The sequence below is a fragment of the Streptomyces sp. NPDC057099 genome, from assembly GCF_042671245.1.
In the GTDB taxonomy this organism is placed as follows: domain Bacteria; phylum Actinomycetota; class Actinomycetes; order Streptomycetales; family Streptomycetaceae; genus Streptomyces; species Streptomyces purpurascens.
On sequence record NZ_JBHUTX010000009.1, the window covers coordinates 56,404 to 112,007 of the forward strand.

Sequence of the window (55,604 nt, forward strand, 5' to 3'; positions counted from 1 at the left end):
CGTGGTGGTGTCCGCGCCCAGCAGCACCCGGTCACCGAACCCGGCGTCGGCGAGGGCCCGTACGGCGTCCGGCATCCGCCAGTCCGTGGCGTGATGGGCGAGTGACGGCCCGTCGAAGGCCAGATAGCAGCCGGACTCGGCCGCCTGCCGGTGCGTCACGAGGTCGGGGGAGCGGTTGAGATGCCCGAGCACCACACGGTGCGGCGGCACCCCCAACTTCCCGCACAGCAGGTCCAATACGTCCAGCGCGCCCGTGCCCAGCTCCAGGTGCACGGCGATGGGCGCCCCCGTCGCGTGATGCGCCTCGGCCGCCGCCTCCATCGTCCAGCGGGCGTGCGCGTCCAGGGCGTGGAACCCGCCCGCTACCTTGACGAGCCCCGCCCGCACCCCCGACACCCCGATGCCCTCGGTGAGTTCGGAGACGAAGACGTCGGCGAGCCGGCCCCGCAGCCCGGCGAGCGTGGCGTCGTCGTAGTGCACGGCCTGGTGCAGACCCGTCGCGGCGACCACGTGCACGCCGGTCTCCCGGGACAGCGGCGGCAGATCGGCGGCCCGCCGCCCGAGCCCGTACGGTGTCCACTGCACCACGGCCCCGCCGCCCTGCTCCCGGAACGCGGCCAGCTCCGCCCGCGCCGCCGCCACGCTGCGCAGCTCCTGGCCGGGCAGCCGGGGACTGCCGAAGAACAGATGGTCGTGGGCGTCGCACACGCCCAGGTCTCCAGGGGCTACGTCCCCCAGCACCGTGCGTATCGCGCTCACCACTGGCGCCCCCGGGGCAGCCGGTCCCGGCCGGGCGCCGACAGATGCAGCACCTCGAACAGGTCACCGTCGGCCTTGGGCGTGTCGTGCTCCCAGAGCGAGAAGTGCACCAGCTCCCACCGGCTCGTGTCGACGGCGGCCGCCGCGAGCAGGACCCCGTCCGCCGCCGCCAGCCGCCGGGCCTCGCCCACCGCGTCCGCCACGACATCGGCCAACAGCCCTCCCTCAGGCACCCGTTGGCGGTTCCGCACCGCGAACCGCGCCCGAGATCCGCCCCCTTCCTCGTACGCGAGCCCCGTCCACTGCCGCACGGACGGCCGCCCGAAGTCGTCACCGAGCCGCTGGAACCCACCGCCCCACAGGAAGGAGTTCATGCCCTCCACGGTGTTCCACAGATAGAAGGGCGCGTACTGATGGACCGGAGAGCCGCGCAGACCGCGCTCGCGCATCAGATAGACCTTGAGGCCGAGGCCGTCCCAGTCGTCGAGCAGCCGCCCCACCCGGGCGACCCGGTCGCGGATGACGCCCATGTCGTAGTCGGCGGGCAGGGTCAGTTCGTACTGCATGGCGTGCACGGAAGCCTCCTCAGGCGGGACGGGGTGCCAGCAGCGAGAGCAACCCCCGCACTCCCGCGTCGAACGCGGCGGGGGAGCCGGAGGCGCGGGCGAGGACATAGCCGCCCTGGACCGTGGCCACGACCGCCGCCGCGATCTCCCCGCCGTCCAGCGAGGGCACGAACTGGCCCTGCTCCTTGCCCTCCTCGACGATGGCGGCGATGCGCCCCCGGATCCAGTCCAGGGTCTCCTCGACCGGCGCCCGCAGTTCGTCGCTGGCGATCACGTCCGGGTCCATGGTCAGCCGGCCGATCGGACAGCCCCGCAGCACGTCCCGCTCGCGCCGCAGATACGCCGCGACGCGCTCGTACGGCGTTCCGGGGCCGTCGAGCACTCCCTCGGCGGCAGCCCGCATCTCCTCGGCGGTCCGCCGGATCGCGGCCAGTGCGAGATCGGGCTTGCCCTTGAAGTGGTGGTACATGCTGCCCTGCCCGGCGTCCGCGCGCTCCAGGATCGCCTTGGGGCTCGTGCCCACATAGCCGCGCTCCCACAGCAGCTCGCGGGTGGACTCGATCAGCCGTTCCGAGGTGCTCATGCCCTCACTGTACATACCAGTAGTTACAGAAGTCGAGGCAGGCCTGTCGGTCGAGGCCTACTCCCCGCGAAGTACGCAGACTGCCGCTGGCCGTACGACGACGGGTGACCCCTCGCGGGGCGACTCTCGGAAGCACGGAAAGAACATCGCGGCAACGCATCCGAGGAGTTGGACGACATGCAGACCCTGGCGAACTTCGGCGACGGCGGCGGGCCCGGCCCGTGGATCCTGTTCTTCCCCTTGATCTGGGCGCTGGTGATCGGCGGCGCCATCGTGCTGCTGCGCCGCACCGTGCGGCGAGGCCGCCGGGGCGGCCCCTGGCGGCAGCCCGCCGTCGAGAGCGACTCACCCATCGCCGTACTCGGCCACCGCTTCGCCTCCGGCGAGATAGACGAGGACGAGTACTGGCGCCGGCTGTCCGTGCTGAACGAGGAGTTCGGACGCCCGGCCAAGGGCGGTGGTGCCTGAGCATGCCGACCGAACAAGTCAACTCGGCGCGGCCGCCGTGCGAAGGGTGGTCACCGCCCGGTCAACCGGCAACGGCGGACCGGGCGGGAGCATGGTCGGGCCGCAGCCCGTCGGTGGAGGGCCCGACCTCCGCGAACCTGCGCGCGGGCTTGTCCAGGACCGCGCGGCGCGCCCGTCGCGACGGCGCCGTCACCACGGAGGTCGGCAGGGTGAACCACACGACCTTGCCGGATTCGCCGTCCGGCCGGACGCCCCAGCTCTCGCTCATGGCGGCCACCATCGCCAGCCCGCGCCCGCAGGTCGCCAGCGGCGCGATGTCCCGAGGATCCTCCACCACGGGCATCCGCGGGTCGTGGTCGTGCACCGAGACCGTGAGCCGGTCGAGGAGCAGCTCTATCTCCACGGTGCAGGTCTTGTCGGGCTGGGCATGCCGGTGGACGTTGGACAACAGCTCCGTCACACCGAGCGAGGCACGGTCGATCAGGGCGTCCAGATGCCAGTAGCGCAACTGTGCAGATACGATTCTGCGGACCTGGCCGATCCGCGACGGCAGAGCTTGAAGCTCCACCGTGCAGTGTCTGTTTGGGTAGCTGATCACGGCTGCGACTCCCCGACGTGAGGTCCGGAAGAACACGGAGTTCGGATCCAGCAGGGCGCCTTCATGACACCGCCGCCCGCTGTCGTGGCCGGCGGGCTGGTTCGCAGCGTTATCGCCGGTAAACCCAGAGTGACGTGAGACCAGAGTGACGCAGGGGGTGAGGTACCGCAACTCGCGGACATCTCAGTCGCCACGCCCCGCCGCTCGGCGCACGGCCTCGATGAATCGCCGTGCCGCGGGCGGCCCCGGCTCGCCCGGGGCGGGGTCGTGATCGCCCAGGGTGAGCAGGTACCGATTGCCGTTGAGATCCGCCGTGGCCCGGCCGTCGGGGCCGAACCAGGGCCTGGAGGCGCGCACCGCCTGTACCGGCGCGCTGTCGATCTCACTGCCGTAGCTGGTCAGCAGCTCGAGCCGGCCGTCGCTGATCCGGACCTGTCCGGCCCGGGTGAGCGAACGCAGCCGCTTCCCGATCCGCACGCCCGTGGCCTTGAACTCCGGCTCCGCCATGCCACCCGCCCCCTTGTGCGCTCGGTGTACCGGCCCGCGCTCCCCGCGGCGCCCGGTACGGGCCCGTGTACTGATCCAGTGTGCCTCGGAAGCCTGCTCCGGCGGTGCGTCGTACCCTGCCGGTACCCCGTGCGGGGCCTTGGTCCCGCGGTGAAGTCTGCCCGCACCCGGCGTCGAGCACCAGTACGTGCGACCCCCTCGCCGGGGGGCGCCCGCAGCACACACGCGAATGCGCCCCCGGGACCGCGCGCCCCCTTGCCCCGGCCTCTGCCCCAGGGGGCGCTTTGGGGGGCTCAAAGATGCGTTTATGCAGGTGAGAAGCGTGCGGAAGCTGCTTATCATCGAGGTGTCGGCCGCGCGACGTGCCGTCGGCGCGCAGCGTTAGGAGCACCCCGTGAGCACTCCCCAGCAGACCCGGACCGGCGTGACCCTCGACGTCGACCACAGCGACGCCGGCTACCGCGCGTGGCTGAAAGAAGCCGTCCGCAGGGTCCAGGCCGACGCCAACCGCTCGGCCGACACCCACCTGCTCCAGTTCCCCCTGCCGGAGCGATGGGGCATCGACCTGTACCTGAAGGACGAGTCGACCCACCCCACCGGCAGCCTCAAGCACCGGCTCGCCCGCTCCCTCTTCCTCTACGGCCTGTGCAATGGCTGGATCCGACCGGGCAGGCCCGTGATCGAGGCCTCCAGCGGTTCGACGGCCGTCTCCGAGGCGTACTTCGCGAAGCTCATCGGCGTTCCCTTCATCGCCGTCATGCCGCGCACGACGAGCACCGAGAAGATCCGCCTCATCGAGTTCCACTCCGGACGGTGCCACTTCGTGGACGACCCTCGCACGATGTACGAGGAGTCCGCCCGTCTCGCGGCGGAGACCGGCGGCCACTACATGGACCAGTTCACCTACGCCGAGCGGGCCACGGACTGGCGCGGGAACAACAACATCGCCGAATCCACCTTCCGCCAGCTGCGTCTGGAGCGGTATCCCGAGCCGGCGTGGATCGTCGCCACGGCGGGCACGGGCGGCACCTCCGCGACCCTCGCGCGCTACATCCACTACATGCAGTACGACACCCGCGTCTGCGTGGCCGATCCGGAGAACTCGTGCTTCTTCGACGGCTGGACCACCGGCGACCCGGACGTCACGTACGACTGCGGCTCCCGGATCGAGGGCATCGGCAGGCCCCGTATGGAACCGAGCTTCGTGCCGGGCGCGATCGACCGGATGATGAAGGTGCCCGACGCGGCCAGTGTCGCCGCCGTACGGGCACTGGAGCGGGCCATCGGCCGCAAGGCGGGCGGCTCGACGGGCACGGGTCTGTGGAGCGCGCTGAAGATCGCCGCCGAGATGGTGGCCGAGGGCCGGCAGGGCAGTGTCGTGACCCTGCTGTGCGACCCGGGGGACCGGTATCTCGACAAGTACTACTCGGACTCCTGGCTGGCCGCCCAGGGGCTGGACATCGCGCCGTACACCGCGGCGATCGACTCGGTGCTGGAGACGGGCGTCTGGCCCGGCTGAGACCGGGCCCGCGGCGTCAGGCCGCCAGCCTCCGCTCCAGCGCCGAGGCGGCGTCCCGGAAGGCGCGCGCCTGGGCGATCCGTATCGGCTTCATGGCGAGCCGGTACGCCGCCGTCCCGTCGGTGGCGAAGGTCCACCGCACCCGGGTGCCGTCGCCGGCCGGCGCGAGCCGCCACTCCTCGACGATCGCGCGCACCCCGGGCACATTGGTGACGTCGACGCGGTAGGCGTACACCTCGGGTTCCTCCGCCGCGATGACCGACTCGCGGAACCGGACGCCCCCGCTGAGCGTGATGTCGCGGCCGGCGCCCCCGTCGACCGCGCGGGCGGCCGTCACCTGCGGAAACCAGTCGACCCAGCCGGGCACGTCCGCCAGCGCGCGGTACACCGCCTCCACCGGAGCCGAGATCACCAGCGCGGAGACATGCCGCACGGGCGCGATCCCGGCGAAGTCGAGCCCGACCGGGCGCAGACGGTGAGCCATGGACGAAGCCCTCCTCGAACGGAACGGGCGATGACCGGAAGCGTCACCCTAGCTGGCGGCCCGTCAGCTGTCTGCCCCGTCCTCGGGCTCCCCGGCCACCACCAGCCGCCGCAGATGCTCCGCGACCACCCCGCGTGCCTCGTCCGGCAGACCGGCGTCCGTCACGAGCGTGTCGATCCGCTCCAGCGAGGCGAACGAACTCAGGCCCACCTTGCCCCACTTGGTGTGGTCGGCGACCACCACGACCCGCCGGGCCGACTGCACGAGCCGCCGGTTCGTCTCGGCCTCCGCGAGGTTCGGCGTCGACAGGCCGGCCTCGACCGATATGCCGTGCACACCGAGGAACAGCAGGTCGAAGTGGAGCGCCGCGATCGCCTGGTCGGCCACCGGCCCCACCAGTGAGTCGGAGGGAGTGCGCACCCCGCCGGTCAGCACGACCGTGGCCGCGCCCTGCCGGGGGCCCGAGGTGCGCTGCGCCGCGTGGAAGACGTCCGCCACCCGCACCGAGTTGGTGACCACCGTCAGATCCGGCACGTCCTGCAACTGGTGAGCGAGCGCGAAGGTCGTTGTCCCGCCCGACAGGGCGATCGCCGCGCCCGGCGCGACCAGCTTGGCCGCGGCCCGCGCGATGTCCTCCTTGGCGGTCAGCTCCAGGCCGGACTTGGCCTCGAAGCCGGGTTCGTGCGTACTCGCCTCTACCACCGGGACCGCGCCGCCGTGCACCTTCTCCAGCACGCCCTGGCGGGCCAGCGCGTCGAGATCGCGGCGGACCGTCATGTCCGACACGCCGAGCTTGCGGGTCAGCTCATTGACCCGGACACCGCCCCGGCGGCGGACCTCGTCGAGGATCAGGGATCGCCGCTGCTCCGCGAGGAGGTTCTGATTCTCGCTCACGTACGCTCCGGTCCTTTCGCCTCTATGCCGTCCGACTCGCCCAGCACACCCGCCCCCACTAGGACATTCTCCCCGGGCTCCGGTGCGCGGACGTCTCATCCTCGCATGTCGCGGAGTCGCCGGCGCCACCGACCGCTCGTCGCGCACATGTCACTCGCCGCTCATCTGTCGCTTCCCCGCATCACGGATCGGGGAGATTCCGTGACAGGAGGTGTACGGCGCCGCGAAAGTGGAGATCCTTGTGCCCGCGCGGACGGAGCCGACGGCGTGTCACGGGGGAAGTGCGAATCAGTGGAACATGCGCAGGAACAGCTCTCGACCGGCGGGCCTGACCAGCCCGCCCGGCGGCCCGGCGAGACCGGGACCGCTCTGGAACTTTTGGTCCACGGCGTGGGAGGCACCACGCCGCAGGACATGCTCAACGATCCTCGGACGGTGCGGATCACCGGCGACAACATCGCGGCGGTCTTCCGCCGCGCCGACGACGTCGACGCGGAGACCAGCCCAGACGCCCACCGCCGCGACGGCCCGGTGCCCGAGGCCTACGTCTGGTGCAACCTCACCTCCGGCAACGGCACCCGCGCCCTGTGGCTGTTGCTGCTGCCGTTCATGGTCGTCAACCTCGCCCACTGGATGCGCCCCACCGCCAGCGGCCGAAGACGCACGGTGCGCCTCTACGGCCTCCTGGTACGGCTGGCCGGGCTCACCCTGACGGTGCTGCTCGTCGCGGCGGCCTGCGAGGTCGCCCTCGACCTGGCGGCCTGGCAGTGCGCGGGCACCCTCGCGTGCGCCGACCACCACTCCTGGCTGGGCTTCCTCTCGCCCACCGTCTCGGACGGCGGCTGGTGGAGCAGCCCCGGCCGCAGGCTCGCCCTCGCCGCCTTCGTCCCCACCACCCTGACCGCCCTGCTGTGGTACCTGTCCAAGCGCACCTGGAGCGACTACGAGTCCCAGCAGCCGATCGACCGCGCCCCCGAGCCCGACGAGGACGGCAGCCCGACCGCGCTGGGCCGGCCCGGGTTCTGGTACGGACGCCGGCTGGTGGCCCGGCTGCGCGCCGCACACACCGCCGCCGGACTGATCACCGTCGCGGCCGCGGTCGCCAGTGCCGCCGCCCGCCGCGACCGTGAGCCCGGCGGCCCCGCCGTACTGAACCTCCTGGGCCTGCTCCTGGAGGCGGCCCTCGCGGCCTGTGCGGTCGCCGTGGTGTGGGTCGTGTGCCGCCGGGGCCGCAGCGAGAGGCGCCTCGACCGGGAGCTCGACGAACGCTTCGTACGACGCCTGCCGCTCGCCGCGCTCGTCCTGCTCGGCCTCGCCCTGCTGTACGCCGGGTGGGAACGCCCCGGCTGGGAGTCGGCCGGGCGGCTGCCGGGCGACATGACCTTCGGGGGTATCGCCCTGGTGCAGGGGCTGCTCGTGATCGTCCTCGCCGTCGTCGCCCACACCCTGCACCGCACCGACCCCGACCGGCGGGCCGTGCTGCGCGGTCTCGGCGGACCGGCCGTCGCGATGCTGGCCTGCGCCCTGGGCGGGGTGATGTCCGGCGGCGTGGCCCAGCGCGTGTCCGACTGGCTGGACGGCACCGGCGCGTCGATCGACGGCCCACCGGTCCTGCTGACCTGGCAGGCGTCCGTCATCCCGCCCCTGATCGTGGTGCTCCTGGTGCTCTTCGGCTGGCTGGGCCGGCGCGCCTGGCAGCTCGCCCGCGCCGAGCGCGAGGCCGTGGCACGCGACTACCCGGACGAGGCCCAGGACCGCGCCCGGACCCGCCGTATCGCCTACACCCGCGCGATGGCGGCGCTCACCGACCGGGGACCCCGCATCGTCGCCGTCACCTCCGGCGTCACCCTGCTCCTCGGCGCCGGGGCACTGGTGGGCGCCCTGAGCACCGACGAGACACCCGGGGAGGCCGCGCAGGGCTCCTACCCCGTCGTCCACGGCGCCGCCGAGACCGCCCAGGCCCTCGGCTCCTGGCTGATCGGCCTCGGCTTCATACTGTTCGTCACCTGGGGCCGGCGCGCCTACAAGGACGCGGCGGCCCGCCGCACCATAGGCATCCTCTGGGACGTCGGCACCTTCTGGCCGCGCGCCGCCCACCCCTTCGCCCCGCCCTGCTACGCCGAACGCGCCGTGCCCGACCTGACCTGGCGGATGGCGACCTGGACCCGGACCACCGGCGGACGGCTGGTCATCTCCGGGCACTCGCAGGGCAGCGTGCTCGCCGCCGCCGCGGCCTGGCAACTCGCCCCCTCCGCCCGCAAACGAGTCGCGCTGCTGACCTACGGCTCCCCGCTGGAACGCCTCTACGGCCGCTGGTTCCCCGCCCACTTCGGCCCCGCCGCGCTCGGCTCACTGCACCGGGAGGTCGACTGCTGGCGCAACCTCTACCGGCTCACCGACCCCATAGGCGGCCCGATGCGCCTGCCCGGCGACCGCGGCCACCAAGTCGACCACGGCCCCCTGAAGGACCCACTCGCCTACGGCCGCACGGACCCGCTGCCGCTGCCCGCACCGATCCTCGGCCACTCCGGCTACCAGGCCGACCCGGCGTTCGCCGAGGAACGCCGCAAGCTGCTGGCCCGGCTGCGGCCGGGCCTGCCGACCCCTCGGCAGCCAGACGGGCCGCCCTGCCCGGGTCCGGAGGAGGATCCTCAGAGCAGCTCGGGCAGGTCCTCGGCGTAGAGCAGCGTCAGGTCGTCCTTGCTCGGCTCCGCGACCTGGGCGACGCGGCTCGCGTGCCGCTCCACCATCGCCTCGAACGTCTGCCGCGCGGTACGGCCGTTGCCGAACGCCGGGCCCTTGGGGAGCTCCGTGAAGTACTTCCCCAGGGCCTCGGCCGCGCCCTGCGCCAGCCGGTACTCGTGCTCCTCGGCCTGCTGATCCACGATCCGCAGCAGGTCCTCGGGGCCGTAGTCGCTGAAGGTGATGGTCCGCGAGAAACGGGACGCCACACCCGGGTTGACCGACAGGAAGCGCTCCATCTCGGCCGTGTAACCCGCCACGATCACCACGACCGCGTCCCGGTGGTCCTCCATCAGCTTCACCAGCGTGTCGATGGCCTCCTTGCCGAAGTCGCGGCCCGCGTCCTCGGGGGACAGCGCGTACGCCTCGTCGATGAACAGCACACCGCCGCGCGCCTTCTCGAAGGCCTCCTGGGTGCGGATCGCGGTCGAGCCGATGTGCTCGCCCACCAGGTCCACCCGGGACACCTCGACCAGGTGGCCCTTCTCCAGCACACCGAGGGAGGCGAGGATCTCGCCGTACAGCCGCGCGACCGTCGTCTTGCCGGTGCCGGGGGAGCCGGTGAAGACCAGGTGCCGCTTGACCGACGCCGCCTTCAGGCCGGCCTGCTGCCGGCGTCTGCCGACCTCGATCATGTCGGTGAGGGCCCGCACCTCGCGCTTGACGCTCTCCAGGCCCACCAGCGCGTCCAGTTCACCGAGGACCGCCTTGGAGGTGCGGGACGGCTCCTCGGGCTCCACGGCCGGGGCCGGGGGCTCCGGTTCGGTGCGCTGTCCCGGGAGGGCGCCGAGCAGACCGGGGGAGTGGCTCACCGTCTGCACGGCCGTCTCCCGCGCCGCGGGCGCCCGGAGCCCCGCGCTCTCGTCGCTGGTGCAGTCCTCCACCACCGGGCCCGTTCCGGATGCCGCGTCCGCGCCGCTGTCCGCGAACTCGTAGCCGCCGCGCGTGCACCGCTCCGTGCGGCACTTCCTGAGCGTCGTACGGCTGCCGTCGATCACATGGAAGCCGTAGCCGCCGCTGCCCGTCACCCGGCAGTTCTGGAAGCTGCCGCGGCCACCTGCCGAGACATAGACCCCGGCCTCAGCGGGGGAGTCGATGGTGCAGCGCTCCACGGTGGGGTCGGCGCCCTTGGTGACGATGACGCCGGTCTGGGTGCCGTCCAGCGTGCAGTTGTTGAGGGTGCCGCCGCTGCCGTGGTCGCGGAACCAGGCGCCCGTCGCCGTGTCCCGGATCCGGCAGTCGTCGAGCTGGGCGGTCGCGCCGTCGCTCACCGACACGGCCGTGTTGCGCACCTGCGACAGGTCGCTGTCGACGACGTCCGCGCGCGAACCGCGGTCGAGGACGAACAGCGCGTCCGGCACGTCGTGCACCCGGCACGAGTCGAGCACCGCCGTGGCTCCGTCGCTCACCCACACCGCCGGGTAGTCGCCCGTGCTGTCGAAGATCTCGCACTGGTTGGCGTCCACTCGCGTGCCCGGGTCCCACACCGACAGGCCGTTGCGCCCGAACTGCCGCACCGTGGTGCGCGTCAGCGTGAGGACCGAACGCGAGCGCAGGTCGACCGCGTTCTCCGGGATGTCGTGGATTCGGCAGTCGGCCAGCGTCAACACGGCGTCGGTGTCCAGCGTGACACCGTCGGCCGTCGTCCGGTGCACATCGCAGTCCGTGAGGTGCGCGGTGGCCCGGCCGGTGATCTGCACCCCGCTGCCACGGACCTCGTAGATCTCGCAGCCCACCGCCTCCAGCGCCGAGTTCTCCCCGGTCGCCGACAGCCCAGAGCCCGAGGTGTGGTGCACCCGGCAGCGCTCCAGACGGGGGTGGGCGCCGCCGCGCACCGCCACGCCCGCCTGGCCGGCCGCGACGACCTCGCACTCCTCGAACAACCCGCCCGCGCCGTCGAGTACGGCGATGCCGACGCCCGCCGGATTGTCGACCGCGCAGCGCCGGACCGTGGGCCGGGCGTTGCCGCGCACCTCGATCCCCGCCGCCGAGCGCGTGACGACCCGCACGTCCCGCAGCTCCGGCGTGCCCTCCTCCACCAGGACGGCCGGGGCGGCCGAGTCCTGGCCCTCCACGTGCAGGTCCTGCACCACCGCCGAGGCGCGCACGGTCAGCGGCACCCCGTCCACGGGCGCGATCCGTACCGAGCCGGGGGAGCCCTCGGGTCCTCGCAGGGTCACCGCGCGCTGCACGACGAGGTTCTCCCGGTAGGTGCCGGGGGCGACGGTGAGGACGTCTCCGTCGGCCGCGGCCTCCAGGGCAGCGGCGAGCGATGCGTACTCACCCGTGCGGCGCCGCCACCGCGACGTGCCGGTGTGCGTCACCTGGACCGTGCCCTGTGCCATGGTGTAGCTGTGCCCCCACCTCGGTCGTACTGATGGCTCGTTCGCCCTCGGGGCGCTTCAGCCCGTGTCGTGAGTCGCGGCCGTGCTCGGCCTCTCGGGCCTGCGCGCGCACGCGGCAGCGACACCGGCGCGCCCCTCCTGCTCGCTCGCGCGCGGGTTGTGCCGATCGTCTCGGCCGGACCACCGTAGCGTGCGCGCGGGTGGTGGGTTGACCAGAGTCGGAAGGCCGTCTCAGCTGCCGGTGCCCGTCCTGCCCCAGTCCGGGCCCGCCTTGTCCCATGCCTGGTCCCAACGGGCGTACCTGCGGCGGACCATGCGCCAGACGATCAGCCGCCTGCCGCCCTCGACGAGGCCGCCTGCCGCCAGGGCCGCGCCTATGCCGCCGAGGACCGCGTGCGTCGACGCCGTCGCGGAGTCGAGCGGGCGGGCCACCATCCGGCCGTGCCGGTCGGTCCATATCCGGAACTCGTCGCCCTGCCGCGGGTCCTTGAGGCCCGCGAGGACCGGGCCCTGGTGCGGGGTGCCGTCCGGGGCGGTCCAGTCGGCGAGGACGCGGTTGCGCAGGTCCCTGCCCGTCGAGGTCTCCGGGTCGGCGTCGAGCGGGGAGCGGTCCAGCTTGCGGACCACCGTGGCCGTCACAAGATGCCGTGCCTCGTGCTGTGTCCGGACGGACTGCTGCAGCGTGTCCTGGGCGGCGCCTCCGACGAGGGATCCGGCCACCGGGGCGAGCAGGAGGATCAGCAGCAGGGCGGTGAGCGCCACCCAGGCCTCGGCCAGATCGGTCGCGCGGCACAGCGGATTGCGCCGCCAGCGCCAGAGTCCGCTGATCGCTCGCACCGACCGCACCCCCTTCCCGCTCCTGGATAACCCACCGCGGAGCCCTCCACGCCCGGACCCGTCCAAGAGAGAGCCACATCACCTCTCACGGGTCTCTCATGAATTTCTCACACAAGGCCAACGCCCGGGCCCGCGACGGGGTTCCCGCCCCGGTCGGAGACCTCCTGCCCGTGCTGCTCGAGGATCCTGACCGGGTCCCCGACCCGGATCGTGCCCCGGGACAGGGGCACCAGATTCTGTCCGAAGACCAGCTTGCCGCCGAGCCGCCGGTGCCGCCCGAGGCTGTGCAGGGGCTCGCGGCCGCGCTCGCCCGTGCCCTGGTCGGTGGTGGTCACCACGCACCGGCCGCAGGGCTTCGCGACCCGGAAGGACACCGCCCCGATGGCGATGCGCGACCACGCGTCCTCGGCCCAGGCGGCCGTGCCCGCCACGACCACGTTCGGCCGGAAACGGTTCATGGGCAGCGGGCCCTCGCCCGCGTGGTCGCCTTGCGCGATCAGGGTGTTGAGAGCGTCGAGCGAGGCCGTCGTCGTGAGCAGCAGCGGGAAGCCGTCGGCGAACGAGACGGTCTCGCCGGGCAGCGCGTACTCCGGGTCGACGGGGCGGCGCGTGGCCGGGTCGGGCATGTACACGAGACGGGCACCGATGCCGAGGAAGGCGCTGCACCAGGCGTGCGCGGACTCGTCCTCGGCCGGGACCGCCTCGACCTTGTCGCGGAAGATCTGCACCGGCACCGTGCCGAGGGGCCGGGGAACGGGCACCGTCAGCGGCTCCATGCCGGGCGCGGACAGCCGGACGCCGCCGTCCGGCAGAAGCTCTGCGGCGGCGGACACGAGGCGCGGCTGCTGGCGTTGCGTGACGACCTTTCCCCCGTCGTCGATCAGCACCCAGCGCCGGTCTCCGGCCAGCCCCCAGGGCTCTACGACGGCCTTCCGGGGCGCCAGGCCCCGGACCGCCTTGACCGGATGGACGTGGATCGAGTGCAGATGCGCGTTCCCCATGGGGTCATCGTGCCAGCCGGTACCGACAACCCCCGGGAGCGCTCAGTACCCGCGGTACTGCTGGTTGTTGTACGGGTCCTGATAGGGGGCCGGTGCGGGCCGGGGAGCCGCGGGGCGCATCGCCTCGTAGCCCCCGCCGGGCGCCGCCGGGCGCGGCTGCTGCGGCTGAGGGCCGGGATAGCCGCGCGGTGCGGAGGCCTGCTGCGGGATGTACGCCGCGGGCGCCTGCTGGAGCGGGGCGGGCTGCTGCGCCTGCGGATAGCCGTAGGCGGGCTGGGAGGGGGCTGCCGGCAGAGCGGGCAGCGCCGACGGAAGAGCGGGCAGGTTGTTGCCGGGCATGTCGTATTGCGCGGGGACCCGGATCGGGGCGATCTGCGGGGTGCCCCGCTCGGCGACGAGCCTGTCGTAGATCGGGGTGTCCGGGAAGGAGGCGGAGTAGTAGCCGCCGCCATAGGTGGAGCGGGGGGAGGTCATGCCACATAAGTTAAGCCAACGATGTGCTGGTTGGGGAGACCGATAAGAGGGTTGTTTTCCGCGTCGCCAGTGACCTGGGATCCCCAATGCGAGCGAACTCGCCAAAAAAGGGCACCGAACAGGGTTCTGATCCTGTAAAGGCCGAGTTCCGGGCCGGTTACCAGGGGTTGGCCAGGGGTCTCCCGGTGGCGGCGCATGGGAGTTCGCGGCCAGGAGGAATAGGTTGTGCGAACGGAACTCGACGGACGGCCGGGATGTGCCTGGCGCGGTGATACGCGATGGGGGCGGACATGCAAATGCTGAAAGGTTCAAACACTCCTGTGCCGACCGCGGCACTGCGGGTGGAATTGGGCTGGCGGACCGGGCCGGGCGTACCTGACGCGGACGCCTCCGCTTTGCTGCTGGTAAGCGGGAAGGTGCGTTCCGACGCGGACTTCGTCTTTTACAACCAGCCCGCGCACTCCTCCGGCGCCATCCGTCACGAGGGCAAGCGGAACACCGACGGCCGGGTGACCGACGCGCTCCTCGTCGACCTCACGCGCGTGGAGTCCTCGATCGAGACGGTCGTCCTCGCCGCCTCCGCCGACGGCGGCACCTTCGGACAGGTCCCGGACCTGTACATCGAGGTCCAGGATGCCGGCCGGAGCACTCCGATGGCCCGCTTCGACAACCCGGGCGCGACGACTGAAACCGCTTTCGTGCTGGGTGAGTTCTACCGCCGCCAGGGCGCCTGGAAGTTCCGCGCCGTCGGGCAGGGCTACAGCAGCGGGCTCGAAGGGCTGGCCACCGAGTACGGCATCACGGTGGACGAACCGCAGCAGACGGCCCCGGTCGCGGCACCACCCATGGCCGCCGCCCCACCGCCCGCCGCACCCCCGGCGCCCCCGCCCTCGCCGATGACGCGACCGGCGGCCCCGCCCCCGCCCGCAGTGCCTCCGGCCGCACCGGCACCGGTCCGCCTGACCAAGGTGACGCTCACCAAGGCAGCCCCCTCCGTCTCGCTCACCAAGCAGGGCGGCACCTCCGGCGCCCTCCACGTGAACCTCAACTGGGAGGTGCGCAAGCAGTTCTCGGGGTGGAGCAGCAAGTTCGGTCGCCCGGCCGCGATGCACTCCGACCTCGACCTCGACCTCTGCGCCCTGTTCGAACTCACCGACGGAAGCAAGGGCGTCGTACAGGCCCTCGGCAACGCCTTCGGAGCGCTGCACCAGCCTCCGTACATCCACCTCGACGGCGACGACCGCACCGGCGCCGTGGCGGCCGGTGAGAACCTCACCGTCAATCTCGACCACAAGAACGCCCTCCGGCGCATCCTCGTCTTCGTCACCATCTACGAAGGCGCCCGCTCCTTCGCCGACCTGAGCGCCACCGTCACGCTCCAGCCGCAGCACGGCGCCCCGATCGACTTCTCCCTCGACGAGTGCACGGTCCCCTCGCCCGTGTGCGCGCTCGCCCTGATCACCAACACCGGCGGCGATCTGGTCGTCCAGCGGGAGGCGCGCTACCTGGTGCCCGAGCGCGGGGTCAGCCCGCAGCGCACGGTCGACCACGCCTACGGGTGGGGCATGAACTGGACCCCCGGCAGGAAATGACCGCCCTTCCCACCGGCGGCCGTCAGCCCTCGTCGGGCACGGCCTCCGGACGGGCGTAGGTGCGGCCCTTCCAGGCCGCACCGCGTCCCCGGTAGTGCTGCACCGCCGAATCGACCGTCATGAGGAGATAGAGGAATGCCGTGAACGGCAGCAGGGGAGCGAGCCACAGCGGCTGCCGGTAGTAGCGGAGCATCGGGACATACGTCCCCGCCATCACGAGCCACGCCAGTCCGCCGGTGATCGCCGCCGCCGTGCTCCCCGCGGCCAGGCCCACCACGGCCGCCACCGGCGGCACCAGATACACCAGCGCCAGCCCCGCGACCGTCCCGGCCAGCAGCAGGGGGTTGTGCTGCAGCTGGGCGTACGCGCTGCGCGACACCATCCGCCACAGGTCGTGCAGCAGCGGATACGGCCGCACGCTGTCCACCCGGTCGGCCAGCCCCAGCCAGACGCGCCCGCCACCGCGCTTGACGGCCCGTGCGAGAGCCACGTCGTCGATGACGGCATGCCGGAACGCGTCCGGGATCCGCACCCGCTCGGCGGTCTCCGCCCGCACCAGGACGCAACCACCGGCCGCGGCGGCCGTCCGTGTCCCCTCCCTGCCGATCCGGCGGAAGGGGTAGAGCTGCGCGAAGAAGTAGACGAAGGCCGGCACGACAAGACGTTCCCAGACGCTCTCCACCCGCAGCCGGGCCATCTGCGAGACCACATCGAACCCTCCGGCACGGGCAGCCGCCACCAGCTCCCGCAAACTGTCCGGCGCATGCGCGATATCGGCGTCCGTCAGGAGCAGATACTCGGGATCACGCGCGCGTGCCAGGTCGATGCCGTGGCGCACCGCCCACAGCTTCCCGGCCCAGCCCGGCGGCGGCTCGCCCGGCGAGCCCACGGTCAGCGGCAGGCCGCCGTGACGCCGCGCCAGTTCCCGCGCGAGATCACCGGTGCCGTCGGAACTGCCGTCGTCGACGAAGAAGACCTCCGCCCGCCCCGGGTAGTCCTGACGGAGCAGGGAGGGCAGGGCGGCGGGCAGCACCGCCGCCTCGTCACGGGCCGGGACGACGACGCACACGGACGGCCACACGTCCGGGTCCCGGCGCTGCGGCAGTCGCACATCCGTGCGCCAGAAGAAGCCCTGACAGAGCAGCAGCCACAGCCAGGCGAGAAGTGATCCAGCGGCAGTCCACACAACGGCGCTCACGCGCGCAGTCTGCCCCACCGGGCCTGCCCGAGAAGGGTCATCGTCTATCGTGATCGGGTGAAGATCGCGCTCATGGACTCCGGAATCGGTCTGCTGGCGGCCACCGCCGCGATGAGGCGTCTGCGCCCCGACGCCGATCTCGTGCTCTCCCTCGACCCCGACGGGATGCCGTGGGGACCTCGGACCCCGGAGGACCTGACCGCGCGGGCCCTGGCCGTCGCCGAGGCCGCCGCCGCGCGCCGCCCCGACGCCCTGATCGTCGGCTGCAACACCGCGACCGTGCACGCGCTCACCGCCCTGCGCGCCCGCCTTGAACCGGAGCTCCCGGTCGTGGGCACCGTCCCGGCGATCAAGCCCGCCGCGGCCGGCGGCGGGCCCATTGCCATCTGGGCCACCCCGGCCACCACCGGCAGCCCCTACCAGCGGGCCCTGATTCGTGACTTCGCCGGCGGAGTACCGGTCGCCGAGGTGCCCTGCTGGGGCCTGGCCGAGGCCGTGGAGCACGCGGACGAGGCGGCGATCGACGCCACCGTGGCCGCGGCCGCCGCGCTGACCCCCGATGAGGTGACGACCGTCGTCCTGGGCTGCACCCACTACGAACTGGTCGCTGAGCGCATCCGGGCCGCCGTCCAGCGCCCCGGCCGCCCGCCCCTCGTGCTGCACGGCTCCGCGGGCGCCGTCGCCGCCCAGGCCCTGCGTCGGCTCGGCGAGCAGCCCGCACCGGGCGCCCCGCCCCACGGCACCCTGACCGTTCTGCTGAGCGGACGCGAGGGCACGCTGCCCGCGCCGGCCCTGGCGTACGAGGAAGGGCGGATACTCCAGGCGGTCACGCCCGCCGGCTGACCGGCACCGGCCACCGACCGCCGTCGCCCGTGCCGGAGGGCCCGCCCGCCCGGTCGGCGCAGTCACGCTCCGCCACCGGGTACCGGCGGAGCGAAAGCTGAGTAACCTCATATGCATGAGGGACCACCCCCACGGCGAGAACGCCCCCCACGCGCACCCCGATGTCTGGACCGGCCGTGCCACCAACCGGGTCCAGTGGCTGCTGGCGCTCGTCGGCGCCGCCTGCATGGCGCTGGGCATCGAGCTGGCCGTCGACTCGGCGTGGACGTCCGGTGCCCCGCTCGTCATGGCCGTCGTCGGGTGCATCGCCGCCGGGCTGCTGGTCCTCTTCGGAACCCTCGCCTTCGTGCACGTCGCCCTCAGGGTCGACGACGAGCACCTCGAGGTGCGCTGCGGCCACATCGGCCTGCCCCGCCGCCGTATCCCGCTCTCCCACGTGGCAGGCGCCACGTACATCCCGCATGTCACCCCCCGGCACTGGGGCGGCTGGGGCTACCGATGGCGGCCCGAGAAGGGCACCGCGGTGGTCGTACGACGGGGTGAGGGCGTCGTGCTGGAGATGTGGGACGGCCACACCTTCACGGTCACCGTCGACGACGCGGAGGCGGCCGTCCAGGTGATCAAGGCCCGGCTGCGGCCCACGAAGCCGGGCGCTCCCGCGCACTGAGCGCCGTGGATCGCCGGCCGTGATCACCGGGGCGGCCGGTCACCAGGCAGGGGTGCGTCCGGCGCGCGGTTGGGTGTCCGGGGCGCGGGTCGACGGTTCGTCGGCCCAGGGGCGTGCCGTGGCCGTGCCCGCCAGCAGGCCCGCACCCACCGACACCGCGGTGAAGCTCAGCGCGTTGCCGATCGCCGCGATGGCGGCGAGGGCCGTCAGGGTCGCGCCCGCGGTGAGCACCACCGGCGTCGGGCGCGGGCCGCGCCACAGGGCGTACAGCACCCAGCCGAACGCCGCCGCCATCAGGGCCACGCCGACGATGCCCTGCTCGGCCGCCTGCTGCAGGGGCGCCGAGTGGGGCTTGCCGTCGGACAGCAGTGACTGGGCGGACGTCGTGCTCAGCTCCCCGAAGCGGCCCGGGCCGACTCCCAGGGCGGCGTTTTCGCGCAGCAGGTGCCACGCGTCCTCCCAGAGCTGTACGCGGTGCGGCGTCAGCCGCCCTTCCAGGGCGGCCACGAGCCCGCCCGGTACGGCCCGCGCGGCGACCGCCCAGGCCAGGCAGGTCACCAGGGCGGCGACCGCGGCCAGTACGGCGAGGCCGGCGCCGCGGTGACGGGTGCGTCCTGCGGCGAGCGAGCACAACAGCACCGCGAGGCAGGTGACGCAGCCGGTGGCCGAGCCGAGCACGGCCGCCAGCACCGCGGTCCCGGCGGCCAGCAGGCGCAGGGCGATCCGGGCGGCCGGAGCGGCGGCGGCCCAGGCCGCACAGCACGCGGCCCCTGCGGACAGCGTCAGTACGGCCGCCGTGGCCCCGGCGTGTCCCAGGGGAGCGGTGATCTGCGGCCCCGGAGCAAGGTGCGGAACGGCCACGGTCAGCGCGACACCCGCCAGCGCCCCGGCGCAGGGCGCGCCGACCGGCAGCAGCGCCCCGCCGATCCGCCCGGCGGCGTACCCGGCCGCCACGGCCAGCACCGCGAGGAGCACACCCTCGGGCCGGCCCTCGTGCACCGCGGCGGTGATCAGGGACCAGCCGGCGCAAGCTCCCAGCACCACGACGCCCGCCGCATCGGAAACGATTCTTCTCTCGCCGTCCGCGTCCAGCCCGGACGCGGACGTCAGCCCACGTGAACCCACCCCGCCCCGCCCCCCGCACCACGTCGCCCCCGACCTGTGAAGACCCCGGCCGCACGGGCCGCCACGGGCCGCACGACTGAGGCTTCGGCACACCGTAGCCGCTGGTGGACGGTTTGTGGATGTGTCGTGACGAAATGAGCAGGAACGATGCTGCGGACGCGGGGCGACGCCGCGCGTGGCCGTCCGCACGGCGTGGTGCCGCCGCCTCGCGGACCGCGCTGTCGGCCTCAAGGTCATGCGCCTTAGACTCCGGGAGTGACCGTCACCGCAACCTCCGTCGGCGAGTCGGACCAGTTGGAGCCGCGGAACGCGCCCGGGGCGCGGACCTGGGCCCGGCGTCTCGTTCCGCCCGCCACAGCCGCGCTCTCCGGCCTGCTCCTCTACGTCAGCTTCCCGCCCCGCACCCTCTGGTGGCTGGCCCTGCCGGCCTTCGCCGTCTTCGGCTGGGTGCTGCGCGGCCGGAACTGGAAGGTCGGGCTGGGCCTCGGCTACCTCTTCGGCCTCGGCTTTCTGCTGCCGCTGCTGGTGTGGACCGGAGTGGAGGTCGGGCCGGGCCCCTGGCTCGCCCTGGTGGTCATCGAGGCGGTCTTCGTCGCACTGGTCGGCGCGGGCGTCGCGGCCGTGTCGAAGCTGCCCGGCTGGCCGGTGTGGGCAGCCGCTGTGTGGATCGCCGGAGAGGCGGCACGCGCGCGCGTGCCGTTCGAGGGCTTCCCCTGGGGGAAGGTCGCCTTCGGGCAGGCCGACGGCGTGTTCCTGCCGCTCGCGGCGCTGGGCGGTACCCCGGTGCTCGGCTTCGCAGTGGTCCTGTGCGGCTTCGGTCTGTACGAGGTCGTCCGCCTGGCCGTGGAGACCCGGCGGACCGGGACGGTACGACGCGCCGCAGCGGCCCTGGGCCTGCTGAGCGTGGCCGTCCCGGTCGTGGGCGCCGTGGCGGCCCGGCCGCTGGTCAGCGACAAGGCCGAGGACGGCAGCGTGACCGTCGCGGCGATCCAGGGCAACGTGCCCCGCGCGGGCCTCGACTTCAACTCCCAGCGCCGGGCCGTGCTCGACTACCACGCGCGCGAGACGGAACGCCTGGCCGCGGAGGTCAAGGCCGGCAAGGTCGCCCGTCCCGACTTCGTGCTGTGGCCGGAGAACTCCTCCGACATCGACCCCTTCGCCAACCCCGACGCCCGTGCCGTGATCGACAAGGCGGCCAAGGCCATCGGCGTGCCCATCTCGGTCGGCGGCGTCGTCGAGCGCGACGGCAAGCTCTACAACGAGCAGATCCTGTGGGACCCGGCGAAGGGACCCGTCGACACCTATGACAAGCGTCAGATCCAGCCGTTCGGCGAGTATCTGCCGCTGCGCTCGTTCATCGGCGCGATCAACAAGAACTGGACCGCGATGGTCCGCCAGGACTTCAGCCGCGGCACCGAGCCGGGCGTGTTCACCATGGACGGCGCCAAGGTCGGCCTCGTCACCTGCTACGAGGCCGCCTTCGACTGGACCGTGCGCTCCGAGGTCATGGACGGCGCCCAGATGATCTCCGTGCCGAGCAACAACGCCACCTTCGACCGCAGCGAGATGACCTACCAGCAGCTCGCCATGTCCCGAGTCCGCGCGGTCGAGCACAGCAGGACCGTGACGGTGCCGGTGACCAGCGGCGTCAGCGCGATGATCATGCCGGACGGGAAGATCACGCAGAAGACCGGCATGTTCGTCGCCGACTCACTGGTACAGAAGGTGCCGCTGCGCTCCTCGCAGACCCCCGCCACGCGGCTCGGCATCCTGCCGGAGATCGCCCTCGTGCTGGTCGCGGCCGGTGGTCTGGGCTGGGCCGTCGGCGCCGGTCTGCGCGCACGACGCGCCGGTGACGTGTAGCCGTACGCCCGTCGCACGCTGCCTGAATCGCGCGGGACACCTCGACCGGCCGATTAGGGTCGTTGCCATGGCTACTCCTGACTTCATCCGGACCCTCCGCGCATCGGCCGGCCATCAGCTGCTCTGGCTCCCCGGAGTCACCGCCATCGTCTTCGACGACGAGGGCAGAGTGCTGCTCAACCGCCGGTCCGACACCGGCAAGTGGTCCGTGATCGGCGGCATCCCCGACCCGGGGGAGGAGCCCGCCGCCTGCGCCGTGCGGGAGGTCCACGAGGAGACGGCCGTGCACTGCGTCGCCGAACGGGTCGTCCTCGTCCAGGCGCTCCACCCCGTCACGTACGACAACGGCGACACCTGCCAGTACATGGACATCACCCTCCGCTGCCGGGCCGTCGGCGGGGAGGCGCGGGTCAACGACGACGAGTCGCTGGACGTCGGCTGGTTCGACATCGACGCCTTGCCCGAACTGAACGAGTTCGGCCTGCTCCGGATCAAGCAGGCTGTGTCGGACACCCCCACATGGTTCGACCCCACTGCCCCCAGCTGAACTATGGGGCGTGACCACATGGGGTGGGGCAGGGGCGCTTCCTAAGGTCGACGCATGACCGCGCCCCGTGTCTCCCCGGCTCCCCACGCCCCCTCACTCGATCTCGGCGGCCGCACCGCGCTCGTCACCGGGGCCGCCGGCGGCATCGGCCGCGCCTGCGCGCTGCGGCTCGCGGCCGCCGGGGCCAAGGTGAGAGCCGTCGACCGGGACGCCTCGGGCCTGGAGACGCTCGCCGAACAGGGCCACGACCTCGCGGGCACCGTGGAACCGCACGTCCTCGACCTCACCGACCTGGACGCCGCCGAACTCGCCGCCGCGGGCACCGACGTCCTCGTCAACAACGCCGGGCTCCAGCTGGTGCGCCCCATCGAGGAGTTCCCGCCCGACGCCTTCCACCAGGTGCTCACCGTGATGCTGGAGGCACCGTTCCGGCTCATCCGCGGTGCGCTGCCCCACATGTACGGACAGGGGTGGGGGCGCATCGTGAATGTGTCGTCCGTCCACGGGCTGCGCGCCTCGGCCTACAAGTCGGCCTATGTGGCCGCCAAACACGGGCTGGAGGGACTCTCCAAGACCGCCGCCCTCGAAGGCGCACCCCACAGTGTCACCTCGAACTGTGTGAACCCCGCCTATGTACGCACCCCACTGGTCGAGAAGCAGCTCGCCGACCAGGCGCAGGCGCACGGCATCCCCGAGGAACGCGTCCTGTCCGAGGTGCTGCTGCAGGACAGCGCCGTCAAGCGGCTCATCGAACCGGAGGAGGTCGCCGAGGCCGTGGCGTATCTGTGCGCTCCGCAGGCGTCCTTCGTGACCGGCACCTCGCTCGTGCTCGACGGCGGCTGGACCGCCCATTGACTTCGGTGTCTCGCCGGTCCGCGAGTTATCCACAGGGCTGACGGGACGGCCCGGTCATGGTGAATCCTGTGAGCATGTCCAGCGATCACGTGCAGTCAGCCGAGCGCTCCGCCGGCGCCGCCGAAGCGCCGGCGGCCGAAGCCGGGGTGCCTCCGGCCGACGCCGAGACGCCGTTCCTCGAGCTGCTGGCCCGGGGCGCCTCCGCCGACGCCTATGAGCAGCCTGTGCTGCTCGCGCGCGCCGAAGGCCGGTCCGAGGAGTGGATCGCCGCGCTCCAGCGGGCCAAGCCGCTCGCCCTGCGCGTGCGCTCGGAGCTGGAGGGACGGCGTCGACGCGAGGCCGAGCTGTCCGCCCTCTTCGAGACCGCCCACGACCTCGCCGGACTGCGCGACCTCGACGCCGTGCTCCAGGCGATCGTGCAGCGCGCCCGGTCGCTGCTGGGCACGGACGTCGCCTACCTCAGCCTGAACGACCCGGCGAGAGGCGACACCCACATGCGGGTCACCGAGGGCTCGGTCGCGGCCCGGTTCCAGCAGCTGCGGCTCGGCATGGGGGAGGGCCTCGGCGGCCTGGTCGCGCAGACCGCCCGCCCCTACGTCACCGACGACTACTTCAAGGACGACCGCTTCCAGCACACCCTCACCATCGACGCGGGCGTGCGGGACGAGGGGCTCGTGGCCATCCTCGGTGTGCCGCTGATGCTCGGGCACCACGTCATCGGCGTGCTGTTCGCCGCGGACCGCCGTGCCCGGGTCTTCGAGCGCGAGCAGATCGCCCTGCTCGGTTCCTTCGCCGCCCTCGCCGCGGCCGCCATCGACACCGCCAACCTGCTCGCCGAGACCCGGTCGGCCCTCGCCGACCTGGAGCTGGCCAACGCGATCATCCGGGACCGCAGCGGCGTCATCGAGCGGGCCTCCGACGTGCACGACCGGCTCGCCGAACTGGTCCTGCGCGGCGGCGGGGTGCACGACGTGGCCGCCGCGGTCTCCGAGGTCCTCGACGGCACGGTCGTCTTCGCCGAGGCCGCCGCCACCCCGGCCGAGGCCCTGGAGTCGTCCCGCGCGGACGGGCACGCCGTGCGGTTCGAGGACGACTGGATCGCCGCCGTCGCCGCCGGCGGGGAACTGCTCGGCGCCCTCGTGCTGCGGGGCCACCCGGGGCTCGACCCCGTCGACCAGCGCACCCTGGAGCGTGCCGCCATGGTCACCTCCCTGCTGCTCCTCGCCCGCCGCTCCGCCGCCGAGGCCGAACAGCGCGTACGCGGCGAACTGCTGGACGACCTGCTGGACGCCCGCGACCGTGACCCGCGCCTGCTGCGGGAGCGCGCGGCCCGCCTGCACGCCGACCTCGACGCCGTCCACGTGGTGCTGGCCGCGCGTCTCGAAGGCGGCGCGGCCGACGCCGACCAGGAGGCGGACGCCCGCAGACGCCTGGCGGCCGCGGCGTCCCACCTCGCCGCGACCCGGCACGGCCTGGCCGCCGCGCGCGACGGAGGCACCGTCCTGCTGCTGCCCCTCGGCCCCGGCGACAGCGCGACCGACCTGGCCCGCCGAGCCGCCCGGCAGCTGGGCACAGCGGTCCACACACCGGTCACCGTCGGTGCCTCCGCGCCCGCCGAGGACCTCGCCACCCGCACCGACACCGTGGGCACGGCCTACGCGGAGGCCCGGCGCTGCCTCGACGCCCTCCGGCTGCTCGGCCGCTCCGGGGACGGGGCCGCCGCCGAGGACTTCGGCTTCCTGGGGCTGCTCCTGGCCGGCGACCGGGACATCCCCAGCTTCGTCGACCGCACCATCGGCCAGGTCGTCGCGTACGACCGACGACGCGGCACCGAACTGCTGCGCACCCTCGACGCGTACTTCGCCTGCGGCATGAGCCCCGCCCGCACCAAGGACGAGCTGCACGTCCATGTGAACACGGTCGCCCAGCGCCTGGAACGGGTCGGCCGCCTCCTCGGCGACGACTGGCAGACCCCGGCCCGCGCCCTGGAGATCCAGCTCGCCCTGCGTCTGCACCGGTTGTCGGAGCCCGGACAGCACTGACCCCCGTACGTGACCGGCACGGACGTACGGGGGCTGGGCCGACAGATCCCGGAGGGTCAGATGGTCCGGGCGTCCGCCGCCGGGGCAGCCGTCGTCCGGTCCGCGTCGGCGTCAGGGGCGACATCGGCCAGGTCCCGGTGGCGGGTCTCCTTGGCCGCCGCCACTGCGACGACCGTGAGCACGGCGGCGGCGATGACGTACAGGGCGATCGGCGTGGAGCTGCCGTAGTCGGCCAGCAGCGCGGTCGCGATCAGCGGAGCGGGCGCGCCCGCCGCGACCGAGGCGAACTGCGCGCCGATGGACGCTCCGGAATAGCGCATGCGGGTCGCGAACATCTCGGAGAAGAACGCGGCCTGAGGGGCGTACATCGCCCCGTGCAGCACCAGCCCCACCGTGACGGCGAGGATCATGTTGCCGAAGCCGCCGGTGTCGATCAGCGAGAAGAACGGGAACATCCACAGCCCGACCCCCACGGCACCCACCACATAGACGGGACGGCGTCCGATCCGGTCGGAGAGTGCGCCCCACGCCGGGATGACCGCGAAGTGCACGGCCGAGGCGATCAGCACCGCGTTGAGCGCGGTCTGCTTGGAGACACCGGCCGAGGTGGTGGCGTAGACGAGGATGAACGCGGTGATCACGTAGTAGCTGATGTTCTCCGCCATACGCGCGCCCATCGCGATCAGGACGTCGCGCCAGTGGTGCCGCAGCACTGCGACGAGCGGCAGCTTCTCCGCCTCCGCGGCCCGGTCCGCCTTACGGGCCTCGGCCTGCGCCAACGCCTGCTTGAAGACAGGCGATTCATCGACAGACAGACGAATCCACAAACCGACGATCACCAGCACCCCGGAGAGCAGGAACGGGATCCGCCAGCCCCAGCTGCCGAACGCGGCGTCCGACAGGACGGCCGTCAGCAGGGACAGCACACCGGTCGCGAGCAACTGCCCCGCCGGCGCGCCGGTCTGCGGCCACGAGGCCCAGAACCCGCGCCGCCGAGCGTCCCCGTGCTCCGACACCAGCAGCACGGCACCGCCCCACTCACCGCCGAGCGCGAACCCCTGGATCAGCCGGAGCACGGTGAGCAGAACCGGTGCGGCCGTCCCAATGGTGGCGTGCGTCGGCAACAGCCCGATCGCGAAGGTCGCCCCGCCCATCAACAGCAGGCTCAGCACCAGCAGCTTCTTGCGCCCGATCCGGTCGCCGTAGTGCCCGAACACCAGCGCGCCGAGGGGCCGGGCGGCGAATCCGACCGCGTACGTCAGGAACGACAGCAGCGTGCCGACGAGCGGGTCGGAGTCCGGGAAGAACAACTTGTTGAACACGAGCGCGGCGGCCGAGCCGTACAGGAAGAAGTCGTACCACTCGATGGTGGTGCCGATGAGGCTGGCCGTGACGATGCGTTTGAGGCTGGCGGGGGGTGGGGGAGCGGTCGCGGGGGAGGTCATCGGCACCACTTCCAGGCGGTTGGCGGGGACGGTTGTGTGTCGCCATACCGTAGGAATCCGCAGGTCAGTGGCGTATGTGGTGGGACACCATAGTTCTGGGGGCGGGAGTGCGTGGGGGCACCATGCTGGCGCTGGCGGAGTGTCTGTGTGGGCCTCAAGTGGCTATTGGCATGGTGAACCGGTGCATGGCCCGGAGCCCGCGAGCGATCACTGGGGGCAGAGAGTCAGGGAAGCCGATTGCCTGCCTAGCGGCGCCGCACCCTGGTGCACTGAGGGCTACCGGCTCGACAACGCTCATTTTGACCCGCCGACCTCGCATGTGACCCGCTCGCCGAGGTAGGTGCCGCGAGGCAGGGTGCGTTGACGGCCACCACCCGCCCCACCAAGCTCGGCCAGCCCTCCACCCGCTGCGGGAAGTGAACGGACGTGTCATCCGCTCATCCGCATCGGCCGCGAAGCCTTATGGTGCCTGCGCGCCTCGATCGGGGTACGCCCAGGACGCGTTCGTCGGCGTAAAGCACAACTCGACCTTGTCCCGCTTCGCCCAGCGCAGGATGCGCCAGTTTCGGCGTGGCCTCCCCACCGAAGAGTGGAATCGGCTACTGGTTCCTCGCGTACACCTTCCCGTCTGGCATGGCAGAGCCGGCCCCACTACCGCGCTTGAGTTCCCACGGTGGTGGCGAAACAAATGGTGTAGCCACAGCGCCGGAGCAGCAGGGTGCTGCGTGGCAGGGGCTGATGGGATGCCATGGCCATCCCCCCCCGCGTGATGGGGGGGGGGATCGTCGGCGGGACGGGCGGCGCTGACCATGGCCGGCGCACACAGAATGCAAAGAGTCAGTAAAGCTCCGGGATTCCTGACCGGTGGCCCATGTCCCTCTTGTGCAACTACCCGCCAGCAGGGCGCAGGCGGGAGGGTGGGCCCTTTGAGAATCCGCTGGCTTCGCCCCCGTGCTGCGCGCTGTCTCCAAGGAGCCCAACACATGAAGTTCACCAAGACGGTGCTCACTTCGCTTCTGGGCGTCGGCCTGGCCGCATCGGGCCTGCCTCTCGCGTCCGCGTCCCCCGAGGTATCGAGCGACCCAGCCGATCGGTCGGCCACCGACCTCTACTCCGTGGGCAAGGACGACCGGTTTGACGCCGACGAGTTCATCAAGTCCGTTCTGAAGTAGGCCCTGGAGAAGAAGGAGAACGCAGGGAAGAAGGAGAACGCGAAGAGCTCGGCTGCCATCACCGTCCACCTACAGCGCCAAGAACGCCCGGCACTTCCGTGCCCAGATCAAGCGCAGCGCCGCCACGCGGAACGCGGCAGTGGACAACGTGAAGTTGAAGGAGGGCAGCAACCCGGACTTCACCTACGAAGGGGGCAATGACCCCAGAGCTGTGGGCGAATGGCTCGGAAGCCGTGACCCCGGGACTCGCCGCGGACAGCCACTGATCCACCAGGACCGGCGTGTGGAGAGCGCAGACACCCTGGACGCGCTGAACCTCCACTCCCTCTGACCACCACACCGACGCCCACAGCTTCCCCATACAGGGCGCGGCCGGAGGGAGCGCCACCCCATCCGGCCGAAGGCGCGGTCGATGCACCAGGAGCGATCCGCACCTCCGGCCGGTTGCCGCTATCTTCCCCACATCTGCAAGGAATCCATCATGAAACGCGCACTGTCATTCCGTCATGGAGCGATCACCGCCGGCGCCACCGCCGCCCTCGCCGCCTTCCTGCTGAGCGGCATCGCCGACGGCGCCCGAGCGAGCGTCTCCGGTCCGTCCACCACTCCCCCGAACGTGAACGTCTCTGCTGTCATGGGCCACCTTGGCAAGCTCCAGTCCATAGCGGACGCCAACGGCGGCAACCGGGCCCATGGCACCCCCGGCTACAAGGCTTCCCTGGACTACATCAAGAAGGAGCTCGACCAGGCTGGCTTCACCACCTCTGTCCAGGAGTTCACGTTCGACGGAGCGACGGGCTACAACCTCATCGCCGATTGGGGAAGCGGAACCAGCGGCAAAGTGGTGATGGCGGGCTCGCACCTCGACTCGACTTCCGAGGGCCCCGGCATCAACGACAACGGCTCGGGTTCCGCCGCGATCCTGGAGGTCGCGCTGGCCGTGGCCAAGGCCGACCTCAAGCCCAGCAAGCACCTGCGATTCGCCTGGTGGGGCGCCGAGGAGCACGGCATGGTCGGCTCGAAACACTACGTTCAGAACCTGAACTACGGCGACGAGTCGACCATCGACTCCTACCTGAACTTCGACATGATCGGCTCGCCCAACGCCGGGTACTTCGTCTACGACGACGACACCGGTCTGGAGAAGGTCTTCACCGACTGGTTCACGACCAAGAACATCAAGACCGCCCCGGAGACCGAGGGCGACGGCCGCTCGGACCACGCGCCGTTCAAGGACGCGGGGGTGCGGGTCGGCGGCCTGTTCTCCGGCGCAAGCCATGAGAAGACTTCCGAGCAAGCAAAGGCATGGGGCGGAACGGCGGGCGAGCCTTTCGACCCGTGCTACCACCAAGCCTGCGACAAGGACGCGACCATCAACAAGAAGGCGCTGGACCTGAACACCGACGCCATCGCCAACGCGATCTGGAAGCTCAGCTCCTGAGGAGTACCTCCGGCAAGCCGGGCGCCTGCGAGCCCGGCTTGCCCCACACCGCCTCGCATGTTGTCGAAGACGATGCGGCCTACCGAAGCAAATCGTCTGCCGTCCATGGTGACGGTGACGGTCGCCTTGTTCCCTCTCCCCGGCTTGAGGGTCATGTCGGACCACGCGAAGATGCGATCGGTGCGACCTCTATGCGAACTACCGTGCGGTCAGCGCTGTAGTCGTCGAGTACGTCTCCTCGGTGCGGGCCCCCGGCCGATTACTGGCGTCGCCTGTCGCTGAACCACACCACCGTCCCGCGCCTCTTCACGGAGCTGCTGGAGGCCCTCGGCGATCTTGAAGGGCTCTGCGGAGGAGTGGGACAGGGACATATGGCGGCCGGATCGACTCCGATCAAGCGCTACGTACGGCTGCGGCTCGCGCGCACGGAACTGCGGTCGGCCGCGTGCGATCTCCACGACTGCGTCCTTTCTCCAGGTTCCGCAGGCCCACCTACAAGTACGTGAAGGAGCACGGGCGGCACGGCCTCGCCTGATTGGCGGCGCAGGCACCCGAGAAGACCCCGAAATGGTTGAAGCAACTGCTCGCATGGTGGCGGGCGTCCGCTCCGCAAGTTCGGCAAGCAAACGGTCGATGGGTTCATGGAGCGGTGCTGCGCGGCGGGGAAGACGATCCGGGCCGGGCATCGTCTTGGCCGACAGGGCTCACGCGCTACCCGTGAGCATCCGCGCAGGCACGGCATCCGGGCAGTGATCCCCGTCCGCCCACGATCTGCGGGAGTACCGGCCCAAGCGCCGGGCCCTCATCGTGCCCACTCGGCGACCGGCATTCGAGAACAGCTGGCCACCACGATCAGAACCAGCTCCACCACCCGAGGCGAAAAAGGGAGATCAGAGATCGAAGGCGAACTCATCGGGAGTCGACCGGCATGGAGCCGTGCTGGCGCGCAGTGTGATCAGAGGTTTCAGCAAGACATGCCTGGGTGGCGAGGTGGGCGAGGTGAGCCGCTCCACCATCAGGTCGACGGCGATCCGGCTCATCTCCTTGGCCGGAATCTCGGACGCGGTAAGCGGTGGACTCACCTGCTCCGCCCAGCGGCTGCTCGCCAGACCGGCGACCGAGAAGTCGCGCGGCACGCTGCGGCCGTGACGGGTCAGCCCGCGGTAGATCCCCTCGAGGGCCGCTTCGTTCATGACGACCATGGACGTGGTTTCCGGATCGTCCTGCAGGATCCGTTCCACGACATCTTCTCCCGCTGCGACGTCGTCGCCGCTGGGGTACGCCCGCGGGGCCAGTCCTACCTCCTTCATCGCCTCGGTGTAGCCCTCGCTGCCGAGCCGCGCGTATCCGTACCCGCTGTTGACGATCTGCTCCGACTTGTTGACGAAGGCGATGTGACTGTGGCCAAGGTCGGTCAGGTGCTGAACGCATCCGCTTGCCAGGGCGGCGAAGTCGAGGTCGACCCATCCGACCGCGTCCGTTCCGCGGTTTCGACCGATGGCCACGAAGGGGAAGGCCGTCTCGGCAAGGTGCTCGATGCGGTCGTCCTCCCGGCGCACCTCCATGATGATCACCCCGTCCACGCGTCGTTCGCTGATCATGCGTCGGAACGAGGGGTCCTTCCCCGACTTGCAGGGCGTGAGCAACAAGTCATAGCCGTACGAGGTGGCTGACTCGGCCACCCCGCCGATGAAAGCGAGTTGGACGGGCGGGTAGTCGCTGTCAGCGCCGGACGGCGGGAAGAGGAGTGCGAGCGTGTGTGTCGCGCCACGGTCCGCAGCCGCTGTTGCCCGATCGCCCGTGTGGTCCATCATGGTCGGTCTGCCGGCAGGCGTTGCTCGGCCCAGATGGTTTTGCCAGTGGGGGTATGGCGGGCGCCCCAGCCTTGAGTGAGCTGGGCCACCATCTGCAGTCCTCGGCCTCCTTCGTCGTAGGTGTGCGCACGGCGCATATGGGGCGCGGCGCTGCTGGCGTCGGAGACCTCGCAGATGAGGGTCCGGTCCCGGATCAACCGTAGCCCGATGGGGGAGTCCCCGTAGCGGATGGCATTGGTGACCAGCTCGCTCACCACCAGCTCTGTGGCGTACGCCGCGTCGTCGAGCCCCCAGGCCGAGAGCTGACGGGACACCTGGGCCCGGGCCTCGGCCACGACTTCGGGATCCGCCGGTAGCGACCAGGCAGCGACCTGGTCCGTGTGCAAGGCACGGGTGCGCGCCAGAAGCAGAGCCACGTCGTCCGCGGGGCTTTCCGGCAGCATGGCTTTGAGGATGATGTCGCAGCTGACGTCCAGCGAGGGGACGGCGGAAGCCAGAGCTTCGCAGAGTCGTTCAATGCCGAGACCAAGATCGTGGCCCCGGACTTCGATCAGGCCATCGGTGTAGAGGGAGAGCATGCTTCCCTCGGGGAGTTCCAGCTCGGTGGACTCGAAGGGCACGCCGCCGACTCCCAGAAGTGGGCCTGGGTTCAGCTGGACCACTTCGACCGTCCCGTCAGGGAGCAGCACGGCAGGTGGGACATGGCCGGCGCTGGCGAGCGTACAGACGCGAGAGACCGGGTCGTACACCGCGTAGAGGCAGGTCGCACCGACCTCAGCTGCGTCGGGCTCGTTCGGGGCCAGAGTGTCGCTGTTCAGGGTCAGTTGGATGACCAGTTCGTCGAGCTGGGTGAGCAACTCGTCCGGAGGCAGATCGACCGCGGCGAGCGTGCGCACCGCCGTACGCAGTCGCCCCATGGCGGCCGAGGCATGGATGCCGTGGCCGACCACGTCGCCGACGACCAGGGCGATGCGGGTGCCCGACAGCGGGACCACGTCGAACCAGTCGCCGCCCACTTGGGACCCCTTGCCGATCGGCAGATAGCGGTGTGCCACTTCGACAGCCGCTTGCTTGGGCAGATGACGGGGCAGCAGACTGCGCTGGAAAGTGAGGGCTTTTGCGCGTTCGACGGAGAATCGGCGAGCGTTGTCCACACTGATGGCCGCCCGGCTTGCGAGTCCTTCGGCGAGGGGCAGATCATCGTGCTCGTAGGGTTCCGAGCCTTCTGCGCGGGCGAAGACCGCGATTCCGAGAATCGTGCCCCGCGCCTGTAGTGGGGTGGCCAGGAGCGAGTGGAATCCGCACTCCTCCACGGGAGCGGATCTCCCCATGACGTCGGCGACCCACCCGGAGAAGTCGGGGTCGTCAGTTCCGCACAGCACCGTTCGGCCGTTCGCCAGGGCACGCGCTGCGGGCGAGAAGGCGGGGTAGGCGGTGACCTCGCCCGTCACGGCATCGGGTATGCCCTCGGCGGACTGGTGCGCGACCCGGCGCAGCGTCATGGCGGCGGCAGGAGCGGATGGTGCCGCCTTTCCGCGCGTTACGGCATCGAGCAGTTCCACACTGGCCGAGTCGGCGAACCGGGGGACGGCCAGATCGGCCAGTTGTTGAGCCGTGCGCGTCACACTCGAGGTGGTTCCGATACGGGTACCCGCTTCGTTCAGCAGGGCTAGGCGCTGCCGTGTGGCGAACTCCTTGCTGCTGTCGAATGCGGCGGACCCGACCCCGGCCACCTCGCCGGTGTCGGGGTTGCGGACGGGCCACAGCTCAATGGTCCAGGCACGTTGGTGAGCGGAACGCAGATCTGGGGCAAGGCGCTCATAGCGCATTGGCTCGGCTGCCTGGGCCACACGGCGTACACATTGGGAAAGCGCCTCGTCAGCGCGGTCTGAATCCAACACGTCCGAGTAGCGCCACGCGCATGCTTCAGCCGCTCGCCGCCTGCCTTCCGAAGCTCCGGCTTGCCCGGCGGTGCTCTGCGCTCCATCGACGACAGCGGGCCCGGCCGTCCCCTCTGTCGGCGAGGGCTGCACGCGCCCTTGCGCTGAGCTGGAGGTTGTGCTGTACGTGGACAGCGCGACGGTGGACTGGTCGAAGGCCCACTCCACCATCAAACGATCATGGTCCGCCTCGGCCGCCTCCGCACTGGCGGTCACGACGAACGCCTGGGGTGTTCCGTCGTCACCGAGCGAGGGATGGAGGTGAAGGTTCAGATCGACGCGGTGCCCGTCCAGGTGCCGGAGTGCCGCTGCGCCGCTCCATTCCCGGGCTTCGATGAGAGAGAGCCCCGCCACCTTGGGGAACTTGCCGACGATCAGGAGGTCCGCGGCGCTGTGCCCGACAACTTCCGGGGGGTGGTAGCCCAGCAATTGCCGAGCCCTCTCGCTCCACCCTGTAACCGTGCCCTGAGCGTTGATGATGGCCAGAGGGTCACCGATCGACCACCTGGAGTGTCCGGCTTCCCTCGGATAACTGGTCATGCTCGCCACCCGCCCGGCCGATGTTGCTCACAGCCCCATCGTGCATGTGCGGAAAGAGTCGAACAAGTTGGACGGTTATCCAGATATCCGGGCAAATCTGATCAGGAGGGTCTTTCATGGACATGATGGATTCACTCGGACACGTCGTGGCCGGCCAGGTGGAGGAGGATGGTGAGGAAATCAGCCCGCGGTACGGCCAGCGGGCTGTGAAGCAGTCGGGTGCGGTTGCGCGCCCGGCGCCCGGCGATTCCCCGAAGGCGCCTGTATCAGCGCGGGAACTTCACGTTCAGGAGGGAACCGTGGCGTGCGAAGACGGGAATGCGCTCCAGGGGAGCGTCGGCCCTCGTGGTCTGGTCGCCTTCATGAACATTGCCCGTGGCGGTGTCCACCCAGTCGGCGCCGGCTGGCAGGTAGACCTGGCGGCACCGGTCGCCGAGCCGGGTCACTGGGGCGATCAGCAGGTCCGGCCCGCACAGGAACTGGTCCTCGATCGTCCAGGCGGCGGGATCGTCGGGAAAGCCGAAGAACAGCGGTCGCATGACCGGTGCGCCCGAGTCGGCCGCGGAGGCCATCTGGCGGTGAAGATAGCCCCGAAGATCCTGGCGCAGGCGCAGCTGTCGGGTCAGAATCTGGTAGGCATTCTCCCCGTAGGACCACAGTTCGTTGGGCCCTCCGCTTGGGCCGGCAGCGGTGACCTCGTGCGGTTCGCGGTATCCGTGCATCCGTAGCAGTGGACAGAAGACGGCGAACTGGAACCAGCGGATGATCAACTCCTGATAGCTGGGGTCGTCCGGGTCACCACCGTGGAATCCGCCGATGTCGGAGGTCCACCAGGGAAGGCCGCTCAGGCCCGCGCTCAGCCCAGCCGGCACCTGTGCCGCAAGCGCCTCGAAGGTGGCGGGGATGTCACCTGACCACAGAGCCGCCGCGTAGGCCTGGCTGCCGGCCCACGCGGAGCGCACCAGACTGACGGGAACGTCTTCGCCTTCGGCACGCATATGCTCGAAGATGCCCCGCACATGTTCGCGCGGATACAGATTGGCCACCGCCCGGCCAGGTCCCGCCGCGTAGCGCAGATGGCTGAACTCTTCGGGGAACATCTCCGGCTCGCAGGCGTCCAGCCACCACAGGCGGAAGCCGAGATCGTAATAGTTGCGTTTGACGCGGCTCCATAGGTAATCACGAGCCCGTCCGTCGGTGGCGTCGTAGAACACCACGGGCAGTGACTTCCCGTCGACCTGGCTGTCGGGAAAGACGTGCTGGAAAGGCTGGCCCTGCTCCGTTCCCAGAAGCAGTCGCTCATTTCTCATGTGCGTGTAGTTCTCGCTGAGGACGCTGACGGACGGCCACACAGAGACCAGCGGCCGTACGCCCATGCCCGCCAGTTCAGCCACCATGCCGGCCGGGTCGGGCCAGTCGGCAGCGGCGAAGCGCCAGTCACCCACATGCGGCCAGTGGAAGTAATCCACGGCGATGACGGACAAAGGAAGTCCCCGCCGCTGGTACTCGTGAGCAACTCCCAGCAGCTCGTCTTGTGTTCGGTAGCGTAGGCGGGACTGCCACAAGCCAAGGGCCCATTCCGGCAGCACGGGGGCGTGGCCGGTGACATCGGCATAGTTGCGCATGATGCTGGCGGGAGTCGGACCGGTGGTGATCCAGTAGTCGATCTGTTCGGCGGCGTCGGCGACCCACCGGGTCTGATTGGCGGCCAACTCCACACGTCCAATGGCCGGCAGGTTCCACAGCAGGCCGTAGCCGCGGGAGGAGAGGGTGAAGGGGATCGTCACCTCACTGTTGCGCTGTACCAGGTCGATCACCATGTGCTTGTGGTCGAGGCGCCCGTGGGAGTGCTGGCCCAGCCCGAAGAACTGTTCACCGTCATAGGCCGCGAAGCGTTGCTCCAGCCGGTAGCGGCCCTCGCTGACGGGTGTGAACTGGCGGGGACCGGGCCAGGTGAAGTGGCCGACGGACTCTCTGAGCAGCTCGGTTCCGTCCTGCGTACGCGTGAAACGCAGGTGGCCCTGGGGCGACAGTTCGACCCGTAGCTGCCCGACGGTGAGGAGCTGACCGCCGTCGGGACCGGCTCCCAAGAATGCCTCGGCGACTGGGGGCACACTCAGGGCCCCTGGGAGGTCGTCGCGCACGCGTTGCCGGGCCGAGCGCACCCTGACGCTGTCGGCGCCCCATGGCTCCACCCGCAAGACGTGCTCGTCGTCACCGAACTCGAGACATACGGCCGGGCGGGAGTCGGAGAGCCGGGAGTTGTTCCCAGCTGAGCCGTAAGCGGAGGCGGAGGGCACGGCCCTTGTGCCGTCGGGAGGAGACATATTGCTCCTTTCTTAGGTCTGCGGCGCAGTCAGTCCCTGACTGCTCCAGTGGTGAGATCGGAGGCGATGTGTCTCTGGAGAATGGCCAGAAGCACCGCAGCGGGTAGGGAAGCGATGACGGCGGTGGCCATTACCGAGTTCCAGCTGCTGGGACTGGTGCCGGCGCCGATGTAGTCGTACAGACCCAGTGTGATCGGTTTCCAGGTCGTGGAGTTGAGGTTGAGCGTGGCGGCGAAGAGGAAGTCGCCCCATGCGAAGAGGAACGAAAGCAGCCCTGATGTGATCAGTGCGTTGCGGGACATGGGAAGCACGATCTGCCAGAAGGTGCGTACCGCGCCCGCACCATCCAGTGCCGCTGCCTCCAGTAGGGATCGGGGGATAGCGGTCATAAAGGCCCGAAGGACGAGAACGGCGAAGGGGAGGGTGAGCGTGGTGTCCGCGAGGATCAGTGCTTGGGCCGAGTTGAGTATCCCGACGGAGTCGAAGATTCGGAACAACGCGCTGGCCATGACGATGCCGGGTACCAGTTGGACGACCAGCAGCGCGCCCAGCAGTGACTTGGCACCCGGAGAACGCAGCTGCGCCAGCGCGTAGGCCGCCGGTGCGGCCAGCGCCAGCGTCAGCACAGCGGCGCTCGCGGCGATGATCAGGGATGCCGCCAGATGGCCGCCCTGCTGGGACAGCGCGTCCCGGTAGCCGCTGAGTGTGCCGCCGAGGGGGAGCCAGCGCGGTGAGCGCCGGGCCAGCTGCTCATTGGTCTGGAAGGATGAATTCACCATCCAGTACAGCGGGAAAAGCATGACGGCGACGACGGTGATACCCAACGCGGATTTCACCCGGGCTGGTACGGCCCGATTCCCTTCGCCGTGCCCCGGAGTGTGACGGCTCTTGACAGCGCGACCGGCGGTCATTGCCGGGCTCCGGCTTCAGCGTGCAGCTCGCGTAGATACAGCAGGGCGAAGACGGCGGCCACGATGATGAGCAGATCACCTGCGGCCGCACCGAGACCGAACTCCGACAGTCCGCCGAAAGACAGCTGGTAGGCGAAGGTGGTGATCGTGTGGGTCGCGTTTGCCGGGCCGCCCTTGGTCATCACCCAGATCACGTCGAAGACCTTCAGCGTGTAGATCAAGCCGAGCGTCAAGACGATGCCGATCACGGGTCTGAGCTGGGGCAGTGTGACATGGCGGAACTGCTGCCAGTGGCTGGCGCCGTCCAGGGCAGCCGATTCATACAATTCCGTCGGGATGGCCTGCACCCCGCCGTAGAGGATGACCATGTTGAACGGCACACCGATCCAGATGTTGCAGATCAGTACTGCAGCCATCGCGGTGTTGGGAGTGTTGAGCCACGGCACCGGGTCCTGAACCAGGTTGAGGGCGAGCAGAATTTGGTTGACCACGCCGTCGGTATCGAGAATCCACCGGAACAACGTGCCGGATACGACCAGGGGCATGAGCCAAGGGATCAACAGAAGAGACCGCAGTAGCCGGCTGAGGGGAAACGAGCGGCGAAAGAACTCCGCCAGTCCCAGGCCGATCGTGAACTGGAAGAAGAGTGAGACCGTGATGAAAACCACGGTATTGACGGCCGCCGTGGAAAATGCCGGGGTGCTCAGCAGCCTGCGGTAGTTGCTGAGGCCGATGAAAGGGGCGTTTCCTGTATAGAGGGATTCGATGCCGTAGTCCTGAAAGGACAGCAGCACATTGCGTGCCAGAGGATAAAGGTAGAAGAGCACGACGAACACGACGACCGGCACGATGAACCCGATCCCGAGTCGTCGGTTGCGGAAGCCTGGTGCCACCGGGTGGGACGGTTGTGGCGAGTCCCTGGGGCCAGGCTGCTCCGTATTCCTGGGAAGTGCCGGGGGCACAGCTAGCTGCCCGGGATGGTTGCCGTCAGTGCGTGCTGAGCACGGCCCGGTGACCCGACCTTCATTCCGTCGCCTGCCTCTGTGCTTCGGCCAGCGCCGCGCTGGGGGACTTGCTCCCGGACAATGCTGTCTGGACCGCGGTCCACAGTGCTTGCGAGTACTTCGGATATTCCGGGCCGAGTTCCGCCGTGCGGCTCTTGGCGCTTCCAATGGTCTGCACGAATGTCTTCATCGCGGGCACGGAAGCTCCGAGCGCTGTGGCCACCTTCGGATCGGACGGTACGTAGTTGGTGAGCTTCGCCCAAGCCAGGCTGTTGTCCTTCGAGACCAAGCACTTGATGACTTCGGCTGCCTTGTCGGCCCTGTCTCCGCTGCCGCCGGCCGCCCATACCTCTCCGCCAAGGGCACCGGAGGAGGTGCCCGAGGCCGGGGCGGGCATCGGCACGACGCCGAAGTCCTTCATCCCTGCCTTTTGTAGCTGGGGAAGCTCCCATGGGCCATTTACCATCATAGCCAGTGAACCGTTGGTGAACTGCTCCCCGACTTCCGTCTGATCCCAGCTGAGCACGTCCTTGGGTGCCGAACCGTCGGAGACCAGGTCTTTCACGAAGCTCAGTGCCGACACGCCCTGTGGTGAATCGAGATTTTCCAGGGAAGCGCCGGCACTGAAGAAGAAGGACTCGAATTGGAAACTTCCTTCTTCCGTGGCCGGTGCGGCGAAACCGATTCCGTGTACCTTGTTTCCCTGGGTCAGTCTCTTGGCCGTGATGCGCAGCTCGTCCCACGTGGAAGGCGGCGTGACGCCCGCCTTCTTGAGCATCGACTTATTGTAGTAAAGGGCCAGCTGATTCACGCCGGGCGCCACGCCGTACAGCTTCCCCCGGTACTTGCCCGACTCGACGATGTTCGGATACAGCCCGTCCGTCTTCACGCCGCGCGCGTCGAGGTCGACGAGGGCTCCCGTAGCGGCGAGCTGTTGCAAATCAGGGTTGTCGACGAGAATCAGATCCGGTAGCTCGCGACTGTTGGCCAACTGGAGCAGTCTTGTGCGCAGGTCCGGCACGATCTGCCGCTCGATGACCACCCCGGCCTGCTTGCCGCACCGGTTGAGCAGCTTGGGCAGTGCGCTGCGCGTGGGTTCGGCGTTGTAGTAGTCCATTTCGGACAGAGTGATCTTTTCGTTGTCCGTGGACCCGTCGTCACCGCAGGCGGTCAGTAGTAGACCGGCTGCGGTGGCCGCCGCCACCAACGTCACGAATGGCCGGGTAGGGCGGGATCCATTGGCGGTGCGCATGGCGGCTCCAAGGTGAATCGGCAGGCAGGCTGACATGTGCGGCTCATGCCTTCTGCCTGGAGGGAAGGGCAGACCCGGATGGGAATGCCACGGACCGCGAGTGCGGTGGTACTGGAGCGGTGTCTTGACTTCGCGATGAACTGCTCGACGCGAACTCTCGTATCCTCCGAAAGGCTGGCGATCACCCACCTCATTGTTGAACCGGTTCGGCTAGCGCTGCATGTATGCCGATTCCATCACGAGATGCGTGGTTTATCATGACATTCCGTCTTGACTTACAGCGGCTAACATAATGAGGTGGATCGGTCCTGGTTGCCGCGTCCGGGCACGAGTTGAGCGTTCGGTCCGATGTGGGAACTCAGATTCTGGTATCCCGGCCGCAAGCCGCTGCCTGACCGGGATGTGCTGTGCGGGATCTTGTACGGGCTGCACGCTGAGATCCAGTGGGAGTACGTGCCGCAGGATCTCGGTTTCGGTTTGGGCATGACGTGCTGGCGGGCGGCTGCGGGACTGGAACGAGGCTGGCGTGTGGCAGAGGCCGCACGAGGTCCTGCTGGCCGAGCTGAACGCTGCCTAACGGCTGGACTGGTCCCGTTGCGTGGTCGACTCCTCCCACGTCAGGGCCCTAGAAGGGGGATCCACACGGGTCCCTCGCGGTCGACTCTTCCGCCAGCGGACTGGCATCCCCTGGCGTGATCTGCCCGCGCGCTTCGGCAAGGGGAAGACAGTGCACGACAGGCATCGCAGGTGGTCGGCGGACGGCACATGGGATCGGGTCTTGTGTGCCGTTCAGACCAATGCCCGACGCGGACGGGCGGGTCGACTGGAACATCGTCGGCATCGACTCGACGACCTGTCGAGTCCATCAGCACGCCGCCGGGGCCCGAAGCCGCCCGCCTCGGATTCCGGGCCGAGGCAAGCGGCCCACCCAGCACCGCCCCGATGAAGCCCTCGGCCGGTCCCGATGCGGGCTGACCACCAAACTTCATCTGGCCCTGTTGTCGGCCGTGGGCGTCGCCGGGTGCGGGGGCGCCGAGCGGGCCCAGGTCCAGGGGCCCGCGCCCACCCGGAGCCCGGCCCCTGGTCCGGTCTACGTCAACGACTGGCTGGGGCATCCGCTCAGCCGCCCCAAGGTCTTGAGCCTGACCGAGTTCACCACGCTCTTCCACCTGAAGTGGCGGAACTGGGGGCAGCCGAAGGCGCAGGCCACCGGTGAGGTGAGCGGCGCGTGGTGCTCCCCCGGGTGCAGCACGTCTCGTGGCTACTCCGTCACCGTCGAGCTGTCCGGTCTGGAGCGGCAGGAGAGAGTCTCGTACTACTCCCGTGCCGGCGTGCGGTCCTCGCATCACCTGCCGGCCTCGGACGGGCAGGGCGATCTGCGCTCGCTGCCTCTGGTCGTCCCCGAAACCTAGACATCTACGTCCCCAACCCCGGAGCAGGAGATCTGCCAAGCGATGACCGATGTGCTGCTCGTGGAGGACGACGCGCTGCTGCGTGAGGCGACCCAGCTGTCCCTGGAGCGTTACGGGGATGAGGTACGCACGGCTGCCACGGGCCGGGACGTCGAGGTGAGGGTGCATCGGGACGAGGTGGTGGAGACCGACCCGCGCCGGGTCGAGCGGATCCTGGCCAACCTGATCACCAACGCCCATCGGCACGGGGCCCCGCCGGTGGCTCTGGAGGTCGACGGGACGTGCCTACACGTACGCGACCACGGTTCCGGGTTCCCCGAAGACCTTCTGGCAGAGGGCCCCCGCCGCTTCCGTACCGGAGCGCGGGAGAGGGGAAAGGGCATCGGCCTGGGCCTGACCATCGTCATGGGCCAGGCCCGGATCCTCGGCGCCCGGGTGTCCTACGCAAACCTTCCCGAGGGCGGCGCCCGAGCCACGCTCGACCTCGCACCCGGCCGCCCTGTCTGATCGGAATCCCCGCCCGACCGGGTGCTCCAGCACGTTGCAGGCTACGTCGCGAGTGCGCCTGGAACATCCGCTCATTTGGTAAGTCTGCGGTAGCAGATCAGGGTGCAGGCGATGCCGGTGATGGCCAGGAAAGGGTCTGCTTTGCGTTCATGCCGACCGCGTTCGATGGTCCAGCGGTGGCGGCCGAGTCGTTGCAGGGTCCCGATGCCCCTGCGGGCGATGCGGTGCCGGATACCTCGGCCGGATACCCATGGGAGCAGGTGGTTGTAGTCGTAGCCCCGCTCGCGGAGTGTGCGGGCCGTGTCGAGACGCCGACTTCGTGTCGGTGGCCAATCCGGGATCCTCACGCACGGCCACACCAGCGATCAGCTGTCTGCGGGGAGGTCCCCGTAAAGGAGCTGTGCCGTGAGTTCCATGCACCGCGTCCGGGCCGCGGAGAAGCCGTAGGGCATCTTGGTGACCGCTTCGAAGGCGCTCATCTGTGCGTCCTCCTCGTCGCTCGCCTCGGCGTCGTAGATCTCGAAGAGCTTCTCCTCGGCCGCGTCCAGTCCGGCCGCTTCAATGGCCTGGAGCAGGGCCTTGTGGTGGGCGCAGTGCTGCGCGGCGAGTTCCTCGACCTGCGGGTCGTGGGGGTCGACGGTGTCATCGAGGGCGGCGTCGGCCGCGTCGAGGCGGTCTGCCTCGGCCCGTAAGTCGGGGTGGGTGGCCAGGGTGATGAACACGCTGGCCTGAATTGCGGCTCCCAGCGGCCCGAAGATCCGTTCCGTGACCAGCAGGGCGTCCAGGTCGGAGGGGCGCAGTGCGCCAGAAGGCAGGTGGCTGAGCCGGTCCGTGACCAAGGGGGAGAGCAAGCCCAGTGGGCTGCCCACGACCCGCAGGCGTTGGACTGCCGCGCGCTGACGCTTGATGTCGGCCTCCTGGGCGGCCAGGGTCTCCTCCAGCCGGCCCAGGACGTCCTCAACGTCCCGGGCTTCGTCGAAGGCGGCGCGCATGTCGTCCAGGCTGATGCCGGCCTCGGACATCTTGCGGATCCACAGCAGGCGGATCATGTCGTCGTAGCCGTAGCGGCGGCGTCCGTCTCCGCCTCGCTCGGGCTCCGGCAGCAGACCGATCTGGTGGTAGTGGCGAATGGCGCGCGGGGTGGTTCCGGCGAAGGCGGCGGCATCGCCGATCTTGACCTCGCGGGGAGGCGTGGCGGAGGGGTACATCGCAGACAGGGCCTTTCGTGCTGTGGTGCCCTCGACGACATCACATGCCGCTACGGCATGTGCAACTACACACCACCCGGACCCTGACGGGCTATCGGGCGCACCCTCGCCATTGGTGTCCCGTCCCAGGACAGGCCTCGTGCGCGGCCGAGCGGAATGGGTGGGGAGAGCTCCATCAACCAGTGCCTGGCTGTCCTGTCGTGTGTGTTGGCACCCGAGTCCGATGAACAGGGGCAGGCCGGAATGCTCCGTGATGAGGTGGACCTTTGGCCTGCACGGGGACAACAGGTGCTGTCGGTGCGGGGGCAGGACGGCCACGGTCGCGCCGAGGTCCTCGGCCGCCTCTTCGACTTCGCGGGTCAGGAACTCTGTCTGCCGGCCCAGCGCGGAGAGGCGGGCGGCGATCTGGCGGCCCTGCACGGTCTCCAGGGCGCCGGCGAACTGGCCGCTCGTCTCCAGGAGTAGTTCTGGGGGCGGGAGTGCTGGGGGCACCCTGGCCACCCGAGTCGGAGTCGGCGACAGCTCCGGTGCCGTGGCACGCCTGCCCGAGCAGCCGACCCGTCGCAGGAAGGCACTCTCCGGTGCGAAATACTCTCCCGATGAGGTCACGCACTTCCCCGGTCAGCCAGCCGATCACGATACGGCGGGCCGTCGCGCGGGATGCCAAGCGGCTCACGCGGCTCGTGCGTGGCTCGAGCGCCTACGAGGGTAAGTACGCATCCGCAGTCGCGGGCTACCGGGTCGGTCCTGATTACATCGAGGCCCACCGCACCTTCGTGGCCGTGGGCGCCGACGAGCATGGAGGCCGGGTCCTCGGGTTCTACTCGCTCGTCCTCGCTCCACCGGAGCTCGACCTGCTGTTCGTCGCCGACGAAGCGCAGGGACGGGGGATTGGACGACGGCTCGTCGCGCACATGTGCTCCGAGGCGCGTGCCGCCGGGATCGACCGTGTCAGGGTCGTGTCGCATCTTCCCGCCGAGGGCTTCTACCACCGGGCCGGCGCAGTGCGGACCGGGACCGCGTTTGCGAACCCGCCCGCCGTGCCCTGGGACCGTCCCGAATTCGAGTTCCGCATTCCTTCGGAATGACGCGGCGCGGGTGCACAGCGCACCGGCTTCGCCTGCATGGTGGCTGGCATGCAGGAGCCGCTGGACGCCGCGCGCTGTCGTGTGTGCCGTCGGGTGTTCGCCGCGTTGACCCCACACCTTCCCGGGGCCCGGCTCAAGGTGCTGGGCGCGGTGGGACGCCCCCCCGGATGCCCCAATCTGCGGCCGCTGAGCTGTTCGCCATGGCGCAGCGGCCGCAGCCGGGCATCGAGGGCAAGGCGGTCGGCGGCGGCGCGCACGCCGACCAGGTGCGCTCGCCGGGGGCTGTGAGCTGAGCTCCTGGCGCGCGTCCGGGAACCGATACCGGAAATCAGGCCGCGACGAGCTCCTGCTCGCGGTCCGGCGTCTTGACCTTGGGCTTCTTGTTGGGCAGCGAGAGCCGGAAGACCTTGTGCCACGCGGAGAACACCTGCTTGGGCAGCGGCCCGGTGACGTACTCCAGCTCGTACTTCTCGAACAGCGCGCGCACCTTCACCGCGACCTCGGCGTACCGGTTGCTCGGCAGGTCCGGGAACAGGTGGTGCTCGATCTGGTGCGAGAGGTTGCCGGTCATGAAGTGCATGGCCTTGCTGCCGCTGATGTTCGCCGAGCCCATCATCTGGCGCAGGTACCACTGGCCGCGTGTCTCGCCCTTGATCGACCGGCGCTCGAAGACCTGCACGCCCTCGGGGAAGTGCCCGCACATGATCACCGAGTGGGTCCAGAGGTTGCGGACCAGGTTCGCGGTGAACGTGGCGGCGAGCGTGGTGAGGAACGACGGGCCCGACAGCAGCGGGTGGATCACGTAGTCCTTGAGGACCTGCTTGCGGATCTTGCGGCCCACGGCCCTGGCCCGCGCGCGGAACTCCGGGTTCTTGCGGCGGCGCTTGTGCAGGTTCTTGCCGAGCTCCAGGTCGTACGCCGCGATGCCGTACTCGAAGAAGCAGGCGTTGATGAAGTTCCACAGCGGCTGGCCGAGGTGGAACGGGTGCCACTTCTGGTCCTCGTCGACGCGCATGATGCCGTAGCCGAGGTCGTTGTCCTTGCCGATCACGTTGGTGTACGTGTGGTGCAGCTCGTTGTGCGAGTGCTTCCACTGGTCGGCCGGCGAGACGTGATCCCAATCCCAGGTGGTGGAGTGGATCTTCGGGTCCCGCATCCAGTCCCACTGGCCGTGCAGGACGTTGTGGCCGATCTCCATGTTGTCCATGATCTTCGCCACGGACAGGCCGGCGGTGCCGATCAGCCACGCGGGCGGGAAGAACGAGAACAGCAGCACGCCCCTGCTGACCAGCTCGAGCTTGCGCTGCGCCGAGATGACCTTGCGGATGTAGGCGGCGTCCTTCTCGCCGCGGTCGGCGATCACCTCGTCGCGGATCGCGTCCAGCTCGCGGCCGAGCTCCTCGATCTGCTCCGCGGTCAGGTGGGCGGTGGGGTCGATGGCGGTCAAGCTGTTCCTACCGTTCGATGTCGCAGGGGCCCGCCGCGGCGGACACGCAGGTCTGGATGAGGACGCCAGGTTCGGCTTCGGTGATCTCGCCGGTGCGCAGGTCGCGGACGGCGCCCGCCTTGAGCGGGGTGACGCAGCCGAAGCAGATACCCATGCGGCACCCGGAGGGCATGAGCACGCCGGCCTCCTCGCCGATGTCCAGCAACGGGGTGGCGCCGTCCGCGTCGACGGTCTTGCCGGTGGTGCTGAACGTGACCTCGCCGCCGTCGCCCGCTACGACGATGCTGGGGCGGAAGCGTTCGGTGTGCAGGCGCTCCGGTATGCCGTGCTCGCTCCAGTGCTCTTCGGCGGCGTCGAGCAGGCCCGTGGGCCCGCAGGCCCAGGTCTCGCGCTCGGCCCAGTCGGGCACCAGTTCGTCGAGACGGGCGATGTCGAGCTTGCCGTCCGTGTCGGTGTGCACCTCGGTGAGCCGCAGCTTCGTGTCCGCGACCAGGTCGTGCAGTTCGTCGCGGAAGATCACGTCTTGCGGCCGCGGCGCGCAGTGGACCATGACGACGTCGTCGAACTCGGTGTCGCGCAGCATGCCCATCACGGGCGTGATGCCGCTGCCGGCCGTCAGGTAGAGCACCTTGGCGGGCTTGGCCTGCGGCAGCACGAAGTCACCGGTCGGCTGGTCGAGCTGGATCAGCGTGCCCGGTTCTGCCCTGCGGACGAGGTGGTTGCTGACCTTGCCGTCCGGGATCGCCTTCACGGTGATCGTGACGCGGCCGTCCTGGCGGTCTGTCGGCGAGGTGAGGGAGTAGGCACGCCAGAGGCGCACCCCGTCGACGTCGACCCCGATCCGCACGTACTGACCGGCTGTGTGGCCGCGCCAGCCCCGTCCCGGCCTGATCACGATGGTCGCGGCGTCACCCGTCTCGGGGTGCACGGCCTCGATGCGCCCCCGCAGGTCAGCGCCCGCACGCAGCGGGCTGACCAGGTCGAGGTAGTCCGACGGCAGCAGCGGCGTCGTGACCATCTCCAGTAGTTTCCACGCCCTGCTGCGGAGGGCTGTACTCGTCATGACTTCAGCTTGCTGTGCCTCAGGGCGTAAAGTCCTGTCCGTAGGACGTGAATCTGGTCGGCAGAATTGTTCGCAGGGAACAAAACGTGAGCCATGTAACCCGGAGGGCCAGCGAACTGGCCTTGGATGAGACGACGGTCACCGTACTTCGGGCCGCGCTGAAGAGCACCGCCGACGAGGTCGTCCAGGCGATCATCGACGAGGTCCCTTCCTACGCCAACGCCCTTTCGGGACACATGGGCGCCACCATCCGCCGAGCCGTCCGCACCGCCCTGGGGCACTACCTGGACCTCGCGAGCGGGAACGCCACGGGCGGCGACGGCGGTGACGCGGCCTACGAGCTGGGCCGCGGCGAGGTGCGCGACGGCCGTTCGATGGACGCCCTGCTCAGCGCCTACCGCGTCGGCGCCCGCGTGGCCTGGAGATGCCTGGCAGCGGGTGCCGTACCCGCGGGTCTGCCCGCCGCCGAGGTCGCCAAGTTCGCCGAGCTGACCTTCGCCTACATCGACGAGCTCTCCGCCGCGAGCGCCGCGGGCCACGCCGACGAACTGGCCGCCCGGGGCCGGGCCCACGAGCGTCACCTGGAGCACCTGGCCCGCGACCTCCTCGCCGGCGCGAGCCCGGACGTGCTGCTGGCCTCTGCTCAACGGGCCGGGTGGCAGCCTCCGGTTTCACTGACCGCGGTCCTGCTGCCCGCCGCCCAAGCCCGGCCCGCCTACCGCTCGCTCGACCCGAGCACCCTCGTCCTGGACGATCTGCCGGACGCCACCGGTGTGCTGCTCGTCCCCGACGCCGACCGATCACATCTCTTGAGGCGGCTGACCGACCGCACCGCCGTGGTCGGCCCGGCCCGGCCATGGACTCGTGCGTCCGCGTCGTACGCACGAGCCGTACGCGCGCGCTCCCTCTCCTCCGATATTCGCGACACCGAGGACCACCTGCCCGAGCTGGTGCTGAGCGCCGACGCGGACGCGTTCGCGGACCTGCGTGCCCGAGCCCTCGCACCGTTGCGGACCTTGCCTGTCGCGACCGCACGGCGGCTGGAGGAGACGTTGCGGGAGTGGCTGCTGCACCAGGGGAGACGGGACGAGGTGGCAGCGGCGTTGTTCGTCCATCCCCAGACCGTCCGGTACCGGATGTCGCAGCTGCGGGAGCTGTTCCCGGATCTCGCATCGCCACACCGGGTCCTTGAACTGACGCTGGCGGTGGGTCTTCGGGGCAGCTGACGCGTACGTCGACTGTTCGCGAACGCGTCCGTGAGCGGTCCAGGAATCGTGCCTCGTTCTCGATGCCATCAGCCGGCTCATGCGGCCCGGGGAAGAGCGGTATCAGCCGGCTGATACCGGGTGTTGATGTGAAGACCGGACAGGGCCTCGGGAAGCCCGTCGGCGGCGCTGTCTTTCTTCAGGCTTGATACAGGTCTCATGAGACGGGTTGGGAGTTGGCTTCTGACGATGAGACCTGGCCTCCTGACAGTGAGATTCGGTCCCGCTTGACGGTCATGGCGGGCTCCAGGCGATGACGCGTCAGCAGGCACGGTCTTCCACTCGGATCACGGGCGTAGAAGACTCCATTATCTTGAGTTCAAGTCGGGGCTAGCCTGACGTGCCCTGCTCGCTCGTTGGTGAGGAGAGTAAGTGCCCGCTCTGATGAACGCTGTTGATGTCCGCCCGCGCGTGTACTACCGGACCATCCAGATCGGCCCCATCCTCTTCGAACAAGCGCCGGCGGAGGACGACATCGTTCAGATCCCCGGGGAAGGCTGGAGTCTTACCTCCAGCGACAACGACTTCTACCCTTTGGTGCGTTTGGAGGTGTGGGACGGGCCCGCTCCTCAGCCATCAGGCTCTTGGGAGTATGAACGGGCTTTCCATTCCCCGATGGCAGATCGCCTCGCGGTGGTCGACTTGAATGGCGTCTGCTACGGCGAGATCGAGCTCCGACCGGGGCACTATCACCTACGTTTGCTCTGCCGAGGGCGAGATCATGTTGAGGCTCCGCTGGCACTCGATCCCTTCCCTCCTGAAGGGCCGCACGAGGACCCCCTAGAGGTGTGGGTTGTCCAGATTTGGCCTGATGTTGACTGAGGGGTCGCTCCTCAACGCCTTGGCGGAGGCGGCTTCCGGTCTCGACATCGACCACATGGTGCCCCTTGCCGAGGCGTGGGACAGCAAGCCTCGTCCAATGCCGCTACGCCGCGGAGTGGGTGGGTACCAAGCTCCGCTGGATCCTGACGGCTGACGAAGCCGAGTTGGCAATCCTGCGTGAACTGGCCGACGGCTGCCTGCTCGAGACCGTGACGTATGAACCAGCGCCGTAGCCGGCCGCTGCCGCCCAGTTGTCGTCGAGACGGGGACTGCCAAGCGACACGGATATGGGCAAAAGGTGGTTGTAACACCTTTAAGATCGACCGTCCGCAGAACGACTGCAGATTGGGAGGGCGTGATGACTGGTCAGGTCGCCGCCGTGAGCCGTAACGAGGTGTACTCGTTCAGCAAGCCGAATCGCGATTCCATCACGCTGCTCACGGGACTCGGAGTGGAAGGAGACGTTCACGCGGGTGAGACGATCCGCCACCAGTTCCGCATGACCTACGAGCCGGACCTGCCCAACCTGCGCCAGGTCCACCTCATGCACGGGGAATTCTTCGACGAGCTCGCGCTCAAGGGCTTCAAGGTCTCTGCGGGCCAGCTCGGCGAGAACATCACCACGCGCGGGGTGGACCTGTTGGGCCTGCCCACCGGCGCTCTGCTCCATCTCGGAGAGCGGGCGGTGCTCGAGGTGACGGGTCTGCGCAACCCGTGCTCAAAGATCAACGACTTCCGCAAGGGACTGCTGGGTGAGGTCTTCTCCATGGACCCCGTGTCCGGCGAGTTCACATTCAAGTGTGGCGTCATGGCTGTGGTCCGGCGTGGAGGGGTCGTCCGACCCGATGATTTCATCCAGGTCGAAACCCCGCCCCTTCCTCACCGCTCGCTGGAGCGGGTCTAGGTTCATGTTCTGTGGTCATCGGCGTGCCCAGATGAGGATGGCCCTGCTCGACGATTGGGCCTGCCAACGGCCCTACCCCCCAACCAGCCGCGTCACCAGCCTGCCCGGACAGCGCATCTGAGCCCGGGCCGGAGAGGACCGCGCGTCCTGTGGTGGATAGCCAGGTCGGAGGGGCTCCACGCAGGCGGTGGTGGGTCAGTGGTGCTGGCCGCCGTGGCGGTGGTCGCGGTCCCAGGATTCGTCGTCGATGAAGCGTCCGCTGTCGTTGCGGAGCTTGGCGGCGTCGGAGCGGTTGTCCAGCCGTAGTTGCGGCGGTCCTGGCCACGGTCGGTGTCGGTGCCGGTGTCGCGGACGAGTACTCGCTCAGCCACCAGCACAGCTTCCCTGCCGCGCGCTGCCGGCGCGTGTCATTCCGTCGGCGTTCCGATCCGAAGCCGGTTGCCGTCAGGGTCGCGCAGCTCAATCTCACGCGCCCACGGAGCGTCCTTCGCCTGCACACCGAACTCGGCGGCGATGGCCTCGACATCACGAATGCGGAGGTAGACCAACGTGTCAGGGCGGGCATCTCCCTTGTGCTCCGACAAGAACAACCGCACCCGGCCCCGAGTGACCTCGACGAACGCGGGAAGTCCTGGTTCGAAGCGGTGTTCCCACTGCTTGGCGAAGCCCAGTCGCTCGTACCACGCGACCGCCGCCGCAGCGTCCTCGACTCGAAGAATAGGGATGACTTCCTCGTCCATGGCGCCATCGTCGCAGACCGCTCAGGGCGAACGTTGCCTCCTGCGGCACTAGTTGTCACATAGGCAGGCTTGCTGTTGCTGTGGCCGAGGCTGCATGTGTTGGACTTGAACCGCTGAACACCCATGCCTTCGACGCCGGTTGAGGCGGCCAGGGGTTGTCAGTGGCTGGTGGCAGGATCACCGGCATGGTTTTCGGACGTACTACTCCGCCGCGGCCCGTGGACGTGACCGCGGTCTTTCCTGAGCTGGCTCCGTTAGCGCGTCCTGCGATCCGGCTGCATCCTCGTCCCGGGACGCCTTCGATAGGGGAGAGCTCGGTCGGGGGGCCGTTGCTGTGGCCGGCTGAGGAGCCGTGGCCGCATTGCGAAGGCACGCACGTGGACAGCGGATTCCGCGAGTCGTCGGCAGAAGTGCGGTTGACCAGACGCAGGGTGGCCCGGCAGGACCGTGATCCCCATGGTCCCGCGTTCACGCCGGAGGAGGAGGCGGTCAAGGAACGGAACGCCGCGATGCTGGCGGAGCGACTCGGCGCCGGCCCTCCGTGGCCTGCGGAGTGCCCGGTCCCCATGTTGCCCGTGGCACAGCTGTATCTGCGCGACGTACCCCTGTTGCGGCCGCCCGGGCAGGCCGATCTGCTCCAGGTCCTCTGGTGCCCCTACGACCACGATCCGGGTCACAAGCCGTCGACCGCACTGTTCTGGCGGTCCGCCGCAGAGGTCGGCGACATCCTTGCCGCACCGCCGGAACCGTATGAGGTGAACTGGCAGGGATATATGCCGGAGCCGTGCGTGCTGGCACCGGAAGCGATCACCGAGTACCCCAACAGCCGCGATCTGAGCCCGGAGATGCTGCTGGCGGTGAGGGACTGGAGCAGATGGCAGGCAGCCGGCGCGGGCGTGGACAGCTCGTACGCGGACTGTCCGGAGGAGTTCTATGTCGGCAATCTGGCTGAGGCTCCCGGATGGAAAGCCGGGGGCTGGCCGCCATGGGGCCGCACCGACCCGACCCGCCGATACTGCACTGTCTGCGACGCTCAGATGGCCCCGCTGCTGACCATCGCCTCCTTCGAATGGGACGGTGGTGAGCTACGCGGCTGGGCGCCGTACGAGGACCAAGCCGCCGCCTACGCCGACAGTCATCACGCCGGCCAGGACCCTGCGCAGCCGACCAAGGTCGAAGTGGGCAGCACCGACAACATGCAGCTCTACGTCTGCCCGACCTCTCCCGAGCATCCGCACACCGACCTGATCCAATGAGCTGTCGGACCTTGTCACGCGGATGCCATCCGCGACCGCCTCTGGGACGGCCAGGCGGGCTGCTCCGCCACGTACCGCCGCCACGGTGTGAACGTCCAGGTGGTCACCGATCTGTCCGGACGCCTGCTGTGGATCTCGCCGCCCTGCAGGGCCGGACCTTTGACCTGACCGCGGCCCGTACCCACCGGATCATCTGGTTCTGCGAACGCGAAGGCGTCCCGATTCTTGCCGACCGCGCCTACATCGGCGCCGGACCGTGGGTCACCACACCGGTCAGACTCCCACCCGGCCGCGACCTGTCGCCAACTCAGCGCACCGTCAACCGCGTGCTCTCGGCGGTACGGGCACCTGGCTAGGGCGGTCGAGCGGGGCGTGGCCCGCCTGAAGTCCGGGCGGATCTTCCACCACGCGCGCCGTAGCCCAAATCGAAGGCCGTCAATCGCCGCAACTGAAAGAGCTCAGCCGCCGGGGGCGGTGCCGGGGTGTGGGCCGTCCCCGCCCAGGGCGGCAAGCACGAGGGCGACCCATTTGTCGGAGATCCGCTCCAGGAGCCGGCGGCTGGGACATGCCGCGAGGAATGCGTCGTAGTCCGCTTTGGCCGCGGCCCGCCGTTGGGCGGCGGTGGTGGTCGGGATGGCTCATCTCTCCGCTCGGTGACTTACGCACCTCAAGGTGCCTGCTTCCCGTCGGGAAGTAGGTGCCTCCATGGTGGTGCTGCACCAAGAGCGAGGGCAAGACCAGCGCACCGTGCCTCCAAGAAGGAGTAGATGGCGATGAATGAGATGCAGCAGATGACGTCCCGGCGGGCCGTGGTCCGGGTGCCGTCCGGGCCCCGGTCGATCGAGACCGTCGACGTCCCGGTGGCTGAGCCGGGGCCGGGGCAGATCCGCGTCAAGATCGCCGCCGCAGCGATCAACCCGGTCGACCTGGGGGTGGCCGGGGGCGTCTTTCACGGGCTCGGACTGGTCCACCAGCCGGACTACACCGGTCTGGGCTGGGACTTCGCCGGCACCGTCGATGCCGCCGGACCCGGCACCGGACTGCGGGCCGGCACCCGTGTCGCCGGGTTCATCGACGGTTTCGACCGCGACCACGGATCCCACGCCGAGCACCTCCTCGTCCCCGCCGCCGATGTCGCCGTCGTCCCGGACGGCATGGACCTGCTCGAGGCCGCGACGGTGCCGCTCAACGCCACCGCCGCAGCCCAGCTCGTCGACCTCCTCGGCGACGTGCCGGGCCACGCCCGGCGCTTGCTGGTGACCGGCGCGGCCGGCGCGGTGGGCGCCCACGTCGCCGTACTCGCCCAGGACCGCGGCTGGCAGGTGACCGGCATGGCCCGAGCCGACGACGAACCCTTCGTCCGCAGCCTCGGCGTCGACTTCACCACCGGTCCCGGGCAGGGCTGGGACGCCGTCGCCGACGCCGGAGCCCTACAGCAGAACGCCCTACAGGCAGTGCACGACGGCGGCCGCTTCATCGGCGTACAGCCGGCCTCCCGCCTCCCCGAGGAGCGCGGCATCAGCGTCGAGGTCGTGGTCGCCCAACCCGACGGTCCGCTGCTGGCCCGATTGCTCGCACGAGTGGCGACCGGGGAACTGCCCGCCCGCGTCCACACCGTCGCACCCCTCGACAAGGCAGCCGACGCCTACCAGACCATGGCCAACGGCGGCATCCGCGGCCGGATCGTCCTCGTCCCCTGACAGCGCGGGGCCCGGAACCCGATCGATGCCCTTCGGGGCCGACGGATCAACAATCGATGCGCTCGCCGGCCCTCGAGAGGAACCCTTCACCCGGATCACCACAACGGGCGGACGAGCGGGACGCCGAGCACCTGCACGAGATCTACGAGATCCATGACAACCAGTTCGTCAAGAGAGACTCCCTCAACGGACAGGACATCTGATGCTCACCACCAGTGCCACGGTTCTCGCCGGCCTCCTCGGCGCGGCTCTCGTCTTCATGGGCGGGCGTGCCTTCACGACGCCGCAGGCCGCCGTCGGTTTCGGCATTCCCGATACACCGGCCGACGACCCCGCCTTCCGGTCCTGGCTGCGCGTGAAGGGTTTGCGCGAGATCGCGTGCGGGGTCTTCATCTTCGTTCTGATGCTCGTCGCGACGACGTCGCTGCTGGGTTGGTACGTGATGACGCTCGCTGCGATACCCGCCGGAGATGCGGTGGTTGTGCTGCGCAGCGGTGGTCCGAAGGCCGCCGCCTACGGCATCCACGGTGCGACGGCGGTGGTGATGCTGGCCACCAGCATCTGCCTTCTGGTCTGACTCGCCATCGAGATCCGATCCTGACATGGATCGGGCGATCCCTTAGTTCGTCGGCATCCCGGCCCCGGCCAGGTCCCGCTGGAGTACCGCCCACGGCGACGCGCACTGGGCGAACCTCACCGCACTCTTGCGGATCCTGGACTGGAAGAATTGGGGTGGGGACCCCGTGGAGGTCGGCGCCGCCATGCTCTACGCCTACACCCTGCTCCAGCCAAGTGCCGCTGCCCGGCGTCCGGGACGCCTTCTTGTCCTGGGCAGCCCGGCCGGCGTTGCCGCAGAAGCGACCAGCCCCCGCGAGTTCGTTGAGGCCGTCGCCCTTCTGATCGAAGGAGCCACTGCTCAAGCGTCGTGATCGGACCACTGTGGGGTCTTACACGATCCCGGGCGGAACCGGTCCCTCGCCCGCGTAGGTGGCGCTCAGCGGCGCCGACGGCACGTCGTCCTCGGCGAGCGTCAAGCTGGGCCCGGCGAGGGTGGCGTCGTCCAGGGTGATGCCGAGGTGGTCCAATACGAGGGCCACCGCAGGCGCCATCCCGGCATCCTCGCCTTCGTGCGCGGCGAGCGCCGCTTCCACCCGGTCCCACCAGTGGCCGAACGGTTCGGACCGGGTGTGCTCCATGCCGGGCTCGAAGTAATCTTGATCAGCAACGGAAGCTTCGGCGTACCCGGCGGGCGTTTCTCTGGGGCTGCTTGGTGTGCCCCTCATGGGTGCACAGATCTGCGGCCGCAGGCGGGTGCGCCGCCTGGTCGGGACCTCGGCTTGTCATGTGAACGCGCGACCACGCGGTCAGCCACGGCTCAGAGCTTGGGGCCGGGGTTTCTGGGCTGCCCTCCCATTCGGTGGTCGCTCCAGTCGATGCCGTCGTCGTGCTCCTTGCTCGATGCGAGCCCGAGAAACCCGAGAAGGGGAGCTGCGATGAGGATTGCTCCGCACAGGCTGCCGATTGCCACGTAGGCCGCGGCGGCGATGACGGCCCAGAACAGGATGTCGCACACGATCCTCGCCCACAGCGGGAACGGGGCGCGCCACGCGTGGTAGCGGCGGTACATGCGCACGAGCTTGCCGGATGCGCGCTTGGATCGGCTGGGCCCTCTCTGGCCTGGCGTTGCGGTGTGGCCGTTGCCGTGCGGACGGGCCTCTTCCTTGCCCATGGAGCCGTTTGTCCCTTCGAGTGTTACTGGACTACCAAACGAGACGGGGTGTTCATTTCACCCGCGCCGTGTGGGGTCAGCGGTGGCCGCCGCCGTGGGGGTTGTGGCCCCAGGAATCGTCGTCGATGAAGCGTCCGTGGTCGTTGCGGAGGGTGGCTGGTGTCGGAGCGGTTGTCTCAGACGTGGTTGCGGCGGTCCTGGTACAGGTCGGTGTGGGTGTCGCAGCCAGTGGTCGGAGGTGTAGGTGCGGCCGTCCTCGTCCTTAAGGGGCCAGCCGTCGAGGTTGACGGTGCGGCGGCCGGTGTTGGTGACTTCCACCCATTCCTGGTTCGGGGAGAGGTCGGAGTGGTCGTCCCGGCCGGGGGAGTCGTACTGGACGTCAGAGATCTTCACCTTCGGCCGCTCGGGGTGGGCGTGGTCGGTGGCGGATGCCGGCAGTGTGACCACCGAGAGCCAGAGCGCCGACGGTGAGCGTGGCGGCGGCGAGACGTCGAGCGGTGACAGGAACGGCAGCGGACAGGAGGTCCCCTTATGGTGCGGGCACCGACCGCCGGAGGAGCCACAGCAGGCTGCCGGGTCAGTCGAGTGTCGTGTGCGGTCACGGCCGGCTGGCCGCCCGCACACTCTGTCCATGTCATGGAGGAGGTGAGGGGGAAACGTGACCCCTGTTACCTGTTATCAGATTCTCCGTGACTCTCGGGTGCAATATCCATCTATTCCGTCCTTGCGTGATGTTGACGCGTTGACAGATGAACAGGCCATGCGGGAGTTGGGGCGTGGCATCTCTCCGCCATGCTGCGCCACCCCGCAAGAGGTCGGGATGTCACCCGAAAGTGAGTAACGGCGGTCTGATTGCGGAGCGCTCGGCTCTGGCCTCACATGCGGAGCGGCGTGAGCTCGTGACCGCCGAGCCGAAGCCCCGGGTCCTTCCTGAAGCAACCTCGGGCCGCCGCCCTGGCCCGGGATCACGCCCTGGTCGCGGCGTGCCTTGCCGGCCTCGGCACCGATCAACGGAGCGTGTCCTGGCGTGGCTGATCCTCAACCGGAGATCGAGTTCGCGACGACGACGGCCCTACGCCGGGTCGCCAAGAAGGAGGTGGGGCTCGCCCGGGCGGTGGAAGGCCTGGCCCCGGTGGACCGCGTGTACGCCGTCTCGATCTGCACGGTGGTCATGCTCCTGGACGCACGCGGCCGAACCACCGCCCTGGAGCAGCACGACGAAGAGACCGCGGACTACGAACAGATGGGCCACCCTAGGCCCTACAACATCAGCTCATAAGGCATCTGACGTCCCTGCGTACCCGCCCCCAAGGACTGCGCGCGGCACCGCCGACCTGGATCGCTCGCACAGCGCTCGCGTAGGCATCGGCACGATCACCGGTGTTGATAGCTGCCACATGCCCGGTGAGTCGATCGAGCGCTTCAGGCCGGGTGCCGTAGTCGCAGTCCGGGAAGAGCGGATCGAACGACGAGAGGATCTCGCCGTTGTCAGCGTAGGAGACCCAGCACGAGCCCGACTCGCTGTCCAGCGGGGAGGGAGCAACCGTCTCCCGGGGCACCGACCTCACAATGTCATCCGCCGCCAAGTAGGAGCCCTCGGGCTCGATGGCGAATGACCAACCGTCGTGTTCGCCCGCCCGGAGGACGGGACCGTCACCGGCGAGGACTCCGCTGTCATGCAGCTGCTCAACGTCCACCTCGGGAACGTCATCCTTGTCGATGTCCTCGCCGAGAGCCTTGATGCTCTCCACTACTTTGCGGGTCAAGGCAACAGGGCGGGCAACAAGGCCGTTCGCCGCTTCGTCCAGGATCCGTCCATCAGGTACCTGGTCCTCACCACCGGCCGCGCGGACATCCTCGGAAACTCGAAGGTCTCGGCGGGGCGGAGACGGCCGTGCTGCTGCGGTCTCAGCGGTCGACCAAGGCTCCGGTGGGCAGGTACAGCACCAGGAAGGGCAAGGTCTGGGTGAACCCCACGAGCTCCTCCTGGAACGGCGTTGCTGCGCTGCGGATTCCGCGCCTCGTGCCATCCCATACCTGAATGACGGTCACATGACCGGCCCGAGCCATCGACGGTGGCGGCCGTTCGCCGCGGGCCGGTCGTGGCC

General features: G+C 69.8%; 52 protein-coding genes and 5 pseudogenes (1 of these 57 running past the window's edge). 29 read left to right on the forward strand and 28 right to left on the reverse strand.

What is annotated here, in order from left to right:
• The 3 genes in view from ACFT4A_RS15050 to ACFT4A_RS15060 are tightly spaced (at most 10 nt apart) and all read right to left on the reverse strand, a layout consistent with a single transcriptional unit that may run on beyond the window.
• On the reverse strand, window positions 1-759 hold the 5' portion of the coding sequence (locus ACFT4A_RS15050; protein WP_382829858.1) for a phosphotriesterase. The gene continues 150 nt to the left of window position 1, outside the view; 759 of the gene's 909 nt are visible here — the first part of the coding sequence; the start codon lies at window positions 757-759; the stop codon falls past the left edge of the window.
• Window positions 756-1,334, reverse strand: coding sequence for a DUF4865 family protein (locus ACFT4A_RS15055; protein ID WP_382829861.1), 579 nt, complete (start codon window positions 1,332-1,334; stop codon window positions 756-758). Before ACFT4A_RS15055 ends, ACFT4A_RS15050 begins: the two co-directional genes overlap by 4 nt.
• A 10-nt stretch (window positions 1,335-1,344) precedes the next feature.
• Window positions 1,345-1,908 carry a TetR/AcrR family transcriptional regulator gene (locus ACFT4A_RS15060; protein ID WP_382829864.1) on the reverse strand — a complete coding sequence of 188 codons (564 nt, stop codon included), beginning with the start codon at window positions 1,906-1,908 and terminating at the stop codon, window positions 1,345-1,347.
• Window positions 1,909-2,085: 177 nt separating this feature from the next.
• Here ACFT4A_RS15060 and ACFT4A_RS15065 point away from each other — a divergent pair, with 177 nt between their 5' ends.
• Complete coding sequence (locus tag ACFT4A_RS15065; protein WP_382829866.1) at window positions 2,086-2,376, forward strand: SHOCT domain-containing protein; 291 nt, start codon at window positions 2,086-2,088, stop codon at window positions 2,374-2,376.
• Between the two features lie 61 nt (window positions 2,377-2,437).
• On the opposite strand, the gene ACFT4A_RS15070 is transcribed toward ACFT4A_RS15065, so the two are convergent.
• Both ACFT4A_RS15070 and ACFT4A_RS15075 read right to left on the reverse strand, forming a co-directional pair.
• Window positions 2,438-2,974 carry an ATP-binding protein gene (locus tag ACFT4A_RS15070; RefSeq protein ID WP_382829868.1) on the reverse strand — a complete coding sequence of 179 codons (537 nt, stop codon included), beginning with the start codon at window positions 2,972-2,974 and terminating at the stop codon, window positions 2,438-2,440.
• Window positions 2,975-3,157: 183 nt separating this feature from the next.
• Window positions 3,158-3,481: a hypothetical protein gene (locus tag ACFT4A_RS15075; RefSeq protein WP_189730591.1), complete on the reverse strand. Its 324-nt coding sequence runs from the start codon at window positions 3,479-3,481 to the stop codon at window positions 3,158-3,160.
• A gap of 394 nt (window positions 3,482-3,875) precedes the next feature.
• Between ACFT4A_RS15075 and ACFT4A_RS15080 the strand changes: the two genes are divergently transcribed.
• Window positions 3,876-5,000: a PLP-dependent cysteine synthase family protein gene (locus ACFT4A_RS15080; protein ID WP_382829871.1), complete on the forward strand. Its 1,125-nt coding sequence runs from the start codon at window positions 3,876-3,878 to the stop codon at window positions 4,998-5,000.
• 16 nt (window positions 5,001-5,016) lie between these two features.
• On the opposite strand, the gene ACFT4A_RS15085 is transcribed toward ACFT4A_RS15080, so the two are convergent.
• Window positions 5,017-5,484 (reverse strand): SRPBCC family protein, encoded by a 468-nt coding sequence (locus ACFT4A_RS15085; RefSeq protein WP_382829874.1) that lies wholly within the window; start codon window positions 5,482-5,484, stop codon window positions 5,017-5,019.
• Window positions 5,485-5,547: 63 nt separating this feature from the next.
• Entirely contained in the window at window positions 5,548-6,378 is an 831-nt protein-coding gene (locus ACFT4A_RS15090) for a DeoR/GlpR family DNA-binding transcription regulator (protein ID WP_382829877.1), read from the reverse strand.
• Between the two features lie 291 nt (window positions 6,379-6,669).
• On the opposite strand from ACFT4A_RS15090, the gene ACFT4A_RS15095 reads away from it, so the two are divergent.
• Window positions 6,670-9,060: a hypothetical protein gene (locus tag ACFT4A_RS15095; protein ID WP_382829880.1), complete on the forward strand. Its 2,391-nt coding sequence runs from the start codon at window positions 6,670-6,672 to the stop codon at window positions 9,058-9,060.
• On the opposite strand, the gene ACFT4A_RS15100 is transcribed toward ACFT4A_RS15095, so the two are convergent.
• From ACFT4A_RS15100 to ACFT4A_RS15115, 4 genes are all read right to left on the reverse strand, one after another.
• Window positions 9,030-11,465 (reverse strand): right-handed parallel beta-helix repeat-containing protein, encoded by a 2,436-nt coding sequence (locus tag ACFT4A_RS15100; RefSeq protein WP_382829883.1) that lies wholly within the window; start codon window positions 11,463-11,465, stop codon window positions 9,030-9,032. The genes ACFT4A_RS15095 and ACFT4A_RS15100 overlap by 31 nt on opposite strands.
• A gap of 231 nt (window positions 11,466-11,696) precedes the next feature.
• A complete protein-coding gene (locus ACFT4A_RS15105; protein ID WP_382829885.1) occupies window positions 11,697-12,302 on the reverse strand; it encodes a hypothetical protein in 606 nt (201 codons plus the stop codon).
• A 107-nt stretch (window positions 12,303-12,409) separates the two neighbouring features.
• Entirely contained in the window at window positions 12,410-13,303 is an 894-nt protein-coding gene (locus ACFT4A_RS15110) for an MOSC domain-containing protein (RefSeq protein WP_382829888.1), read from the reverse strand.
• 42 nt (window positions 13,304-13,345) lie between these two features.
• Window positions 13,346-13,777, reverse strand: coding sequence for a DUF6643 family protein (locus tag ACFT4A_RS15115; RefSeq protein WP_382829890.1), 432 nt, complete (start codon window positions 13,775-13,777; stop codon window positions 13,346-13,348).
• A 296-nt stretch (window positions 13,778-14,073) separates the two neighbouring features.
• On the opposite strand from ACFT4A_RS15115, the gene ACFT4A_RS15120 reads away from it, so the two are divergent.
• A complete protein-coding gene (locus ACFT4A_RS15120) occupies window positions 14,074-15,369 on the forward strand; it encodes a TerD family protein (RefSeq protein WP_382829893.1) in 1,296 nt (431 codons plus the stop codon).
• A gap of 22 nt (window positions 15,370-15,391) precedes the next feature.
• Here ACFT4A_RS15120 and ACFT4A_RS15125 read toward each other — a convergent pair whose 3' ends face one another.
• The gene (locus tag ACFT4A_RS15125) at window positions 15,392-16,585 is read right to left on the reverse strand and encodes a glycosyltransferase (RefSeq protein ID WP_382829896.1); all 1,194 of its coding nucleotides are present in this window, start codon (window positions 16,583-16,585) and stop codon (window positions 15,392-15,394) included.
• Window positions 16,586-16,624: 39 nt separating this feature from the next.
• Between ACFT4A_RS15125 and ACFT4A_RS15130 the strand changes: the two genes are divergently transcribed.
• Window positions 16,625-17,410 carry a glutamate racemase gene (locus ACFT4A_RS15130; RefSeq protein ID WP_382829898.1) on the forward strand — a complete coding sequence of 262 codons (786 nt, stop codon included), beginning with the start codon at window positions 16,625-16,627 and terminating at the stop codon, window positions 17,408-17,410.
• Between the two features lie 115 nt (window positions 17,411-17,525).
• A complete protein-coding gene (locus tag ACFT4A_RS15135) occupies window positions 17,526-18,077 on the forward strand; it encodes a hypothetical protein (RefSeq protein ID WP_382829901.1) in 552 nt (183 codons plus the stop codon).
• A gap of 39 nt (window positions 18,078-18,116) precedes the next feature.
• Here ACFT4A_RS15135 and ACFT4A_RS15140 read toward each other — a convergent pair whose 3' ends face one another.
• Window positions 18,117-19,121: an O-antigen ligase family protein gene (locus ACFT4A_RS15140; protein ID WP_382829904.1), complete on the reverse strand. Its 1,005-nt coding sequence runs from the start codon at window positions 19,119-19,121 to the stop codon at window positions 18,117-18,119.
• 336 nt (window positions 19,122-19,457) lie between these two features.
• On the opposite strand from ACFT4A_RS15140, the gene lnt reads away from it, so the two are divergent.
• The 4 genes from lnt (at window position 19,458) to ACFT4A_RS15160 (ending at window position 24,509) form a co-directional block, all read left to right on the forward strand.
• Window positions 19,458-21,065, forward strand: a complete 1,608-nt coding sequence (gene lnt, locus ACFT4A_RS15145; RefSeq protein ID WP_382829906.1) for an apolipoprotein N-acyltransferase — start codon at window positions 19,458-19,460, stop codon at window positions 21,063-21,065.
• Window positions 21,066-21,132: 67 nt separating this feature from the next.
• Window positions 21,133-21,612: an NUDIX domain-containing protein gene (locus ACFT4A_RS15150; protein ID WP_382829908.1), complete on the forward strand. Its 480-nt coding sequence runs from the start codon at window positions 21,133-21,135 to the stop codon at window positions 21,610-21,612.
• Window positions 21,613-21,666: 54 nt separating this feature from the next.
• A complete protein-coding gene (locus ACFT4A_RS15155; protein WP_382829911.1) occupies window positions 21,667-22,467 on the forward strand; it encodes a 3-hydroxybutyrate dehydrogenase in 801 nt (266 codons plus the stop codon).
• Window positions 22,468-22,541: 74 nt separating this feature from the next.
• Window positions 22,542-24,509, forward strand: a complete 1,968-nt coding sequence (locus ACFT4A_RS15160) for a helix-turn-helix domain-containing protein (protein ID WP_382829914.1) — start codon at window positions 22,542-22,544, stop codon at window positions 24,507-24,509.
• A gap of 56 nt (window positions 24,510-24,565) precedes the next feature.
• Here the strand turns inward: ACFT4A_RS15160 and ACFT4A_RS15165 are convergent, their stop codons facing one another.
• On the reverse strand, window positions 24,566-25,954 hold the full coding sequence (locus ACFT4A_RS15165; RefSeq protein WP_382829917.1) for an MFS transporter: 1,389 nt from the start codon (window positions 25,952-25,954) through the stop codon (window positions 24,566-24,568).
• A gap of 983 nt (window positions 25,955-26,937) precedes the next feature.
• Here ACFT4A_RS15165 and ACFT4A_RS15170 point away from each other — a divergent pair.
• The 3 genes from ACFT4A_RS15170 to ACFT4A_RS15180 all read left to right on the forward strand — a co-directional run bounded on the left by ACFT4A_RS15170 (window position 26,938) and on the right by ACFT4A_RS15180 (window position 28,567).
• The gene (locus tag ACFT4A_RS15170; protein ID WP_382829920.1) at window positions 26,938-27,126 is read left to right on the forward strand and encodes a hypothetical protein; all 189 of its coding nucleotides are present in this window, start codon (window positions 26,938-26,940) and stop codon (window positions 27,124-27,126) included.
• 52 nt (window positions 27,127-27,178) lie between these two features.
• The gene (locus ACFT4A_RS15175) at window positions 27,179-27,457 is read left to right on the forward strand and encodes a snapalysin family zinc-dependent metalloprotease (RefSeq protein WP_382830267.1); all 279 of its coding nucleotides are present in this window, start codon (window positions 27,179-27,181) and stop codon (window positions 27,455-27,457) included.
• 150 nt (window positions 27,458-27,607) lie between these two features.
• Entirely contained in the window at window positions 27,608-28,567 is a 960-nt protein-coding gene (locus ACFT4A_RS15180; protein WP_382829923.1) for a M28 family metallopeptidase, read from the forward strand.
• 890 nt (window positions 28,568-29,457) lie between these two features.
• On the opposite strand, the gene ACFT4A_RS15185 is transcribed toward ACFT4A_RS15180, so the two are convergent.
• The 6 genes from ACFT4A_RS15185 to ACFT4A_RS15210 all read right to left on the reverse strand — a co-directional run bounded on the left by ACFT4A_RS15185 (window position 29,458) and on the right by ACFT4A_RS15210 (window position 38,355).
• A complete protein-coding gene (locus tag ACFT4A_RS15185; RefSeq protein ID WP_382829926.1) occupies window positions 29,458-30,381 on the reverse strand; it encodes a LacI family DNA-binding transcriptional regulator in 924 nt (307 codons plus the stop codon).
• Window positions 30,378-32,861 carry a SpoIIE family protein phosphatase gene (locus ACFT4A_RS15190; protein WP_382829929.1) on the reverse strand — a complete coding sequence of 828 codons (2,484 nt, stop codon included), beginning with the start codon at window positions 32,859-32,861 and terminating at the stop codon, window positions 30,378-30,380. The genes ACFT4A_RS15185 and ACFT4A_RS15190 overlap by 4 nt, the downstream gene beginning before the upstream one ends.
• A 266-nt stretch (window positions 32,862-33,127) precedes the next feature.
• Window positions 33,128-35,188: a TIM-barrel domain-containing protein gene (locus ACFT4A_RS15195; protein WP_382829932.1), complete on the reverse strand. Its 2,061-nt coding sequence runs from the start codon at window positions 35,186-35,188 to the stop codon at window positions 33,128-33,130.
• A gap of 29 nt (window positions 35,189-35,217) precedes the next feature.
• Window positions 35,218-35,988, reverse strand: coding sequence for a carbohydrate ABC transporter permease (locus ACFT4A_RS15200; protein ID WP_382830269.1), 771 nt, complete (start codon window positions 35,986-35,988; stop codon window positions 35,218-35,220).
• 107 nt (window positions 35,989-36,095) lie between these two features.
• Window positions 36,096-36,992 carry a carbohydrate ABC transporter permease gene (locus tag ACFT4A_RS15205; RefSeq protein WP_382829935.1) on the reverse strand — a complete coding sequence of 299 codons (897 nt, stop codon included), beginning with the start codon at window positions 36,990-36,992 and terminating at the stop codon, window positions 36,096-36,098.
• 130 nt (window positions 36,993-37,122) lie between these two features.
• Window positions 37,123-38,355: an extracellular solute-binding protein gene (locus ACFT4A_RS15210; protein ID WP_382829937.1), complete on the reverse strand. Its 1,233-nt coding sequence runs from the start codon at window positions 38,353-38,355 to the stop codon at window positions 37,123-37,125.
• Window positions 38,356-38,700: 345 nt separating this feature from the next.
• Here ACFT4A_RS15210 and ACFT4A_RS15215 point away from each other — a divergent pair.
• From ACFT4A_RS15215 to ACFT4A_RS15225, 3 pseudogenes are all read left to right on the forward strand, one after another.
• Window positions 38,701-39,009: pseudogene (locus ACFT4A_RS15215) on the forward strand (transposase); the annotation flags it as partial.
• Window positions 38,999-39,350 (forward strand): annotated as a pseudogene (locus tag ACFT4A_RS15220) (transposase); the annotation flags it as partial. The pseudogenes ACFT4A_RS15215 and ACFT4A_RS15220, both read left to right, overlap by 11 nt.
• Before the next feature lie 522 nt (window positions 39,351-39,872).
• A pseudogene (locus ACFT4A_RS15225) lies at window positions 39,873-40,274 on the forward strand (sensor histidine kinase); the annotation flags it as partial.
• Window positions 40,275-40,639: 365 nt separating this feature from the next.
• Here the strand turns inward: ACFT4A_RS15225 and ACFT4A_RS15230 are convergent.
• Entirely contained in the window at window positions 40,640-41,482 is an 843-nt protein-coding gene (locus tag ACFT4A_RS15230) for a MerR family transcriptional regulator (RefSeq protein ID WP_382829939.1), read from the reverse strand.
• Window positions 41,483-41,779: 297 nt separating this feature from the next.
• On the opposite strand from ACFT4A_RS15230, the gene ACFT4A_RS15235 reads away from it, so the two are divergent.
• The 3 genes from ACFT4A_RS15235 (at window position 41,780) to ACFT4A_RS15245 (ending at window position 42,863) form a co-directional block, all read left to right on the forward strand.
• On the forward strand, window positions 41,780-41,947 hold the full coding sequence (locus ACFT4A_RS15235; protein WP_382829941.1) for a hypothetical protein: 168 nt from the start codon (window positions 41,780-41,782) through the stop codon (window positions 41,945-41,947).
• A gap of 134 nt (window positions 41,948-42,081) precedes the next feature.
• Window positions 42,082-42,570: a GNAT family N-acetyltransferase gene (locus ACFT4A_RS15240; RefSeq protein WP_382829944.1), complete on the forward strand. Its 489-nt coding sequence runs from the start codon at window positions 42,082-42,084 to the stop codon at window positions 42,568-42,570.
• 167 nt (window positions 42,571-42,737) lie between these two features.
• Entirely contained in the window at window positions 42,738-42,863 is a 126-nt protein-coding gene (locus ACFT4A_RS15245) for a hypothetical protein (protein WP_382829947.1), read from the forward strand.
• 35 nt (window positions 42,864-42,898) lie between these two features.
• On the opposite strand, the gene ACFT4A_RS15250 is transcribed toward ACFT4A_RS15245, so the two are convergent.
• Both ACFT4A_RS15250 and ACFT4A_RS15255 read right to left on the reverse strand, forming a co-directional pair.
• The gene (locus tag ACFT4A_RS15250) at window positions 42,899-44,017 is read right to left on the reverse strand and encodes a fatty acid desaturase family protein (protein ID WP_382829949.1); all 1,119 of its coding nucleotides are present in this window, start codon (window positions 44,015-44,017) and stop codon (window positions 42,899-42,901) included.
• Between the two features lie 7 nt (window positions 44,018-44,024).
• Window positions 44,025-45,080 (reverse strand): ferredoxin reductase, encoded by a 1,056-nt coding sequence (locus ACFT4A_RS15255; protein WP_382829952.1) that lies wholly within the window; start codon window positions 45,078-45,080, stop codon window positions 44,025-44,027.
• Window positions 45,081-45,166: 86 nt separating this feature from the next.
• On the opposite strand from ACFT4A_RS15255, the gene ACFT4A_RS15260 reads away from it, so the two are divergent.
• From ACFT4A_RS15260 to ACFT4A_RS15275, 4 genes and pseudogenes are all read left to right on the forward strand, one after another.
• Entirely contained in the window at window positions 45,167-46,306 is a 1,140-nt protein-coding gene (locus tag ACFT4A_RS15260) for a PucR family transcriptional regulator (RefSeq protein WP_382829954.1), read from the forward strand.
• A gap of 411 nt (window positions 46,307-46,717) precedes the next feature.
• Window positions 46,718-47,167 (forward strand): hypothetical protein, encoded by a 450-nt coding sequence (locus ACFT4A_RS15265; RefSeq protein ID WP_382829957.1) that lies wholly within the window; start codon window positions 46,718-46,720, stop codon window positions 47,165-47,167.
• 28 nt (window positions 47,168-47,195) lie between these two features.
• Window positions 47,196-47,400 (forward strand): annotated as a pseudogene (locus ACFT4A_RS15270) (HNH endonuclease); the annotation flags it as partial.
• Window positions 47,401-47,525: 125 nt separating this feature from the next.
• Window positions 47,526-48,071 (forward strand): MOSC domain-containing protein, encoded by a 546-nt coding sequence (locus tag ACFT4A_RS15275; RefSeq protein WP_382829959.1) that lies wholly within the window; start codon window positions 47,526-47,528, stop codon window positions 48,069-48,071.
• Window positions 48,072-48,478: 407 nt separating this feature from the next.
• On the opposite strand, the gene ACFT4A_RS15280 is transcribed toward ACFT4A_RS15275, so the two are convergent.
• Window positions 48,479-48,811 carry a glyoxalase superfamily protein gene (locus tag ACFT4A_RS15280; RefSeq protein WP_382829962.1) on the reverse strand — a complete coding sequence of 111 codons (333 nt, stop codon included), beginning with the start codon at window positions 48,809-48,811 and terminating at the stop codon, window positions 48,479-48,481.
• A gap of 185 nt (window positions 48,812-48,996) precedes the next feature.
• Between ACFT4A_RS15280 and ACFT4A_RS15285 the strand changes: the two genes are divergently transcribed.
• The 5 genes and pseudogenes from ACFT4A_RS15285 (at window position 48,997) to ACFT4A_RS15305 (ending at window position 52,344) form a co-directional block, all read left to right on the forward strand.
• Window positions 48,997-50,067: a hypothetical protein gene (locus ACFT4A_RS15285; protein ID WP_382829965.1), complete on the forward strand. Its 1,071-nt coding sequence runs from the start codon at window positions 48,997-48,999 to the stop codon at window positions 50,065-50,067.
• 33 nt (window positions 50,068-50,100) lie between these two features.
• Window positions 50,101-50,496: pseudogene (locus ACFT4A_RS15290) on the forward strand (transposase family protein); the annotation flags it as partial.
• Window positions 50,497-50,840: 344 nt separating this feature from the next.
• Window positions 50,841-51,767 carry an NADP-dependent oxidoreductase gene (locus tag ACFT4A_RS15295; protein ID WP_382829967.1) on the forward strand — a complete coding sequence of 309 codons (927 nt, stop codon included), beginning with the start codon at window positions 50,841-50,843 and terminating at the stop codon, window positions 51,765-51,767.
• Window positions 51,768-51,823: 56 nt separating this feature from the next.
• On the forward strand, window positions 51,824-51,970 hold the full coding sequence (locus tag ACFT4A_RS15300) for a hypothetical protein (protein WP_382829970.1): 147 nt from the start codon (window positions 51,824-51,826) through the stop codon (window positions 51,968-51,970).
• Window positions 51,970-52,344: a DUF4267 domain-containing protein gene (locus ACFT4A_RS15305; RefSeq protein ID WP_382829972.1), complete on the forward strand. Its 375-nt coding sequence runs from the start codon at window positions 51,970-51,972 to the stop codon at window positions 52,342-52,344. Before ACFT4A_RS15300 ends, ACFT4A_RS15305 begins: the two co-directional genes overlap by 1 nt.
• 370 nt (window positions 52,345-52,714) lie before the next feature.
• Here ACFT4A_RS15305 and ACFT4A_RS15310 read toward each other — a convergent pair whose 3' ends face one another.
• The 3 genes from ACFT4A_RS15310 to ACFT4A_RS15320 all read right to left on the reverse strand — a co-directional run bounded on the left by ACFT4A_RS15310 (window position 52,715) and on the right by ACFT4A_RS15320 (window position 54,129).
• Window positions 52,715-52,963, reverse strand: coding sequence for a hypothetical protein (locus ACFT4A_RS15310; RefSeq protein ID WP_382829974.1), 249 nt, complete (start codon window positions 52,961-52,963; stop codon window positions 52,715-52,717).
• A 179-nt stretch (window positions 52,964-53,142) separates the two neighbouring features.
• A complete protein-coding gene (locus ACFT4A_RS15315) occupies window positions 53,143-53,496 on the reverse strand; it encodes a hypothetical protein (protein WP_382829976.1) in 354 nt (117 codons plus the stop codon).
• A gap of 57 nt (window positions 53,497-53,553) precedes the next feature.
• The gene (locus ACFT4A_RS15320) at window positions 53,554-54,129 is read right to left on the reverse strand and encodes a lamin tail domain-containing protein (protein WP_382829978.1); all 576 of its coding nucleotides are present in this window, start codon (window positions 54,127-54,129) and stop codon (window positions 53,554-53,556) included.
• Window positions 54,130-54,523: 394 nt separating this feature from the next.
• Between ACFT4A_RS15320 and ACFT4A_RS15325 the strand changes: the two genes are divergently transcribed.
• Window positions 54,524-54,775, forward strand: coding sequence for a hypothetical protein (locus tag ACFT4A_RS15325; RefSeq protein WP_382829980.1), 252 nt, complete (start codon window positions 54,524-54,526; stop codon window positions 54,773-54,775).
• Here ACFT4A_RS15325 and ACFT4A_RS15330 read toward each other — a convergent pair.
• Window positions 54,765-55,526 (reverse strand): DUF6461 domain-containing protein, encoded by a 762-nt coding sequence (locus ACFT4A_RS15330; protein WP_382829983.1) that lies wholly within the window; start codon window positions 55,524-55,526, stop codon window positions 54,765-54,767. The genes ACFT4A_RS15325 and ACFT4A_RS15330 overlap by 11 nt on opposite strands.
• Between the last annotated feature and the right edge of the window lie 78 nt (window positions 55,527-55,604).

Coding starts and splice junctions, on each gene's coding strand:
- ACFT4A_RS15165 (WP_382829917.1), bottom strand. CDS start 25,954: ATGACCTCCCCCGCGACCGCTCCCCCACCCCCCGCCAGCCTCAAACGC.
- ACFT4A_RS15075 (WP_189730591.1), bottom strand. CDS start 3,481: ATGGCGGAGCCGGAGTTCAAGGCCACGGGCGTGCGGATCGGGAAGCGG.
- ACFT4A_RS15295 (WP_382829967.1), top strand. CDS start 50,841: ATGAATGAGATGCAGCAGATGACGTCCCGGCGGGCCGTGGTCCGGGTG.
- ACFT4A_RS15065 (WP_382829866.1), top strand. CDS start 2,086: ATGCAGACCCTGGCGAACTTCGGCGACGGCGGCGGGCCCGGCCCGTGG.
- ACFT4A_RS15185 (WP_382829926.1), bottom strand. CDS start 30,381: ATGATGGACCACACGGGCGATCGGGCAACAGCGGCTGCGGACCGTGGC.
- ACFT4A_RS15060 (WP_382829864.1), bottom strand. CDS start 1,908: ATGAGCACCTCGGAACGGCTGATCGAGTCCACCCGCGAGCTGCTGTGG.
- ACFT4A_RS15155 (WP_382829911.1), top strand. CDS start 21,667: ATGACCGCGCCCCGTGTCTCCCCGGCTCCCCACGCCCCCTCACTCGAT.
- ACFT4A_RS15115 (WP_382829890.1), bottom strand. CDS start 13,777: ATGACCTCCCCCCGCTCCACCTATGGCGGCGGCTACTACTCCGCCTCC.
- ACFT4A_RS15255 (WP_382829952.1), bottom strand. CDS start 45,080: ATGACGAGTACAGCCCTCCGCAGCAGGGCGTGGAAACTACTGGAGATG.
- ACFT4A_RS15240 (WP_382829944.1), top strand. CDS start 42,082: ATGAGGTCACGCACTTCCCCGGTCAGCCAGCCGATCACGATACGGCGG.
- ACFT4A_RS15285 (WP_382829965.1), top strand. CDS start 48,997: ATGGTTTTCGGACGTACTACTCCGCCGCGGCCCGTGGACGTGACCGCG.
- ACFT4A_RS15120 (WP_382829893.1), top strand. CDS start 14,074: ATGCTGAAAGGTTCAAACACTCCTGTGCCGACCGCGGCACTGCGGGTG.
- ACFT4A_RS15300 (WP_382829970.1), top strand. CDS start 51,824: ATGCGCTCGCCGGCCCTCGAGAGGAACCCTTCACCCGGATCACCACAA.
- ACFT4A_RS15210 (WP_382829937.1), bottom strand. CDS start 38,355: ATGCGCACCGCCAATGGATCCCGCCCTACCCGGCCATTCGTGACGTTG.
- ACFT4A_RS15330 (WP_382829983.1), bottom strand. CDS start 55,526: ATGGCACGAGGCGCGGAATCCGCAGCGCAGCAACGCCGTTCCAGGAGG.
- ACFT4A_RS15200 (WP_382830269.1), bottom strand. CDS start 35,988: ATGCTTTTCCCGCTGTACTGGATGGTGAATTCATCCTTCCAGACCAAT.
- ACFT4A_RS15245 (WP_382829947.1), top strand. CDS start 42,738: ATGCCCCAATCTGCGGCCGCTGAGCTGTTCGCCATGGCGCAGCGGCCG.
- ACFT4A_RS15195 (WP_382829932.1), bottom strand. CDS start 35,188: ATGTCTCCTCCCGACGGCACAAGGGCCGTGCCCTCCGCCTCCGCTTAC.
- ACFT4A_RS15310 (WP_382829974.1), bottom strand. CDS start 52,963: ATGGAGCACACCCGGTCCGAACCGTTCGGCCACTGGTGGGACCGGGTG.
- ACFT4A_RS15315 (WP_382829976.1), bottom strand. CDS start 53,496: ATGGGCAAGGAAGAGGCCCGTCCGCACGGCAACGGCCACACCGCAACG.
- ACFT4A_RS15275 (WP_382829959.1), top strand. CDS start 47,526: ATGACTGGTCAGGTCGCCGCCGTGAGCCGTAACGAGGTGTACTCGTTC.
- ACFT4A_RS15280 (WP_382829962.1), bottom strand. CDS start 48,811: ATGGACGAGGAAGTCATCCCTATTCTTCGAGTCGAGGACGCTGCGGCG.
- ACFT4A_RS15305 (WP_382829972.1), top strand. CDS start 51,970: ATGCTCACCACCAGTGCCACGGTTCTCGCCGGCCTCCTCGGCGCGGCT.
- ACFT4A_RS15150 (WP_382829908.1), top strand. CDS start 21,133: ATGGCTACTCCTGACTTCATCCGGACCCTCCGCGCATCGGCCGGCCAT.
- ACFT4A_RS15180 (WP_382829923.1), top strand. CDS start 27,608: ATGAAACGCGCACTGTCATTCCGTCATGGAGCGATCACCGCCGGCGCC.
- ACFT4A_RS15100 (WP_382829883.1), bottom strand. CDS start 11,465: ATGGCACAGGGCACGGTCCAGGTGACGCACACCGGCACGTCGCGGTGG.
- ACFT4A_RS15320 (WP_382829978.1), bottom strand. CDS start 54,129: ATGGACAGAGTGTGCGGGCGGCCAGCCGGCCGTGACCGCACACGACAC.
- ACFT4A_RS15085 (WP_382829874.1), bottom strand. CDS start 5,484: ATGGCTCACCGTCTGCGCCCGGTCGGGCTCGACTTCGCCGGGATCGCG.
- ACFT4A_RS15190 (WP_382829929.1), bottom strand. CDS start 32,861: ATGACCAGTTATCCGAGGGAAGCCGGACACTCCAGGTGGTCGATCGGT.
- ACFT4A_RS15160 (WP_382829914.1), top strand. CDS start 22,542: ATGTCCAGCGATCACGTGCAGTCAGCCGAGCGCTCCGCCGGCGCCGCC.
- ACFT4A_RS15230 (WP_382829939.1), bottom strand. CDS start 41,482: ATGTACCCCTCCGCCACGCCTCCCCGCGAGGTCAAGATCGGCGATGCC.
- ACFT4A_RS15170 (WP_382829920.1), top strand. CDS start 26,938: ATGAAGTTCACCAAGACGGTGCTCACTTCGCTTCTGGGCGTCGGCCTG.
- ACFT4A_RS15110 (WP_382829888.1), bottom strand. CDS start 13,303: ATGGGGAACGCGCATCTGCACTCGATCCACGTCCATCCGGTCAAGGCG.
- ACFT4A_RS15135 (WP_382829901.1), top strand. CDS start 17,526: ATGAGGGACCACCCCCACGGCGAGAACGCCCCCCACGCGCACCCCGAT.